This window comes from Vallitalea pronyensis (assembly GCF_018141445.1).
In the GTDB taxonomy this organism is placed as follows: Bacteria; Bacillota; Clostridia; order Lachnospirales; family Vallitaleaceae; genus Vallitalea; species Vallitalea pronyensis.
The window spans coordinates 4703371-4761041 of sequence record NZ_CP058649.1 but is presented as its reverse complement, the minus strand read 5'-3'; the positions used below and the strand labels follow the sequence as shown (position 1 = coordinate 4761041).

The following is a 57671-nucleotide window of genomic DNA, read 5'->3' as shown; positions in this document are numbered from 1 at the left end:
TAATAATAAAGGAGAAAAGTATGTTTAATTACAAAGAATATTATAAGAAAGAGAATGAACCCATTCTACACGATTACCAAAAAGCTCTTAAACAGGTAGAAACCATGGTTATGGAAACAAAAGGAAAAGAAGACTATGAGGATTATTTTAACCAATTAGGACAATTTATTCTTATGGTTACTGAGCTTGAAGAAGCTATGTGTGAACCGAATTATTACACAAAAAGATCCTTTGAAGAGTTACAAGGGATAAACAAAGCATTATATGAAGATATCCTACCAGAGCATTACGATACAAGTTATGGTAATCCTGCATTTGCAGTCGCTCAGTTTGGTAGAGATATGGGGCAAGTGTTAACAGCATTATATGGGTTTGTGAGAGACCTTATTCCTAATGCCTATGAACACAAACTATTTGCTATGGCACAAACCATTGAATTGGTTAATGCGTGTTATGAACACGTCAAGAACAGGGATACCATGGAAGTTGAAACACTCAGACAGTTAATTGCTGAGAGCAAAAAGTCCCATATTGGATTACAGGCATATGATTACTTGAATTATGTTTCTAATCCAAACATTACCTATCTTGTTGATATGATTAATAAAGACGATCTTTCTGATATGCGCTACCTTTTCAAATATGGGCGTTATATTACAGATAATGAGATTAAAATAGCTACATATGTAGATACACTACCGGAAGAAACCATAAAAATGATGGCAAACATTATGTCAGAAGGGCTCCGCAATGGCTATATAAGAGATAATAAAGATATAACCATAAAATCAACGGTTAGTTTACGCTATCAAATAGGGTTTGAACGTGTGATGAAGCATGTTATAGCCAACTTTGAAGCATTAGGTTTACGATCTATTATTAATGCCATTAAGTTATCAAACATTGAATTTAATAGTGTTTTTACAAGTATGTTCTCAACATTACCTAATCGCCAATATTATTATGACCATCGTTACGATTTTGCTATATATTATGATAAAGCTTATTCAGATATAAAGCTTCAAGCACTTCGTGATGGGGCAGAGCGTTTAGCTGACCAGCTAAAACAATATGGTGGACCTGCTTTATTACAACCATTTGGTGAAAACCCATTCTCACCACTTTCTAAAAAAGAAAACATTGAATTAGATGATGAACAGATACAACTGGACAAAAGTGTTTCCATTGAAAAAACAAAAATTATCTATACCTATGTGCCACGTGAAGAATTCAGTTTTACCATTGTATCCTATCCAATACCAGAGATTGGCGAGCAGTTTGAAGCTATTTTTGATGAAACCATTAAAGTGAATACATTGGATCAGGAGGTATATGATCGTATTCAACATCATATTATTGACGCCCTTGATAAAGGGGATTACGTCCACGTTAAGGGTAAGGGAACCAATAAAACAGATATTAAAGTCAACCTCTACCCATTAAATGCTCCAGAAAAAGAAACCAGATTCCATAACTGTCTTGCAGATGTGAACATTCCTGTAGGTGAAGTTTATACGTCCCCTGTACTTGCTGGTACCAATGGGCGGTTATTTGTGGAAGAAGTATTTTTGAATGGACTAAAATACATTAATCTTGACATGACGTTTAAAGATGGTTTTATTGAAACCTATACTTGCGACAACTTTGATGATGAAGCTGCGTGTAAAAAATATGTGCATGAAAACTTAATATTACCACATGACACACTACCCATAGGCGAGTTTGCTATAGGAACTAATACCACAGCCTATGTGATGGCACAGAAATATAATATTATACACCTACTACCTATATTAATTGTTGAGAAAATGGGACCTCATTTTGCTATTGGTGATACGTGCTTTATGTGGTCAGAAGACATTCCTGTATATAATTCCAATGGTAAAGAAGTCATTGCAAGGGATAATGAGAAATCTATTCTAAGAAAAACAAATGTAGAAGAAGCCTACACAGGACGACATACAGATATTACCCTGCCTTACAGTGGTCTTGCTTTTATTGATATTATTCAAGCAGATGGTGAGCGTATTCCACTCATCAAAGATGGTAAATTTGTCCTTAAAGGTACAGAAGAATTAAATAAAGCCTTTGACGTCAAGTAGAAATATGATATAATGGCTGATATATTTATTTATAGGAAGAAGTATGTAATAATTTAAAATAAGGCTTAAGGTGATGATTCAAAGATGCAGAAAAAAACAAATAAAGCAAAGTTTCAAGAGATGAACGGTAAAGAGAAGCGAGAATACATCTGGGAATACTATAAATTGCATATTATATTTGGTGCCATTGGTTTGTTTATCATTGGCAGTTTGATGAATACGTGGTTTATTAATCCACCTCCAAAAACAGCGGTTCATGTGGTGTTTCTGGGGTCTGGTATAAGTGCTGATGGTGCGGAAAACTTAGAGAAAGAGTTGAACCCACTGATTGTAACAGAAGAAATGGGAAATAAAAAAGTTTTTGTCAGTACGTATTATTTGTCCAGTGATGGCACCGGGGATCCACAGCTTGATATGGCAACGCAGACGAAGTTCATGGCGAATATATCAGCAAGTGAACTGGATATTCTTGTTTTAGATGAACTGGAGTTCAAGGCCCTAGCAGAAACGCAGCAAACATTCCTACCACTTGATCAGATCCTGCCAGAAGATATGCTGGCATCATTAGAGGATAAGTTCATTCGTTTAAAAGGTGAAGAAGATACTGAGGAACAGATATATGGTATCGATGTGACAGATAACACGAAAGTAAAATCCGTTGCGATAAGTGAAGGAAAACTCACCATGGGTGTCGTGGTGAACACACAAAGACGGGAAGAAACACTAAAAACATTAAAATGGTTCTTTGGTATGGACTAAAAAAAATAAGCAATTCATCATGTATCTACATTGTGAATTGCTTTTTTGTTTGGTTGAATACTTGTTGTGAAAATCCTGCAATAGGTGTTGTGATAAAAGAAACTTATCTTCATATCATTAAAGTCATATTAAAAGAGCTTTATGAAGATGAAATATTATAGTTGACTGTCAAATCCCCACCATCAAAATACACAAGATCTTCTGTATCCAGATGCCATATAGCTTTCATGGAAGATGGATATTTAATGCCGTTGACTTCTTTGTAAGTGCCTAATATTGCGGACCATTTTGCTTTGGAGATGTTACCTTGGCCATCGTTATATTCTCGATCGTGTGTGGTAAAACTTAAGATAGCACCGTTATGGTCAAAGGTAAAGATACCACTTGCTGACTGTCCATAGTAACGGATGGTAGCTTTTACATGGGTTTCATCAAGTGTTTCCCAATGCATATAATCCTGTAAAAAAAAGTTTGGCATAAGAATGCTTTCTGCTAGGCAGGTAATGAGACCAGATTGATTCATATTACCACCTTGTTCGTTGAAAAGGGTAAATGTTTTTGCAATAACACCCTTCATGGAACCTTCCCCATTCAGGTATTTATCAATTCCCTGAAAAGGAATCCCCAATATACTTGAATCAATAAAAGCAATTCTTGCTGGCGGGTCTACAGAAATATGGATGGTATAATTAATTTTCAGCTTTTTTGAAGCTTGCACAAAGTCAGCTTGATGAAAATAGGCTTTCATGTTAGACATTTTGGGGGTACCCATGTAACCACAATATTTAAAATACTTTTGTAGGGGTAATGGAAGCTCTGCGATGTCTTCTATGGTAAAAATCCCTTTTTGTAATGTCATTTGTGATAATTGGTGACGTAATAATGTTGTAAGTTCAGATTGGATAGGTGAGTAAGGGAGCTTAAACCATATGACAACACCTAACAGTAAACATACAATAATACCTAAAATCCATAGCATAATCCTTTACCTCCTATATTATTTTGTAACACCGTTAATCATTAAATCCACAAAAGCGTTCAATCGATGTTCGATCATCGTATCATCATAAAGATTACTCAATACGATGATGTTCAAGACACCAAAGATGCCAGTAATAAGTAAAAATGCTGTATCTTTCGTGTGATCAATACAAAAATCTGACGAAGCAACGCCTTTGTCCAGTATGGTAATCAGTCCATCAATGGCTTCGTTATCTATAGACTTTGTATTCGCATAGTTTACACCGCTCAAAAGTGTAGCCTTAAATTGTTCTCTATGACTGAGTATCAGCTTAGCAAGTGTAAGAAGACTGGTTTTCAAAGCGATTGGAGGCGTCATGTTCTCAAAATCCAGACCTAAAAGCTCTTTGGATATGCGCTCAAAATTATCCAGCGTTATTGCCGCAATAATGTCATCTTTATTCTTAAAATAGTTATAAATCATAGCAGGCGAATATTCAATAGCATTTGCCAGCTTTCTAATAGAAAATTTTTCGTACCCGTGCTCAATAATGAGTTGACTTGCACTGTCAAATATTTTCTTTCGTAGTTCTTTTTTTTCTCGTTCTCTTCTGTTGCTTATTCCCATAACAACACCTCATCCTTAAAAATATGAACACTGTTAATTATAATATCGCTGTTTATTTTTGTCAAGGAGCAGCATGGTGCTGACCATTCATTTTCATACTGAATATACCGCTTTGCATAACTGCTCCACGTAAGAAGGCATGATACATAAATGGAGCTTTCAGGTTTTTTACAGAGATATTCTGCCTCAATGAGCGACAGTTTTTTTCGTAATGTTGACGAGTCAATGTTCTTTCTAATGCATTAAAGGCGTTGGCAAGTTTTAAGCCACTGCGCATACCATAACTGAAACCTTCAGCGGAGCTGGGACTTATAAATCCAGCAGCTTCACCTACGAGAAAAATTTGGTCTTTCCCATAACTTAGAGCCTTGGTTTTTGTTGGTCGAATAATATAGGCACCCTCTCTTTTAATGCATGTATGTAAAGGAAAGCCTTTTTTTATGAGTTTCTGTTTAAGTTGTTGAAAGCGGTTTGTAACATCATTTCTAAACGGAATTGCTGAGCCAAGTAATAAAGCATTTTCTTTAGGGATAGTCCAAGAATAAAAATCTGTGATGTCCTTGTCAAAAATCGTTGTAAAATATGGCATCAAATCATTCACACGGTACCATTCTTGTATGGATGCATAGCGTTGTAGTTTTTGACCTTGCCCCAATTGTTTTCTAACAAGGGAAAAACCACCATCTGCACCTACTAAATAGCTTGTTTTAACGGTATGATTTTTACCATCATGGGTATACGTCACCTCTATTTGACCGTCAGCAAGTAAGCGATACTTTTTATATTGGACACCAAAATGACATGTTATATGTTCGGGTATCAAGTCCACTAGCCATTGATCAAATTTTTCACGGTCAATATTGATATAATGCCGTTGATAAAATCGTTCTATATGATTATCAAAATCCAAGGTTTTTACTGTAAATAGTTGAGGACCTACTAAAACATTTTTTGGAATACCCAGTCCCAAATGCCCCAATACTTTTTGGGCATCAGGAGCCAATAAACCTCCACAACATTTATTGATAGGGCATATGCCGTGGTCGAAGTTTCTTTTATCCAATATAAGAACGTTGAAGGTGCTATCTAACATCCTAGCAAGTGTTGCGCCTGCTGGTCCTGCACCAACAATAACAATATCATACATGAACCTGCCTCCTTATAAGACATGAAAGTCTAATACACCAATATACTTGGTTAATCCCAATTATCTCGTATTGGTTGTTAGGTGTCAATGATTATCTTATAGGTAGTTGTTTATGCATGTAGCTTAATATCCTTATTTATTTCTGTGAATATGTTAATGTACAAGCGTATGACATATTGATTGACATTTACATGCAGATACTCTAACATCAGCATATACATAATTCTAAGAAAAGGTAATCTTGGATAGATATCTATAGAGCAAGTTAAGCTAAGAGGAGGAGCAAGTATGTCAATTCGAATTAAATACTTTACACATGGAACAACAACGGATAATATATGTGGTTTAGCAACGGGGTGGAATGAAGGAGAGCTCTCTCCATTGGGAATACAACAAATTCAAGGGATTAATAAACAAGTACAAGATGAACATTTTGATGTGGTTATCTCTTCTGATTTACAGCGTGCCGTACAGACGACCAAACTGTTGTTTAATGAAGAAAACACTACAATTATATATGACCAGAGATTGCGTGAATGCAATTATGGTGTATTAAATGGTAAAGATAAGGAATTGGTAGATTACCTTGAACATATTGATGAACCCTTCATTAATGGTGAAAGTATGAGGCATGTTGAACAGAGAATAAGAGAATTGCTGCATTTTCTACAAGAAAACTATGATCATGCATATATAGCCTTTGTTGGGCATAGAGCACCTCAATTGGCTCTTGAGGTATGTGTCCATGGTAAGTCGTGGGAAGAAGCCATCCATAACGACTGGCGAACAATTGGGAAATGGCAACTAGGTTGGTTATATGAATTTGAAAAATAAATGTATATGTTCAGCATGAAATGAATAATTATAGGATGACATCCATTTACAATGTAAGAAATATCTGTCATAATTTAGTTTAAGAGTAATGAACGTAGGGAGGTCCTATGATGGGAAAGCATAACAAAAAAAATGACTACATGCTGGAACATGGAAAATTAAAAAAGCAGGGGTACGATTGGTGGTGGCATTCATTTACGGGTTATGATGTAGAGACAGGAGAAGAACAAGCCTTTTTTATTGAATACTATATCATGAATCCAGCTTTAGGTGGGGATGGCCCCATTTATGGTCAGCTAGAACAACATAAACAGCAAGGTATAAAACCTTCATATGCTTTAATTAAGGCTGGTACTTGGGGAAAAAACAAATGTCAAATTCATAATTTTTATGCGATTCACACCTTCGCGTACAAAAAGAAACCGCTTCAACTTAAGATTGGCGATAATTATCTATCAGAAACAAAACTGTCTGGTAAAGTCATGATGACTGAAATTGACAGCAAGGATCATCCAGAATACATGTCGGATGCAGGTAATATTTTATGGCAATTGAAAATAAATAAGATATTATCTTATGATGTTGGTTATGGAGCGTCTTGGCTTTTACGCAAATTGAATGCTTTTGACATGTATTGGCACGTACAGGGGATGAAGGCTACCTATGAAGGAATCGTTAAACTGAATGACCGTACTTATAACATTATTCCAGAAAAAAGTTATGGGTATCAGGACAAGAATTGGGGTTGCGACTTTACGAGTCCGTGGATATGGCTTAACTGCAACAATATAACCTATAAGGGAACGGAAGAAGTGTTAGAGAGGACCAGTTTGGACTTAGGAGGCGGTCGTCCTGTTATTTTTGGTAAGCCCATAGAGGGTAAAATACTCACCATGTTTTATCATGAAGGCAAACTTTATGAATATAACTTTTCGAAATTCTGGAAAGGTGTGGAACAGTCCTTTGAGTTTATTGAGCATGAGGATGAAGTACAGTGGCTTGTAACATCTTTCAATCGTCATTCTAAATTAGAGATTGATTTTCGATGTAAAAAAGAGGATATGTTGTTTTTTAATTATGAAAATCCCCATGGTGAAAAACGCCATAATCGATTGTTTAATGGTGGCACAGCTTATGGAACCATTAAACTATATGAGAAAAAAAGAGGTCAGTATCAATTACTTCATGAGTTCGAAGGGAAAAACGCTGGATGTGAATATGGTGAATATGATTGATTCATGTATAATCTAATGGCTCAAAGGTTCGTTGCTTTGAGCTTTTTCTATGTTTTGAAAAAGTCTCTAAAAAAGTCTTTGGAATAAAAGTATTTTCATTGACATTAAGAATACTTTCCTAACGGATAAAATTCCTTTGCTGAACGAGAGGTAGCCTCTTTTGCTCATTTAAAGGGTATAATGGTTGTAGATTGCATATGCGACATTGAACATTGGTAAGGGGTAATGTTCTGGTTTTGCTTGTGTATAACAATTTACATGCCATATTTCTCTGGAATAAGCGTTTATTTATTGTGATTTATAGGAAATTATACTTTAAAAACGAATAATAAAATAAATAAATAAAATAATGTTCGGAAAAACTATTGACTTCCTGACGTTTTATTTGTAAAATAACGTTACACCTATATGTGTATGATGCACATGGTGTATTCAGGAAACAGTTAACCATGTATCAACGAAGGAGCCGTTCCTTATGAATTGTCTTTCTAAGAAAATAGGAATTATTGGCGGAGGCCAATTAGGAAAAATGATGATACTAGATGCAAAACGATTAGGGTTTTATGTGGTCACACTAGACCCCACTGAATGTTGCCCATCACACAGTATCTCCGATGAGCATATTGTAGCAGCATATGATGATGAGGATGCATTGCGTCAACTGGCAGAAAAGGTTGATGTGATTACCTATGAGTTTGAACATATCCATGTTGGGATTTTGAAACAACTGGAACAGGAAGAGTATGTCATCTACCCAACAGTTAGCAGCTTAGCCATTATTCAAAATAAGTTTCGTCAGAAAACAACACTTCTAAAAGGGCAAATCTCTGTGCCTAGATTTCAGCAGATTAAAACACAACAAGATATTGAAGAAGCAGGAAACCGATTTGGTTATCCCATGATGCTCAAAGCATGTACAGGTGGCTATGATGGTAAGGGTAATTGGGTGGTTCAGCATAAAGACGCTATCCAAGAGGCTTATAAACAGCTTGGTAATGGACAAATCGAATTAATGATTGAAGAATTTGTGCCTTTTGTAAAGGAAATTTCGGTATTAGCATGCAGGAGTATTGACGGACATATTGCCATATATCCAGTAGGTGAGAACATTCACGAAGACAGCATACTCGATGAAACAAGAGTACCTGCAGACATAACGGAAGATTGTACAAAAAAAGCCATGGAACTGGCCTCAGAGGTTATGGAAATTTTTGCAGGAGTAGGCATGTTTTGTGTGGAGATGTTTGTGACAGAAGATGATACAATCTATATTAACGAAGTAGCACCTCGTCCCCATAATTCAGGACATTATACCATTGAAGGCTGTATGACCTCCCAATTTGAACAGCATATACGTGCCATTTCTGGATTACCTTTAGGTGATGTGGCATTACGTTGTCCAACAGTTATGCGTAATCTGTTGGGAGCGGATGGTGCATATGGTAAGACATGCGTTGATGGCTTAATAGAGGCACAGCAAGACCCTCATGTTAAGGTACATATTTATGGTAAAACAGAGGTAAGGGAGAAAAGAAAAATGGGACATCTAACGGTATGTGCAACCACTTTAGATGAAGCCATAGAGCGAGCAGATCAAGCAAAAATGTGTATACAAATTACCCATACACATAAGGAGGTTATTGGATGAAGCCAATCGTAGGCATCATAATGGGAAGTGATTCAGATTTGCCTGTTATGCAGGAAGCAGCAAAGATACTTGATGATTTTGGTATTCCTTATGAGTTAACCATTGTCTCAGCCCATCGTACACCTGAGCGACTCTTTACGTATGCAAAAACTGCCAAGGAAAAAGGTTTGAAAGTGATTATTGCTGGAGCAGGCGGCGCAGCTCACTTACCAGGGATGGTTGCTTCATTAACAGCATTACCTGTTATTGGTGTACCTGTAAAGACAAGGACACTAAGTGGTGTGGATTCACTCTATTCCATTGTTCAGATGCCGCCAGGTATTCCTGTAGCAACCGTTGCCATTAATGGAGCAAAAAATGCAGGTATCCTAGCAGGTTCCATAATTGGAAGCTTTGATGATGGGATATATCAAAAAGTAGAGACCTATAAAAAAGAACTTCAAGAAATGGTTGAAGATAAAGCAGATAGATTAGAAACAATGAAGTATGAGCATTACCTAGAATCCATGTGATGAATAGTTATGTCAACTGGTAAAAGATATGCAGAGAAAGGACGATAGAAGTGAAAAAAACCACATTATTATACGAAGGTAAAGCTAAGAAGGTTTTTAAAACGGACGATGAAGAAAAATTAATCGTTTCCTATAAGGATGATGCAACGGCATTCAACGGCGTTAAAAAAGGGTCCATTGAGGAAAAGGGAAGCGTTAACAACCGTGTGTCCAACTATTTAATGGGCTTACTTGAAAAAGAGGGCATACCCACCCATTTGATTGAAGAACTAAATGAACGGGAAACTGTTGTTCGAAAAGTTCAGATCGTACCATTAGAAGTCATCGTAAGAAACATCGCAGCAGGCAGCTTAAGTAAACGCCTTGGTCTTGAAGAAGGGACCAAAATGGCAAGCACTGTTCTAGAATATTGCTATAAAAACGATGATCTAGGTGACCCCATGATTAATGATTACCATATCTATGCCATGTCATTAGCTACGGAAGAGGAATTAAAAACCATTGCAGATATGTCTTTAAAAATTAATACAACATTAACCACATATTTTGCTTCCATTAACATCGAGTTAGTGGATTTCAAGTTGGAGTTTGGAAGAACATCAGATGGTCATATTATATTAGCTGATGAAATCTCACCGGATACATGCCGTTTTTGGGACAAAAATACCGGTGAGAAATTAGACAAAGACCGTTTTAGAAGAGACCTTGGCAAAGTGGAAGATGCTTATCAAGAAATTTTAAAAAGAACATTAGGCAAGTAACGGATACGTAGAAAGGGGTACATATCAAATGTTTGATAAGCTAAAAGAAGAGTGTGGTGTATTCGGTGTCTATGATAATAATGAGTTGGATACATCTAGGTTAACTTATTATGGGCTTTTTGCTTTACAGCATAGAGGTCAAGAAAGTGCAGGTATAGCCGTTAATAATAATGGAACCATGTTATATCGAAAAGAAATGGGCATGGTATCTGAGATATTTGATGATGTGGTGTTGAACTATTTAAAAGGACATTCTGCTATCGGACATGTACGTTATTCCACCACAGGTGAGAGTTATGCAGAAAATGCTCAACCACTTGTCATTAAATATACAAAAGGGCACATGGCCATTGCACATAATGGTAACCTTACCAATGCGGCTGCTCTGAAGCATGCATTAGAAAAACAAGGAACCATCTTCCAGACCACGTCAGATACAGAAATTATTGCGGCACTTTTGTCAAGAAGCCGTATAAAATACAATACCATTGAAGATGCTTTACAAGAAGTTATGACACAGATAAAAGGTGCTTATTCCTTACTGGTTATGACTCCCCATAAGCTTATAGCGGCAAGAGACCCATTAGGTATGCGACCATTGGTGATGGGTAAAAAAGAAGACTCCTATGTATTTTCTTCTGAGTCATGTGCTTTTGATTCTCTTGGTATTGATTTAATAAGAGATGTAGAACCAGGAGAAATTATCGTGGTGGATAGTAAGGGGATGCGATCCATACAAATAGAAACGCCAGAGAAATCTGCAACATGTATTTTTGAATACATCTATTTTGCTAGACCGGATAGTGTCATGGATGGTATTGAAGTATTTACGTCTCGGTTTGAGGCAGGTAAGGTGTTAGCAAAGGAATACCCCGTTGATGCAGATGTGGTTGTTGGTGTGCCGGATTCAGGTTTAGCAGCAGCAAAAGGTTTTTCACAGGAATCGGGTATCCAATATGTGAATGGTTTTATGAAGAATCGTTATGTTGGACGTACCTTCATTCAACCAAGTCAGGATATGCGTGAACTTGGTGTACACATGAAGCTAAATCCTATTCGTAGTCAGATTGCTGGTAAAAAAGTGGTCATGATTGATGATTCTATTGTAAGAGGTACGACTTGTAGAAAGATTGTTAATCTGCTAAAAGACGCTGGTGCTACAGAAGTACATGTACGAATTTCATCACCGCCGGTTAAGCATTCTTGCTATTTTGGTATTGATACACCAGAGAGACAGAAGTTGGTGGCAAGTACCATGAATAATGATGAAATTAGAGAGCTTATTGGAGCTGATAGTTTAGGATATATTAGTCAGGCAGGACTGTTAGGTACGTGTAGAAATGGTAAGCGGGATTATTGTATGGCCTGTTTTAATGGCAGGTACCCCATTAGTGTGGACTAGGTTGTTGTTAAAATAACGTTATTTTGGTGTATGTAAAGTGTGAGTATGAGGAGGATAAGCACATGGCAATGGATTATAAAGCTTCTGGCGTTGATGTAGAAGCAGGGTATCAGGCTGTTGAATTGATGAAGAAGCATGTAAAGACAACTTTTCGTGAAGAAGTTGTAACAGATATAGGTGGTTTTGGTGGTTTGTTTTCATTGGCAAAGCATCAGATGGAAGAACCTGTTTTGGTTTCGGGTACAGATGGTGTAGGCACTAAGTTGAAGATTGCGTTTTTACAAGATAAACATGATACAGTCGGTATTGACTGTGTCGCTATGTGTGTAAATGATATTATATGTTCAGGTGCTGAACCATTATTTTTCCTTGATTATATTGCTTGCGGCAAGAATGTACCTGAAAGAATCGAAGAGATTGTGAGTGGTATAGCAGATGGTTGCCGTCAATCAGGAGCTGCCCTTATTGGTGGTGAGACTGCTGAGATGCCTGGGTTTTATCCAGTGGATGAGTATGATATGGCTGGATTTGCTGTAGGTATAGTGGATAAGAAGAAAATGATTAATGGTCAGAACATGAAAGAGGGCGATGTACTAATTGGTATAGCATCTTCAGGCATTCATAGTAATGGCTATTCTTTGGTAAGGAAACTTTTTGAACCAACGCAAGAGAATCTTTCCGTATATATGGAGGAGCTTGGCAGCACATTAGGTGAAGCTTTAATACAACCAACAAAGATTTATGTAAAAGCTATTGGAGCCATTAAAGATAAAGTAGCTATAAAAAGCATCAGTCACATTACAGGTGGCGGCTTTATTGAGAATATTCCAAGAGCCTTAAAAGAAGGTTGTTCAGCGAGTATACAAAAAGGAGCATGGCCTATTCCAGCCATATTTAATGTAATACAGGCAAAAGGTGACATAGAGGAAAAGAGTATGTATAATACCTTTAATATGGGTATTGGTATGATGGTGATTGTGGATGAAGCAGAAGCGGATACAGCTATTGCATTATTAGAAGCAGCGGGAGAAAAAGCATATCGTATTGGAACAATAGAAGCAGGTGACCGAGAGGTTATGTTTAAAGGTTAAGAAATGGAGAGTGTAACATGCTTAGAGTTGGTGTCCTTGTTTCAGGTGGAGGGACCAATCTTCAGGCTATTATTAATGGTATTGAAGAAGGGTACATCCCTCATACGCAGATTGTTTCTGTCGTAAGTAATAAACCCAGTGCTTATGCGTTGGAACGTATAAAAAAGTATAACATTCCTGGTAAGTGTATCAGGCCAAGGGATTATGCATCTAGAGAAGCCTTTAGTCAAGCTCTAAAGGAACACTTTGAAGCATTGGAAGTGGACTTAATTTTGTTAGCTGGCTATTTGGTGGTGTTATCAGAGTCTTTTGTCAAGGCTTTTCCAAATCGTATTATGAATGTGCACCCATCGTTGATTCCTGCTTTTTGTGGTGGTGGCTTTTATGGGCTTAAGGTCCATGAATATGCTTTAGAACGAGGTGTTAAAGTGACAGGAGCAACGGTGCATTTCGTGGATGAAGGGACAGATACAGGACCGATTATTTTACAGAAGCCTGTGAAAGTAGATGAATCCGATACACCAGAAAGTCTACAACGTCGCGTAATGGAAGAAGCAGAATGGACCATTTATCCAGAAGCCGTTAAATTATACGCAGAAAATAGAATACAAGTTGAAGCTGGCCGGGTTAGAATAAAAGTGTAATCGAAATAGAAGGGACGATAAGGACAATGAACATTTTAGTTGTTGGCAGTGGTGGTAGAGAACATGCTATCGTATGGAAATTAGCCCAAAGTAGTCGTGTGGATAAGCTATATTGTGCACCAGGTAATGCTGGTATTGCGTCACTTGCAGAGTGCGTGGACATAGCGGCAACGGATATTGAGGGTTTATTAGCTTTTGTTAAGGCAAATCCTGTGGACCTTACGGTTGTGGGGATGGATGATCCATTGATGCTTGGTATTGTGGATCGCTTTGAAAGTGAAGGTTTAAGTATATTTGGACCAAGGCAGAATGCTGCTATTCTAGAGGGAAGCAAGGTTTTTTCAAAGGAATTAATGGAGAAGTATCACATTCCAACAGCAGCTTATGCAAGCTTTAGTGATCCTGTATTAGCAAAAGCATATATTCAATCAAGTGATTATCCCCTAGTCATTAAAGCGGATGGTCTCGCATTAGGTAAAGGGGTGCTTATATGTGACAGCCTTCAAGAAGCAGAAGCTGCTATCCATACCATCATGATAGAGAAAAAGTTTGGAGCAGCAGGAGATACCATTGTTGTGGAAGAATTCATAACAGGACCGGAAGTATCTGTACTTGCATTTTGTGACGGTGAGCACATTGTACCTATGGTAAGTGCCCAAGATCATAAACGTGCAATGGATGGCGATCAAGGACTTAATACAGGGGGTATGGGTACTTTTTCGCCAAGCAAATATTATACAGAAGCGATACATGACATCTGCGTGCAGCAAATTTATCAACCGTCTATTGAAGCCATGAAACAAGAAGGGAGACCTTTTACAGGGATTATGTTCTTTGGACTGATGTTAACGGATAAAGGACCAAAATTACTGGAATATAATGCTCGATTTGGTGACCCAGAAGCTCAAGTTGTCTTACCAAGGTTGCAGACAGACTTGGTAGATATTATCGAACATGCTATGGATGGTAAGTTAAATGAGATGGATATTCAGTGGGACAATCAGTCTACTGTGTGTGTAATTCTAGCATCAGGCGGTTATCCCATTCAATATGAAAAAGGGTATGCAATTAATGGGTTAGAACATTTTCAAGATCATAAAGACATCACCGTATTTCATGCTGGTACACGGTTAGATAATGGAAAGTATTTAACCAATGGAGGACGTGTGTTAGGTATCACTGCAACAGCTAATGACATGACAGCAGCAAGGGAAAAAGCTTATCAAGCGGTGGATAAAATACATTTTGAGAAGAAGCATTATCGAAAAGATATTGGACTAAAATAATAAGCGACGCATAAGGCAGCATAAAGATGATACGCAGCATTTTTTCTTTATGGTGTCTTTTTTTATCTTATAAGAAAGTCCTGAATATAGCCTCTTTGATTTAATAGTATTTGCATAAATCGTGTATCCTATAGTAATATTACTAGGTAGAAGATATTAACTATTGTTCATAACAAGTAATGATTGCGAAGGAGGATAACTATGGCAGAAAAAAGTATACACGTTCAATTTAAAGATGGATTTAAAGGTGAGCTTATAGCTCCTAACGATAAGGTGAATATTGGTGTGGAGAAAGGGACGTTGGCTCCATACGATATGCTTTTTGGTGGATTGGCTTCTTGTATGTATGCTACCTTTCTAGAGATTGCAGAGAAAAAACGCATTCATTTTGATTCAGCAGATATTGAAGTAACAGGGGAAAAACGAACAGAAATTCCTACCACATTAAAATGGGTTAATGTGAAAGTGACCATTAAGAATGCTGAGAAAGAAAAGGGATTAATCAAAGCCATGGAAATAGCAGCAAATTACTGTTCAATTTATCAGACCATATCGAAGGTGGCAGAGATGTCTTGGGATATAGAGTTTGAATAAAGAGTGTATGCATATGTGGTACCTCATTAAGGATTACTTAGTGAGGTGCTTTTTATTATGCAAAAAAAACCCTTGAATTTAGCATATGACCTAGAGGTTTTTTGATAGGTGTTAAGGATACTTTCCTAGCGGACACAAATCAGCTTTGTGGAATGATGCTAGCCTCTTTTGTTGTTCTGTTTTTTTATAATAATGATTAAGTGTATGTAAGTGTTTATGATGAATTATATCAGGGAGAGTAATAGTTCTTATATTACTATGTGTATAAGAATAATATTTGTTGAAGTTATAGGTGGTTAAATCCTTATGAAATGGGAGTTTTTTATAAGATTTAAAAATAAAAAATAAATATTACTTTGACAGAAAGAGTAATTGTTGCTATAATAACTATAACACATAGAGTAATTATTCTGTAGTAAAAAAATGAAATGGAGACGATAAAATGAGAAAATCAACAGTTATATTTTCAGGTATTGGTGCTTTTTTAACCATTAGTTTTTTAATCATCATTAATCACATCACTACTCCTGATAATCAATGGAGTATGTATCCAAGTTTCGTCATTGTTTTTTGGCCGATTATTGTTTATTATATCGCCATGAAAAAATACAAAGGCTTATCTTTAGTCAGTGCATTGATTCTTATTCTTTTCCTTGTGATTATTAATTATGAAACATCCCCTGTACACCCATGGTTTTTATACGCATCATACCCCATATTATGGTGGCCAATCCTTATGTATGCGGGCAAATGGCGTAAAAAACTAAGCTTTGCAATTGTTTCTAGTGGTAGTCTGATTGCCTATTATGTGGTGCTGAATGTTATACTAACACCAGGATACCCATGGTTTATCTATACGACTTTTACGTTTTTATGGTGGCCTATTATACATTATTTTGTATTAACAAAAAAATTAATGACTTTTTCTGTTATGAGTTCTCTATTAACATCTGTCTTTTTTATCATTGTTAATCAGGTATCAACACCCCATGTGATATGGGCCATATACCCTGTATTTGTTGTTTTATGGTGGCCCCTTGTGGTGTATTGTTTTAGTTATTTAAGACATAAAAACAACGATAAAACATATAAACAAACAAGCAGATAGAAGTATGTTAACGCCAATATCATCAATTACTTTGACAGCTTGAGTAATGGATGTTAGAATACTTATGTGAGATAGAGTAATTTTTCTTGGAGGTGTACCATGTTAAGCAGTGATACCATTAGAGGTCACTTAGATGCTATTATTTTACGATTAATTATTGAAAAAGATCGCTATGGGTATGAAATATCCAAGGAAATATTAGCAAGGACAGACAATATGTTTGAGATAAAAGAAGCAACCCTCTATGCAGTTTTTCAACGTTTAGAGAAGAAAGAACTCATTAAAAGTTATCATGGGGATGTCACCCATGGAAGAAAGAGAAAATATTATCGTATTACCACACTTGGAAGAGCGTATTATCGGGAAAAAATCATGGAGTGGGAAACAACAAAAAAAGTAATCAATATTTTTATGGAGGGTTGGGAATGAAAAAGATAGAAGCTTATGTGCATCAATTATTTAAAGAAATACCAGATAGTGATAGTAAAAGAAATATGGAAGAAGAAATTATACAAAATTTAGAAGAAAAGGTAATGGATTTAATGGCATCAGGTAAAGAAGAAGAAGATGCCATTAATAAAGCAATTGTTGATTTTGGCGATATAGAAGACATTAAGCGTGAACTTCGCCAGCATTTAACCACTAATCCCACAAAAAGTAAAATGAGACTTATCTTTTCGCTGTGGGCAACAGGCTTAATCATATCCTTAGTCTTGTTCATGAATTTCTACTATACACCAAATGTGATATGGTTTGTATATCCTGTATTTGCAATTATATGGTGGCCTTTAGTTATGTTTTATCTTTGGTATGAGCAGCGAAATCAGCAAGCCAGGTAAAGCCAGGGGCAAAAGTGCAATGGGAGGATTATGTTAATGAGCAAGAAAATAGCTGTTATGGCAGATAGTACATGTGAATTACCCAATCATATTATTGAAAAATATCATATTAAGCTAATGCCTCTTAGAGTAATCTATAAGGATAGGGAATATCGTGATGGTATTGATATTACGCCAGAACAAGTGTATGCTCATCTTCACGAAGAGATTCCTACAACGTCATTACCCATTGCAGAAGATGTCTTGTATCTATTTGACGAACTAGTGGATGATGGGTATACGGATGTTATTGTTATAACGTTAACATCCGTATTAAGTGGAACGTATCAACTTGCAACCTTATTAGGAAAAGCATATAGAGGTTTAGAAGTGGAAGTGGTTGATTCAAAAGCCTTATCCATGATTTATGGTTTTATGGTACTTGAAGGCGCTCGATATGCACATACTGGTAATAAGGCACTCATTCTTGAGAAAATCATGTATATAAGGAATTGCGTTAAGAGCTGTTATATGATTGATACGTATGCCTGTCTGAAAAAAAGTGGGCGGGTAGGTAAGTTCCAAGGAACATTGGCCGACTTGCTTAAGATCAAATTAATTGTTTCTATGGGTCGAGAAGGGAATCTTGAAACGTATACCATGGTAAGAGGAAGAGAAAGAGCCATGAGAACCATGACTCATTTGTTAAGACGGCAATTTAGTCATAAAACATATAAATTGGCTATTGTGAATGGTAATGCTGAAAAAGATGCAAAAGCCATGTATGAAGGTATAAAGGATATTGGAACAGTGAATGAGTTGTTTATGACCAAACTAAGTGCGGTTACTTGTGTGCATACAGGACCAGGTATTATTGGGTATGTGGCTTACGAGATAAAAAACAGGTTTCAGATTAACAGTTAAGATTGCTAAGACAACATATGGACAAATAGGAGGTTACATCATGAAAAAGATAGCAATTATTACAGATTCAGCTTGTGATTTACCAGATCGAGTGATCAAAAAGTATAACATCAAATTGCTTCCCCTTAGAATTATTTACAAAGATCGTGAATACCGTGATCGGTTGGAGATTCAACCCCAAGAGGTATACGATAACATTCAACAAGAAGTGCCAACCACATCTTTGCCAACGGCTGAAGACATTCTGGGTGTCTTTGACCTACTTGTAGAAGAAGGGTATACGGAAGCTATTGTGATTACCTTGTCATCTAGTTTAAGTGGTACATTTAACATGGTCAAAATGCTTGCCAATGACTACGATAAACTAAAAATTAGAGTATATGATTCCAAAACACTGGGTATGTTTCTAGGTTTTATCGTAAAAGAAGCTGCCATCTATGCAGGTAATCATAGTATGGAAGAGATTATACAACGGGCCAGAGTTATACGCAGTAAGCTAAAAGGTGGTTATGTACTTAAGACATTAACCTATTTACGTAAAGGTGGTAGAATTGGGAAGGTAGAAGGTACTGTTGGGGAATTGCTTAATCTGAAACCTATCATTGGGATCAATGATAACGGTGCTTATTATACCATAACCAAAACAAGAGGTTGGAAAAAGGCCGTTACAAAGTTAAGAAAGATGATCTCAGATGAGTTTAAGGATAAAAAGTATCATATAGCGGTTATTCATGGTGGTGCAGAAGAAGAAGCCAATGCACTCATGGACAGTATACAAAACATTGGCCAAATTGCTGAGGGCTACGTGGCACAAATCAGTCCAGCACTGGGGGTGCATACAGGGCCAGGGTTGATTGGTTATGCGGCTTACGAGATATAGATATAGCAGAAGAAAGCATGAAGTAAACATGAGCTGGCTCACAAAAGCATGAAGATGCATGGTTGAGTCAGCTCATTTTTTTGCAGTCAGTATGAACTTGTGGTAAGATGTAGGATAAACAGATGTTTATATAGAAATGCTGTAGCTTTAGGGCTACCTTACATAAGATTATGGTTTTAAAAAGGAGTTAGGTCAATGGCACAGATAATTAATAAATCCAATCATCTAAGAAAAGAATTAATGGTAGACTATATAAAATGGGCAGGTTGTTTTGTGGGGGCTGCATTTTGTGTTGTTCTAGCATTTTTTACATATGGGTTTTCCTTAATAGCAGCCTTAGTACTAGGTATTTATTGTAAAAAGATGAAAGTGAACATTGATATTGTTCGCTCTGGTTTAAAAGGGGAGAAAGAGGTTCTAAAATTATTATCGGGTTTACCAAAACGCTACAAAGTCATTTCGGATTTGCACATACAAGGCAAAAATACATCCAGCCAAATTGACTATGTGGTGGTTGGTGCGAATGGTGTTTTTGTCATAGAAGCTAAAAACGTGAAAGGCCATATTAAAGGTCGAACATCCGATAGGCAGTTAACCCAGTTAAAAGCAGGAAAAGGTGGCAGAACCTACAAAAGAGATATGTATAACCCTGTATTTCAAGTAAAGGGACATGTTATTGGTGTGTCAAAAGTGCTGAAAAAACAAAATTGGCAGCATGCCATTCAAGGCGTGGTGTACTTTTCACATGAGGAATCACAGGTGGATATGCAGTCCAGTGAAATTGCTGTTTTAGTGAAAAATAGGGATGACTTGTTGCGTTATATTAAGCAGTATAAGAAGGATGGTGTGAAGTTAGCGCCTCATGAACAAGGTAAGATTGTTGAATTGTTGAGGGAACATGTGATGTAATTTAAAAGGGGATACATATGGAAAAGAAGAAATATTTAAGATATAGTATATTAATTATTCTAATAGTACTATTAGGTATCTATGTTTATATAAGATACCCTAGAACGATAAATAAAACGTATACAGGTTTAAAATATAAATTAGGAGTAGAAAATATTAATGATTTAGAAGAAGTAACCATTAAAATAAATGGGAAAGTAACTAGCGATTTTTGGCTTAATAAGAAATTCAAAGGAAAGTTCTATATTAGTAATATAGATGAACTTATAACAAATAAAGACAATATTAGCAAGTTAAAAGATGCACCTGTGACAATCATTTATAATAGATTATGGGGATCATTATTAAGCTATCCAATATTTAATTCTGGGAAGGACTGGTCAATTGACTCAGAAATTATTGGAAATATTTATCATGACACAGATTTTAAAGAATTGACTATCCTATGTCCTCAACCAACATGGCGTATAAAAGATGGCTAATGATAACAGCACCAGCAACATTTAGATCAGATGCAATTAGAATATCAAATAGATTAATGAAAGAATATCTTGCAAAAAGTGGCAAAGATGTTATTTTAAAATAAACTCAAGTACTGATAATAAACTTCCAATATTTTATTACATGAGCAAATACCTTCATTGGAACCATCTAAAGTAGGAGATGTTAATATCCTTAGTAATAAAAAGCATTGTTAACGCATTGATTAGTACATAAAGACCTTCTACAAGGAAGGTCTTTTTAAATACTCTAAATGTAAGTTTTGTGCAACGATCAACATAATATTATGTCGAAAAAACAATAACACTTAATTGTACTATCTAAAGATGGTAATTATAAGTCTATATATTATTGGCATATAATGGTAACATTTTAAATAATTCACATACTAAGGAGGACTATAAAGATGAAAAGAAGAATACTCAGTTTGATTATAATTGTATCTTTAATGTTTGCTAATTCACCTTCCGTATTAGGTGCTGAAGGTAATTTAGGCAGTTGGGAAATTAAGGCTAGCATGCCGACGGCAAGAGGTAGTATAGGAGTAGTTGAAGTAGATGGTAAAATATATGCAATTGGTGGTATCGGTGGTGAAGGTAATAAATTAGATATTGTTGAGCAGTATGACCCACACACAAACACTTGGGTAACTAAAGCCAATATGCCGACATCTAGATATGCATTAGGGGCAGCAGTGGCAAACGGTAAAATATATGCAATTGGTGGTATGGATAGCCAAGGTAATATGTTAAATATAGTTGAGGAGTATGACCCAGTAACAGATACTTGGACAACAAAAGCTAATATGCTAACGAATAGATATACAGTGGCTGTAGTAGAAGCAAATGGAAAAATATATGCAATTGGAGGCAATAATAATGGACCTTTAAATACAGTAGAAGAGTATGACCCAATAACAGACACTTGGACAACAAAAGCTAGCATGCCAACAGCTAGAGGGAATTTAGGAGTAGGACAAATAGATGGAAAAATATATGCGATTGGAGGTCTTAATGAAGAAATACTAGATGTAGTTGAATTATACGACCCATTAACAGATATATGGACTTCTAAGACTAATCTTATAATAAATACAGCTGGATTAGGTGTAACAGTATTAGATGAAAAACTCTATGCTATTGGTGGGTCTAATGGGAGTAGCTATTTAAAAGATGTACAAGTTTATAATCAACTTACAGAAAGTTGGTCATTGGAAACAAGTATATCAATGGAAAGAGGAACACTAGGAGCAATTAGTCATAGCAGTAAGATTTATGCAATTGGAGGCACTATTGGAGGTATTGGTGGTCAACTTGATATTGTAGAAGAGTTTACACCTAGTAATGAAGTTATCGAAATTCCATTAAATTTAATTGCAACACCTAATAGTAAATCTATTGTTTTAAACTGGGATACTGTTCAAGATGCTGATAGCTATACTATATTACGATCAACTACATCTAGTGCTATCGATACAGTCATAGCAACTGATATCACTGTCACAACGTACACAGACACTAATGTAACTTCTGGTGTGACCTATTATTACGTTGTTCGAGCAGTAAAGAATGGAGTAGAAAGTGCTGATTCTAATGTCGCATCAGCAATGGTAGAAGAAAATACTAATTTTGCCAACTTGCAAATTAAATTATCTACAACTGATATTTACGAATATCGAATGACTATGAATGATGTTGATAAATTTATGAACTGGTATATTGATAGATCAAATGGTACAGGGCTACCATTCTATAGTTTTCCAGATGATACGAACATTGAACCTTATACAGATATTAATGAGTATTTAATATTTGATAAAATTATTTGGTTTAAGGTAAAAGAGTACTTAAAATAATAAAAGAGAGTATAGTTAGATGTAGAAATACTAAGGAGGAACATAAATGAAAAAATATGGAAAAATATTCAGCTTGATAATGATTGTAGCACTAATGATGATTAATTCACTTTGGGTATTAGGTGCTGAAGGGGAGAATTTAGGCAGTTGGGAAACATTAGCATCTATGACAGGTAAAAGAACACGATTTGGAATTGCAGAAGTTAATGGAAAAATATATCTTGTTGGAGGTGCTGACCCAAATTCTCCTGACCTTAATATAGTAGAAGAATATGATCCACAAACAAATATATGGACAACAAAAGCTAATATGCCAACCGGAAGAAGCGGTTTAGGTGTGGCAGTACTCAATGGTAAAATATATGCAATTGGTGGATACACTAGAAACGGTTTAGTGGCTACAGTAGAGGAGTACGATACTCAGACTAATACTTGGACCTCCAAAGCTAGTATATCCAATCCAAGACACTATTTAAATGCTGTTGCTGTGAATGATAAAATATATGTACTTGGAGGTATTGATAACACAGAAACACTAAGTACGGTAGAAGAATATAATCCAGAAACTAATACATGGGTAATCAAAGAAAGTATGCTTACTTCAAGAGCGGATATGGGCACAATTGCACTTGGTAATAAAATTTATGCTATTGGAGGTGTCAGTAATAGCCAAGGACCTCACAATCAAGTAGAAGAATATGATGTCATGGCTAATACATGGCAAAGTAAAGCAAACATCTCAATTCCAAAAAGAGGGATAGGCGTTGCAACATTAGACGGAAAAATATATGCAGTTGGTGGCAGTGGAGATTTTACATACTATAATACAGTTGAAGTTTATAATCCTGATAATAATAGTTGGAAAGCTGGTGTAAGCTTATCTACAGTAGGTCGTACTTCAATAGGGACTATTAACGTTAACGGTAAGATATATACTTTTGGAGGAAAGAACAACGACGGTGAAGCGGATAGCGTTGAAGTTTATACCCCTTCAGTAAGCATTGAAGCTCCAATTAATCTAACTGCAACAGCGTCTAATTCTGATATAACACTTTATTGGGATACTGTTAACGACGTAGATAGCTACACTATACTTAGGTCAACAACATCAGGTGTAATAGATACAGTAATAGCTAGTAATATCACTGGTACAACTTACACAGATACAAATGTAACCCCAGGAGTAACTTATTATTATGTAGTACGAACAGTGAAAAATGGAGTAGAAAGTGCAGATTCAAATATTGCATCAGCAATGGTTGAGATAAACAATAATAGAGCACTACTATTAATCAAGCTATTAGATGAAAACGACAAAGAGTATGACTTGCCAATTAGTGAAGTAGATACATTTATGACCTGGTATTTTGATAGAGGTATAGGACAAGGTCCAGCGTATTACACTTTTGCAAAAGATTATAATACAGGACCTTACATAAGCAGAAAAGATTATATTTCGTATGATAAAATAATTTGCATAGAAGTTAATGAGTATACAAAATAGTATATACAAGTGTGGGATATCGCTGGTGTTAGTATATAAGTGTGGACACGAAAAGTTTAACACGATAAAATGTTTATAAGAAAAGGAGTGTTAAACAATGTCCAAAACAGGTAACAGATATTCTGATGAATTTAAGCAACAAATTGTTGAGCTGTATAATGCCGGGAAACCCGTATCAGCGTTAAGTAGTGAGTATGGCGTAACAACTGTAACTATTTACAAATGGATTAATAATCTTTCTCCAATTAGAGTTTCAGAAGATGAAACAATGTCCGCTAAAGATTATCAATCAATGAAAAAGCGTATTGCTGAACTTGAGATGGAGAATGAAATATTAAAAAAAGCTACCGCCATATTCGCAAAAAAACACTAAATGAACTTGTCAAATTCATTACTAAATATCGTAAAAAATATACTGTAAAGCTTATATGTAAAGTGTTGAAATTTCCTAGAAGTACTTATTATAAAGCTCTACTTAGTGTACCTTCAAAAAGAAAACTTGAAAGTCAACAACTTCAAGAAGATATTTTGAAAACATATTATAAAAGCAAAAAACGCTATGGTGCACCTAAAATTCACAAAATACTTTTAAAAGATGGAAAATCTGTTAGTTTAAAAAGAGTTCAAAGATATATGAGCTCTTTAGGAATACGTTCTATTGTTGTCAAGAAGTATAAACCACTGTCTTCAAAAGCACCTGTCATGGAACGTGAAAATCTTTTGAATCAAGTATTTGATGCAGATACAATTAATCAAAAATGGTGTACTGACATCACCTATATTCATACGATTAAAGATGGTTGGACTTATTTAGCTTCAGTAATGGATCTCTATAGCAAAAAAATAATGGGCTATGCGTATGGACAAAAAATGACCAGTGATTTAGCCATAAAGGCTGTAGAAAATGCTTGTTTAAATGTTGAGGATACATCGGGTATTATCATCCAAACAGACCTTGGCACTCAATATACAAGCCATCAGTTTATGGACTATATCGCCAGAAAAAATATGCTACAATCATTTAGTCGTAAAGGCAATCCGTATGATAATGCTTGTATAGAATCATTTCATTCGGTACTTAAAAAAGAAGAAGTACACCATCACCATTATTATGATTTCAATATTGCTAGCAAAGCAATATTTGAATATATTGAATCCTGGTACAACAGAGAAAGGATTCACAGTGCAGTTAATTATATGACACCTCAATCAGCTTACGATGCTGCTTAGGGTCAATTAGAAAAGTTAAACTTTTTGTGTCTACTGTATTGACGTAAGTCCACGCTAAAGATATCCTCTTTTCTTTACAAAAAGAAACTTTTGTATAGAGAACACGTGTGATATAATGGTTATTAAAAGTAGAGATGCATAAAGGCTAAATGTCAACTTAGTATGGTTTAATCAATACTAGGACGAGTAATGTTATCAAGGATAGCATATAAAAATAGATTAGGAGTATTTTATGCAAATTATAATAGAGCAAGACAATCCTAAACAAATACATCTAGATGGGTACAAAAAATACTTTCGTAGTCATTATAAAAAGGAAATAATTATAAGTTTGTTAGTTATGATTATTTCATTATGGTGTGTTTATAATGATGCTATTATTATATTTGGTTATATAGGCGGTAGCTTTGCTATTTTTTATTTACTATTTCTTTGGTTGTTCTTTTATAAAGGGCCAATATCAGCAATAATGAAAAGGAAAAGCTCAAAAAGTATCATCATTATTAATAGTGAAGAGATATGTATAAAGGGTGAAAGTGCTGAATTTAAGTATTACTGGAAAGCCATAAAAAAGGTTTACTTGATAAGTAAATATATATTTATTATTGCTCAAGACAATCGTTTTATTATAATAGATAATAATGATCTTGAAGACAATGATATGGAAAAATTACATGACTTTTTTATAAAGAATAAGGTTAAAATTAATGATTAAGGCAAATAATTGAATGCCATTACAAAAGTATTACTTAGTAATGCCTATTAATCAAGGGGGAGTTAGAATGAACATAACAGATAAAAATAGTAATAGACTATTATTAATGGTACTAGGCTTATTTGTGACAAGTAATACCATTATTATAATATATAATTTTTGGTATTTTACTAACCTATATATAGGGGTATATAGTGTAGTTAGTAAAAGTGTACCATTGTTTTTTAGGCTATTTATTGTTTTAGGTTTATCTGTAGAGGTCTATAAAAGGAAAAATTGGGCTAGGTGGGGAGTAGTAATTTTGGCAATCTTATTAGTAGTAAGTAATATAAGTGGATTAATACTACTGCTTGTTGGTTCAATGAAGGGAGTCATATCATTAATAGCTATAGTCTTAAGTATTATTGTAGTATATATGTTGATAGCCTCTAAAAGCATTAAAGATGCTATAAACAAAAGCACTGATTAGTACATAAAAGATCTTCCAAACGGAAGGTCTTTTTATACTGAAATAAAGGGGAGGGTGGAAACATAATGGAAAACCAGTTGAATTTAATTGCAAAATCTTATGATAGAGGCATTGATTTCGGGAGGAGGGGTATTGATTTGTACGAAGATTTACCAGAGCATATTACAAATCATCCTAACTACCCTATGTTTCAAAGGCTTAAAATGGAAGGACTTTCCGATAGTGGACGTAAGGAAATCAAGGATTATCTATCACCAGATATAAATATGAAATTTATTGATCTTGGATGCTGTTTAAACCTAATGTTTAATGGATATGACAAATGGCTCTCAACATATCATGGGGTAGATATAAGCAGCAAAACTATTCAGTTGCTTAATGAGTTTGTTGCAAAGAAGAAATTGGCTATTGGGTCCTTATACTGCGGAAGTATACATGAAACGCCTTTTGAAGAAAATTATTTTGACATTGGCGCATGTGTCGGCATACTTGAGTATTTTGAAAAAGACTTTGTTGAAAAAGCAATCGTCGAAGCTCATCGAATTATAAAGCCTTATGGAAGTTTTGTTCTAGATATTCCAAACGTTAATAGTCCAGTTTTCCAAATCACCATGTTAATTGAGGAGCATTTAGGCAGACCTGATAAATTTAATATGTCATCTCAAGAATTTAATGTTATGTTGCAAGATTACTTTGAAATAGAAAAAACTGAAAAAGTAGCCGGTATGATTCAATATTTCTTGAGTTGCAAAAAGTAATGAACTGAATCGAAAATAAGAAACGTTATATTCAATGTAATATGGAAAAATTAGAGCAAAGAAATTAAAATGCAGGTGTACAGATAGTGGGAGGGTATTCATTTAAGGGGAAATGATTGGCGATTAATCATGACATGACTACTATATTGCTAACTAGGCTAAAGCACTTTTTATGCATAAGAAAAGAGCCTAACTTAGGCTCTTTAATGCATATTTAATTTTTCTCTTAATGCTTCTTGTAACAGTTGCGAAAAATTGATGTTATTAAGCTGCCCTAATACATTTAGCTCGTTAGGAATAGTTAAGGTTTTTTTTACGTAAACATCTTTAATTTGAGCTCTATGGTAAGGCATCCATACATCAATATAAGCAAGAGACTGAGAAGGTTGTAATGCCGCATTGTACTCTTTAAAAGACTTAGGGTCTGGAAGTTTTCGATCATCTTCTTGGTAATCATAAATTTCTAAAGCAAGTCTATCTTTAGCAATGCGACTAACCTCATCCATATTATCAGCTTGGGTCACACAATTCTCAAAATCAGGAAATTCAATTGCGATAGAATCGTCAACAAATGAGAATATAGCGGGGTAGATAAAATTATCTTTCATTTGCAATTCACCTCTTTATGTTGTAGTATGAAAGGGAGTTATCAGGGCTAACTGAACTTTAACCCTGATTGTTTTGCGATACTTTTAATGTTTTTGATATTGAGTGTTTTAACGGGATGGCGAACCGTCACAGTTCCCTTTTTAGTTGGATGTTTGAACTGGTAATGGTCGCCACTTGTTCGTTTTAAATCCCATCCATCTTGCTTAAGCATCTTAATGATTTCCCTAGAAGAATAACTTTTCATTAGTATCACTCCCTTACAATAATATTATACAATGCGTATTAAATACGTGTCAATATGGAAAAAGTGAGATTAGGAAGAATCGAACATGTAATGTTTCGTATACTATCTTATAATTTTATAAGATAGAGGCATACTAAGTATATGCTTATAAAAGGATAATGAAAGAAGGTATGGCGATGAAGCATATACATGATCAACAACCTAATAAGAACAGGTCAAAGGATGGGTCTTATGGTGAGCTTACATCCCGTCAGATAGGCAGTATGGCAAAAGCCGGGCAATTAGGCGGCGAAATGGTGAAACGTATGATTGCTGGTGTGGAGCAGGATATGGCTGATGGCAAGGTAAAACCTGAGGAGTTAAAGTAAGCGATAGGTTTAATAATTGTATAAGGTATGTATAGAAGGATTAAATAGGGTGCGTTAAAGATGGGTGTCGTTATTGGAATGGGACATATCTTTTATCGCACCCTTTTCAACTATTTTATTGCTATATGGCTTTTTAAGTGTATAATAAAATACATAAGCAAACGGTGTGAGTATTATGAAAGAAAAAAGAATGATGATAGAAAGAGGGACACTGGAATCAAATAATGGTGATGAGAATATGTATAGATAAAAGGGGATGATTGCATCGATATAAATGAATTAAAGCGAAAGCTAAGAAGGTTAAAAAGACAAGAGCAACATATTCGATTTCCATACAAACAGGATAACAACAGTATGTCCCTTATATGGCATCAATTTTTCTCAACGAAGGACCTAGATGACAACAGTGTTCAATTTAATCTTGATACATTAGCTAGAATGGGACATGAGGAACGAAAAGAAGTATTCAGCGCTTTTTTTTATTCAGTTTATTATCAGTATTATAAAGAGAATGGTTTATCCTATAAAAACATGTACGACCCAAGTCTATTAAAAGCTTTTGGATTACCTGCTGATGCAAATTTGGATGATATTAAGGAAAGGTTTAGAGTTTTAGCAAAAAAATATCATCCTGATAATGGAGGGGATGCTCAGGATTTTATTAAAGTGATAGAAGCCTATGAACAAATAAAGTCGCATGATTAACATGAGGTATTCCTCTAAAAATAGGAAGGAGAAATAGGATGGAACAAATGATAAGGGATTTAAGATTTGCCAATGAACAAACAGCGGCATATTATCTGAACTTGCTATCAGATATAGATAGCAATAGGGGTACAGGTTATATGGCGTTACATAACTTTTTTAGGGACTTTTATGGGACACTTTTTAAGGAACCAGAAGCATTGGGTATGGAATCATTTCCCAAAGTCAGTTTTAACTCTGGTGAGTTTCATTCAAAAAGTAAACCCTTCAAGCGTGTGAAAGATAAAGTAATAAAGCCTGTATCGGATTGTTTAGATTTAATCTATAAAGTTGCATCACAAGGGCGTTTAAAAGATGACACCATCATAGGTGATAAGGCATTTATGGATAAGTTTATGAAAACTGGCAAGCGTCAAAAGAAAAAGCTACTGGATGCTGTAGTAGAACTTGGGATAAAGATAGATGCAGATGGTGATAGTGTAAGGCTAACAACCCATAAGCAACCAGATATGATAGAAGCATTGCATCTCTTTGCCTTAAAATGTAGTCAGAATATCCATGAAGCAGGTGAATTGTGTTTTAGGATGTGTGATTTTGGAGCATTAGATACCCAATATAAACCTAGTATAGAGGAAATACTCCAGAAACTATACAAGGATAAAGCCTACAATCATATGTCCATACTTCATAAGATGTTGCAGGATAATGACTTTGATATTCGTTATGTTTATGAGCCTCATGTATTAAACTTTGAGATACGTTACACAAAAAAAGAAATAAAAACATCCCCATTAATGGCATTTGTGTTTGATTTTAAAGCTGTAAACCCTCTAAAAATAAGATTGAGATTTATTGCAACATCCCGAATAGTTCCCATCATTCAACGTCAGCCTAAAGCAGTTCAAAAAGATTTTTATGAAACAAGCGGTCAATGTAATGGATGTGGTTGGTGTAATAATCAAAAAGGGTTGTTAAAACCATCTTTATTAAGAATGGATACAAAACATAAAACCATATGCTGGTACGATGTCAATGAATATGACACCATTAATAAAGAAATCATTGACCTCATAAAGGGGTATGTAACGATGCACCTTCAGCTTGTGGGCTAATGGATGCTCTGCATTTGATTTGACTCTATTCTTAATAAGTAAGTATCTTACGCATTGACAGTCTATATACATAGTCTTATAATATAAACCACATAGTATGGACTACGTGGTTTATATTATAAGAAAGGGGCTATTGATTATAATGAAAGAAAAGTCATTTGAGAGAAAAACACAATTGCTTCAATCAGCTTTAGATGAGTTTTCATCCCATAAGTATGATGACGCTTCCTTAAATAGCATCATTAAAAATGCATCTATCAGCAAAGGAACCTTTTATTATCATTTTAAAAATAAACAAGACTTATATCTATACTTAATCGAGCATTCCTCTCATGTGAAATGGGAGTTTATACACCATCGAACACGTGATTTAAACGAAAGCTTTCAGAAAATGGATATTTTTGAGAGGTTTAAATGTCAGGCAAGAATCGGTGTAGAATTTGCTATGGAACATCCTAAGTATCATAAGTTAGCGAAGATGCTGGTCAAAGAAAAGGGAAACGAAATTTTTGATATCATCAAAGAAAGATTGGAAATAGGTACTAATAAGCTGCACGATATGATAAATGAAGGTATAGAAAAAGGTGATTTCAAGCCGAATTTTCCAAAAGATTTTATTCTCAAAACAATCAGCTTTATGTTTACTTATTTTGATGACATATTTTATGCTGATGGGGTGATGGTATTAGAAGAGACCCTTGAAAATCTAGACAATTATGTTGATTTTATGAAGCATGGGTTAGGTACATCATAAGAGAAATATAGCCTAAATATATAAAACTACCAGATTGGTAGTTTTTTTATGTATTTAAATATTTTATCATAAAGATTTGAAACTTTGTTGACAGTCAATAACAGTAATGTTATAATGTAAACCACAAGGTCTAGACCAAGTGGTTTATAAAGTTTAACCTTGTTAAAGTGTAAATAAGATGGCTAGTTATAATCTGAAAGGGTGAGTATGATGGGAAACAAAAAACGTAAAAAGTATGACTTGATTTTCGCGGTGGTTTTTGCACTGCTGACAGTGGTATTCTTAATTTTATTCGCTACAAATGATGCATTTTTTAACTGGGCGTTTGAACGTCACCACAATCAATTGAGCTGGTATATCCGACCCCTGTTTTTAATACCATTCTGCTATTTTGCTTATAAAAGAAGTTGGACGGGTATATCTGTTACTATTTTTTTACTGATGACTAGCATGTTCTGGTTCCCAGAGCCTGAATCATCAAGTGCATTAGTGGAACAATTTTTAGATATGGAAATGGAATACCTGATGGGCAGCTGGGGGATAGCTAAAATTCTCGTTACACTTATTATTCCAATATCTTTTATTGCTTTAGGTATGGCATTGTGGAAACGGAGTTTATGGATTGGTTTATCTGTTGTGGTGTTTATGACTGTAGGAAAAATGATATGGAGTGTTGTTGAAGGAGGGGAATCCGGCCAATCCATTTTTATTCCTGCAATCATAGGTTTACTCATTTGTATAGGCGTCATTTCTTTCGCATACAAAAAATTTGAAAAGAAAAAGAAGCAGTCTTGATTAGTAAGTAAGGCATTGGTACACACTAATAGAGATGGGTTTTGTCAATAAGGAGGCATGAAGAATATGGATAAAAAAATATGTTTAATTACAGGAGCAAATTCAGGTATTGGTAAAGCTGCGGCTATTCAAATGGCAGAAGCAGGCTATCATGTCATTCTGGCTTGTAGAAATGAACAAAAGGGAGAAAAGGCTTTGGAAGAAGTGAAACAATCACATGAAAACAATTCAGCTGAATTAATGCTTGTTGACATGTCTTTGCAATCTTCCATTAGGAAGATGGTCACTGGGTTCCTAGCAAAGTACGATACATTAGACGTACTTATCAGTAATGCAGCACTATTTGATATTACGCAAAAAAAGGCAGTGATGACCAAAGAAGGCATAGAAAAAATATGGGCGACCAATCATCTTGGGGCTGTATTATTAACTGAACTTCTATTGGAATCCATAAAAAGAAGTAACCAAGGTCGAATTATTACAATTGCTTCAAAGGGTTTAATTGTTCATCCCTCCATAAGCGTTGATTTTAAAGACCCAGAATTTCAGAGCCGGAAGTTCAATGTGTCAAAAGCATATTATCAATCTAAAATAGCTCAGGTGATGTACACCTATTGGCTTGCTGATAAATTAAAAGATACAAAGGTTACAGTTAACTGTATACGGGTAACAAATGTGAAAGTGGACATCAGTCGCTATCCTCATCTTTCTAAACTTGCAAAATTTGCATATGCTCTAAAAAGTAAAAAAGCCATTACCCCTGAGGAAATGGCAAGAACATACACCTATTTAGCTACCTCAGATGACGTGAGTGATGTGTCTGGTAAATATTTTGATGAGCATAATAAAATCGTCAATTCTTCAGCATACAGTACTAACGCTGATAATGTGCAAAAAGTGATGGATTTTACAATGAAGTATTTGGATATGTAAGTCCACTTGACAAATCCACCATAATGGTATACATTATGTATGAAAATAAAATATGTGCTAGGGGAGCCTTGGGCTGAGAAAGTAAAGTACTGACCCTTATAACCTGATTCGGATAATGCCGACGAAGGGAAGCGTTAAGTAATACATACAGTATGCTTTCAAACTCCATGATCCCTCCTAGATTTTAAGGAGGATTTTTTCATGTTAAAACAATTTCAAGACGCTATTGCAAGTGGCGATATCCAAGGTATCATTACATCTACACTAGGTCAGATTATTTTAGTTGCAATTGCCCTTATTCTTTTAATAGCTGTTGTGGCTTTAGGTAGTCGTTCTCGATCCATGAAAACAAAAGAGTTAGTGTATTCTGCAATTGCCATCGCAATAGCTGTAGCGTTGTCCTATGTGAAACTTGTAACCTTACCTCAGGGTGGTTCCATTACACTGTTTAGCATGCTTTTTATAGCTGTTATCGGTTATTGGTTTGGAACGGTACAAGGTATAATTTGCGGTATGACATATGGATTGCTACAACTTGCCCTTGGCGGCTGGGTCATGCATCCCATACAATTATTGCTGGATTATCCATTAGCTTTTGGTATGCTTGGATTTGCTGGACTTATGCGTAACACGCCAAATGGGTTAATGAAAGGTCTTATTCTTGGAGCATTTGGTCGATTTTTATGTCATTTTATTGCAGGGGTTGTTTTCTTTCAAAGTTATGCCATTGATTTAGGATTTGACCCGGTACCTTATTCAATCGGTTATAATCTTGCCTATATTGCTGGAGAAATATTCTTAACCCTTATTATCCTGATGGTGCCACAGGTTACGGACGTCTTTAAGCAGTTGAAAAAAATGGCATTGTCATAAGGTCAAGTCAAAGGTAATGTTGGAGACTAAAGTCTATTCCACTTATCGTATAATAGAATATGAGAACAAGGGTATAATAAGTAGAGATAGGTATAATCTCTACTTATTTTATATTAGCATGTGGAATAGAAGGCTTCATTTTGTCCATGATAAGAGGATTTTCATGCATGCAATAAGATAAGAAAAGATACCCTATAGGAATTGACAACATGGAAAGGATATGAAACGATGAAAGACATAAAAAGTTATCCGGCATCCAATAGCACAGACCCAAGGATAAGTGAAAATATTGAAAGCACAAATTTTAATGATCAAGATGGTGTGCCAGAAGGTATTATTGAAAAGCAACCAGAGCATCAACATGTAAGTCATGGGCATCCCTACATGGGTGATCTTACATCCCATGAAATTGGTATGATGGCCAAAACAGGTTCACTTAATGGTGAAATGTTCAAACGTATGGTATCCAATATAAGACAAGATTCAGAAGATGGACCAATCGAACCATAAGTATAAAGGGGCTGATATCATGGAAAGATGAAGCAGCCCTTTATCTTATCTACGGAATATTTTCGGGGTGAATAAAAAGGGGTGGATTTATTTATTTAAATATTGTAATATAGTAATATAAATGGTAACTTTTTCTATTCATCATACGATGATATGAATTTTAGAGAAAGTTTTTTTACATAATGTAGGAGGTTCGTATATGATTGGTCAGGAGTTAACCTATTGGATGGCGTTTATCAACGGTTTGGCATCTTTTTTTACACCTTGTGTGTTGCCGCTACTACCTTTATATTTTAGTTATTTAGCAGGAACGACCATACAAGATATAGCATTTCAAAAAGACGCTAGGCGGAATATGATCATCAACTCATTTGCCTTTGTTATTGGGCTATCTATCCTAAACATTATGTTGGGGTTTGGAGCAAAAGCCATTAACACCACGTTGGTTCAATATGAAGAGGTGATTCGCAAAGTGGGTGGTGTGTTGATTATGATTCTCGGCTTATATTTTATTGGGCTCTTTAAGGTACCATTTTTGGACCGAGAGCGTAAGTATCACTATAAAAAATTTCGACCCAATGTCTTGTCATCCCTTATTCTTGGCATTACATTTAGTGTAGGTTGGACGCCATGTAATGGACCCATTGTCGGTACCATCCTTTTTCTTGCAAGCTTTGAAAAGGACTACTTGCAAGCTGGAGGCTTGATGTCCATTTATTCATTAGGCTTTGCCATCCCTTTTTTACTATCTGCCCTATTATTTGGGAAGTTTATTCATCATTATAAGAAAGTGTTTACGCATTTTAATAAAATAAAGTGGGTAGCTGGTATTTTAATGATTATAATGGGGATTATGTTATATACCAATTCATTGAGTTTGTTGGTTATTGGAGGCGCAAAATAACAGTTGATTGAGGTGATAAAATGAAAGGAAAGAAGATTATAGGGTTCATGGTGTCATTGTTACTTGTCGTTATGATGGCAGGTTGTGGAGAAGCTAAGGACGATGCTAAGAAGGAAAACATGGATACTCAGCAAAGTGACCATGATGTAACGGATACAGAAATCATAGACCATGTGGATTCAGCAGGAGAAGGTACAGCGACAGATATAGAGTCCAAAGAAGACGATTCAGTTGATAAAGACCAGGGTGATAAAGATGAAGCAGACAAAGATGAAGAAGACAAAGATAAGGAAGACCGTACATTAGCTCCTAATTTTACCCTTGATGATGGTAAAGGGAATGAATATTCCATATCTGATTATAAGAATAAATTGTTATTGGTTAACTTCTTTACAACCTGGTGCACATACTGTGTAGCAGAAATGCCGGATTTTCAGAAAATCTACGATAAGTATCGTTTAGATGATGTGGCTATTCTAGGCGTTAATGTACAAAAAGACCCCAAGGAAATGCCAAAAGAAGACGTGTTAAATTGGATTGCAGATAAAAAAATAACGTTCCCTATCGTATTTGATGATGAAGGAGAAGCCATTAAACATTATTATATAAACGGTTATCCAACAACTTATGTCATTGATAAAGAAGGTTACATTGTTGGGTATGTGAATGCTCTTGATGAAAAAATGCTTGAAAAAATAATTGAAATGTACCGCTGACCCAAAGAGACTACAGCCCTGTATGATATTGATGAATGGCGTATTATGATCTTAACATAAATGAATAATAAAGCCCGTACTTTCTTGTCTTTTAAAAGGAATATGATATAATAATGGTATATTTTTTCTGGTAAAAATTAGCCACCAAGATAAGAAATGACAATAGCAAACCATTTGAAATCCTTTTCCAAAGAGGAATGAAAGAATGAAAAAGGGCATACTATTAATAAGATGTTAGGGGGCATGATTATGTTATGTGAACGTTGTCAACAAGAACCTGCAACCGTATTCCTAAATCAAACAATTGATGGAAAAAAGAAGGAAATTCATCTATGTAATAAATGTGCTATGGAAGTGAAAGATTTGTATCAAGAAAAAGATATCTCCATAGAGAATTTTTTAAGCAGTCTCTTAGATATGAATCACAAAAAGGTAGCACCTCACATGGAACAGCAAAAAAAGAGTCATGTCTTACAATGTAAACAGTGTGGTATGACATACAATGAATTTCGACAAAAAGGAAAGTTTGGCTGCCATAGGTGCTATTCCACCTTTGGGAATCTCCTAAGTCCTGTTATAAAAAGGGTTCATGGCAGCAATCTGCATACAGGAAAAATACCTAATCGAACAGGTGAGAAACTTTTAACCCAAAAACAGATTAGGGATTTAGAGAGCAAATTAAAGCAAGCAGTAAAAAAAGAAGAGTATGAAGCAGCAGCTGGGTACCGTGATGCTATCCGAGCCTTGAAAAAGGAGGGTGGCTTATGCTAAAATGGTATGAAAAAAATGCCAATAATAATGATGTGGTTATTTCCAGTCGGGTGCGATTAGCGAGAAACCTGGAAACCTATCATTTCCCAAGCAAGTTAACCAAGGAAATAGCTAGTAGGATTGTTCATGAAGTAGAAGATATTGTACTAAAAGCAAGCAGCAGCCACTATTTTGAACGGATGGATATGGAAGCCTTATCACCACTTGATAAAGTAGCTATGGTAGAACGTCATGTGGTAAGCCCTAATTTTGTGCAGTCATCCATACCGACTGGTCTTATTCTATCGGAAGATGAGAGCCTGAGTATCATGATTAATGAAGAAGACCATCTGCGTATACAATCCATTAGCAATGGGTTTAATTTAGAGGAAGCCCTTCAAAATGCTAACCATATTGATGACTTATTAGAAGAGAAGATAACCTATGCCTATGACGAAAGAATGGGCTATCTCACAGCTTGTCCAACCAATGTGGGTACAGGCCTTCGAGCGTCCTATATGATTCACGTTCCAGCACTGGAGACCACAGGTAAATTACAGTTTATACTAGAGGCTATTGGTAAATTTGGTTTAACTGTACGGGGCATCTATGGTGAAGGCTCCCAAGGCCGAGGGAGTGTTTTTCAGATTTCTAATCAAGTCACTCTTGGTCATTCAGAGGAAGAAATCATTGAAAACTTAACCAGTGTTACGAATCAGATTGTGGAACAGGAACGGTCACTCCGTAAGAAATTACTCAGTGAAAAGCGTATGCAATTTGAAGATGCCGTTTACAGGTCTTATGGTGCATTAACCTATGCGCGCATTTTATCATCCAATGAAGCCATGACCTTATTATCGGATATGAAGTTAGGTTATGAATTAGGTATTTTGAACTTTGAACATACAGAACCCATTAATATCTATGGACTAATGACTTGTATACAGCCAGCAAACTTACAAAAAGAGATGAAACGTGAACTAAAAATTGAAGAGCGGGATATGGCACGAGCAACGTTTATTCGCCAAAACTTGCCTAAAATTAAAACTTAGTTTATCAATGTGCTAGATAGATATAAAAAAGAGAGGATTTGATTAAGATGATGGGTAGATTTACAGGACGAGCCCAAGAAGCAATTAATCTGTCACAACAAGTGGCAAAAGAATTGGGTCATGGCTATGTGGGTACAGAACATATCTTACTGGGTCTTATAAAAGAAGGTCAAGGTGTGGCCAGTAAAATACTTGTGAGCCAAGGCGTCACAGAAGACGTGATTATAGAAAAAATACGTAAAATAGGATTGGCAGGTAACGTGCAACTAGAGGATGTGGAAGATTTCACACCCCGAGCTAAGCGGGTACTTGAGTCCAGTTTACGTGAAGCCATTAACATGAAAACCAATAGAATCGGTACAGAGCATATTTTACTAGCCCTTTTAAAAGAAACTGATTGTATTGCTGTGAAGCTGATTAGCAGTTCAGGTGTCACGGTACAGAAATTATATCAGTTAATTCTAAAAAATTTAGGACAATCTCCTACGCAAAAAGATGGCGAGAAAGCAGAATCCAAGAGTTCCAATACCCCTACATTGGATCAGTTCAGCCGTGACTTGACTCAAATGTCAAGAAATGGGAAGTTTGACCCTATTATTGGGCGGGATAAAGAAATCGAAAGGGTCATACAGATTCTTAGTCGACGTACGAAAAATAATCCTTGCTTAATCGGTGAACCGGGTGTAGGTAAAACAGCCATTGCGGAAGGATTAGCTCAGCGTATAGCGGATGCCAATATTCCCGAAACACTAAAGGATAAACGTGTGGTAGCACTTGACTTATCTTCTATGGTAGCAGGTTCAAAATATCGGGGCGAATTTGAAGAACGTATTAAGAAAGCCTTACAAGAAATAAAAGAAGCCGGTAATGTGCTTCTGTTTATTGATGAAATGCATACCATCGTTGGCGCAGGAGCAGCAGAAGGAGCTATCGATGCCTCCAATATCCTTAAGCCATCTCTTGCAAGAGGTGAGATTCAGCTTATTGGCGCCACAACATTGGATGAGTATCGTAAATATATTGAGAAAGATGCTGCCCTAGAGCGAAGATTTCAACCTGTTAAGGTTGAAGAACCCATTGAGGAAGAAGCTATTGATATCCTAAGAGGTTTAAAAGACATGTACGAAGCCCATCATAAAGTGCATATCAAGGACGAAGCGGTCATTGCTGCTGTTAAGTTATCCAATCGTTATATCACGGATCGGTTTTTACCAGACAAAGCCATTGATCTTATTGATGAAGCGGCATCAAAAGTCAGATTAAGCACCTATACCGCACCACCGGATATCAAGGATATGGAGTTAAAGCTTGAAGAGCTGGAAAAAGATAAAGAAATAGCCATTAAAACAGAGGAATACGAAAAAGCAGGGGAGATCAAGAAACAGCAAGAGATTATCCGAGAGAAACTGGATGATTCCAAATTAGCATGGGAGCAAAAAAATACCATGTCGGATCAGGTTGTTGACGAAGAGGAGATAGCCGATATCGTATCCAGTTGGACGGGTATACCGGTTAAGAAGTTAACAGAAGAAGAAGGGGTAAGACTTAAAAATCTTGAATCCCATCTTCATGAAAGGGTTGTAGGTCAAGTAGAGGCTGTTGAAGCAGTATCTAAAGCAATAAGGCGTGGTCGTGTAGGTTTAAAAGACCCTCGTCGTCCCATTGGTTCATTTCTATTCTTAGGACCTACAGGTGTGGGTAAAACAGAGCTGACAAAAGCTTTAGCAGAGGTATTATTTGGCGATGAAAGCGCTCTTATCCGTGTGGATATGTCTGAATATATGGAAAAACACAGTGTGTCCAAATTAATTGGTTCACCTCCAGGTTATGTAGGTTATGACGAAGGCGGACAAATCAGTGAGAAAATCAGAAGAAAACCTTATTCTGTTATCTTATTTGATGAGGTTGAAAAAGCCCATCCAGATGTGTTTAATATCTTATTACAAGTGTTAGATGATGGACATATTACAGATGCACAAGGCAGAAGAATTGACTTTAAAAACACGGTGATCATCATGACCTCTAATATAGGCGCAAGAAACATCATTTCACCTAAAAAGCTAGGGTTTGTTTCTCAAGTGGATGAACAGCGTAGTTATGAAGATATGCGTAAAAATGTAATGGATGAAGTGAAGCGTTTATTTAGACCTGAATTTTTAAATCGTTTGGATGAACTCATTGTATTCCATTCATTAACAAAAGAGAATATAAGAGAAATTGTAGGGATCATGATAAAACAAGTGGCAAAACGCTTGCATAAGAACATTGGTATTGAACTGGAAGTGACAGAAGCGGCTAAGGATTATCTTGCCAACGAAGGATTTGACGAAGCCTATGGTGCAAGACCCCTTAGAAGAGCCATTCAGTCAAAAGTTGAAGATAAGCTCGCTGAAGAGCTATTAGACAACAAAATTAAGTACGGGGACCATGTTGTCGTAGAGGTGACAGAGGAAACATTAACATTTACTGTAAAATAAAAAATTACCTCTAGTCATAACTGTTAAAATAATATATAATGTATGTATTCAACTTTTTACGACAAAAATAGGAGGGTTTTAAAGATGGCTGGTATTGAAGAGCTAATCAGGGTCGAAGATGATCAAACATTAAGTTTTGGAAATCACTTAATGGACGAAAAGAAAAAAATATTAGATTTCGAAGTCGATGGACATATATATAAAGTTAAGACATATGACGAAATAACGAAACTAGAGAAAAATGGGCGACTATTATTTGAATCAGTTCCGGGGACTACTGTTCACCATTTTTCATTAAATGATAAAGCAGTTGAGTTTAAAGTTGAAGGGCATGAAGATGCACAGATTACAATGGAATTGGAAGCCGGACAAGAGTATAAAATCTATATTGATCAAGTTCAAGTAGGTAAAATGAAATCAAACTTAGCTGGTAAAGTAAGTTTTAGTGTAGATTTTACGAACGGTACACAAGGTGTAAGAATTAAAAAAGCATAAGAAAAAAGATAAGGGGATAGCGTAGCTATCCTCTTTTATATGGTATAGACAACCCTAAGCAGCATATTCCATCATGTATTCTTGTAAAAGCATACACAATATGCTATGATTTGGTTAGACAAATGAGGAGGATCCATATGAATTACTTAATCGCATTTTTGATTGCTTTTAGCATCGTGTATATACTCATTCCACAGTTAAAGAAATTCGCCCTAAAAATTGATTTTGTTGATAAACCCACATCCAGGAAGCTGCACAAAGAACCTGTTCCCCATCTAGCAGGGATAGGTATTTTTCTGGGGTTTATGGTGACTTACTTGGTATTCTTTGGGGGCATAAATAATAAATCCATTGCTTTACTTGTCGGTTCCCTAATGATTTTATCCATAGGTATTATCGATGATTGGTTTAAAACTAAGAAAAAAGAATTTCCAGCACTGCCTAAATTGATTGTTCAAGTAGGAGCAGCCATAGTAGCCTACCAATCTGGTGTTATTTTTTATGGATTTACGAATCCCATTACCCATGAATATGTTCTGCTTCCAGCTATATTACAGTTTCTATTATCTGTGACTTGGATTTTTGGTGTAACCACTGTTATTAATTTTATTGACGGATTAGATGGTTTAGCTGGTGGTATCTCCGCTATATCTGCTGTCACCTTATTTATTGTGGCATTAGCTAAGGGGCAGTTAAATTCAGCCATGATGGCCATTATATTAACAGGTGTGCTGATAGGTTATCTACGATACAACAAGCAGCCTGCACAGATTTATATGGGAGATGCAGGAGCCACTTTTATTGGCTATATTTTAGGAGTTATTGCGTTAGATGGGGCTTTTAAGCAAGCAACGGTATTGTCGTTACTTATTCCCATTCTTGCTCTAGGTGTACCCATATTGGATAATCTCTTTGTGGTCATAAAACGATTTTTAGAAGGAAAATCCGTCTTTCAAGCCGATAGAAGTCAAGTACATTATCGACTTTTATCCGCAGGGTTAAATCAAAGACAAGTCGTCACATTCCTATGCCTTGTTAATTTTTGTATGGGTTTGATTTCCATTATTATTTTATTACTAAAGGTATAATGATGCATGGCTTAATAATGGAACCTAATTACCAACCGATATCTATTTAATCGTAATAACATTTGATTATTAGATTTATCCTAAACATTTTTACTATCTTATTGACATAAACAAAATGAAGATGGTATAATATGAATGAATTAAAAAATATTCATTCATATTGAAACAAATAAGTGAAGTTGAAGAGAGGGTCTAGAAATGATTGATAAGCGTTTAGAAATTTTAAAAAGTGGAAAAGAATTGTTTGAGAAGAAAGGCTTTAAAAAAACCAATGTGGCTGGAATCACTCAATTAGCAGGTATGGCTACAGGGACTTTTTACAATTATTTTACTTCAAAAAATGACTTATTTATGGAATTATTTATTGAAGAAAATCGGTTATTGAAAAAAAACATCATGAATCAGGTTGATCTAGAAGGCCATCCATTAGAAGTCATACGTCAGCTGATGTACTTGAATATGAAAGGGATGAAAGACAATCCCATTCTTAAAGAATGGTATAATCGAGACGTATTCAACAAGATTGAACAGATTTATAGAGAAGAAAACGGTAAGGAACATACAGATTTTGTATATGATGCGTTTATTGATGTGATATTAAAGTGGCAAAAGGATGAAAAACTCAGAAGTGATATCCATGCAGAGATGATTATGGCTATTTTTACAGCGTTAATCAGTGTGGATACCCATAAAGACGAAATTGGTCTTGAGCATTTTCCTGAAATCATGAATCATCTTGTTAGATTTACCATGGAAGGTTTGATGCAAGTATAGCGTGTTAGGAGTAAGTAACTATTAATAAAGATTTGACAGGAGGTAGATCATGAAAACAGCAGTTATATCTTATTCTCTTACAGAAAATAATGATCGATTAGCCAAGTTCATAGCTGAAATGTTTAAACTGGATCATATTAGAATAACGGAAGAGAAGAAAAGAAGCAATGCCATAATAGCTTTAGATATGCTATTAGGTCGTACACCAAAAACAAAGCCAAGTTTACAAGTAATGGATCAGTATGACAAATTTATTTTTCTGGCACCTATTTGGATGGGTAAAGTTGCATCGCCTTTAAGAGCCTACTTAAAGCATTTGAAGAGCCTAAGAAAAAGCTACTCGTTTTATTCCATTAGCGGAGGTGCTTTAGGACCTAACCCGAAAGTCGGTAAAGATTTACAAAAGCTGACAGGAAAAAAAATGAGTAACATGCAGGTATTTTTAATTGTCGACTTAATAGGTGGGAGTCGAAAACCCACAAGTGAGGAAACGTCAAATTATAGGTTATCTGATCAGGACATCCATCAGTTATCGATGATGATAAAACAAGCGTTGGAGAAGGCCTAATCATGTCACATTATTTTTATAGTAAAATGAATGAATGAAAATACATTCATTCATGAAAGGGAGTGAAACTTATCGTATGAAAAAGAACAGAAAGGTTTATCTGAGGATTATAGGCGTTATTATGTTAGTCTTGATGATATTACTTATGTTTGGCTGGTCAATGATTAAAAAAGAACATAATCACATGCATAGTTTGGAAATCGAATCCATTGATTTTAAAAGACTAAATGATGGTGAGTATTATGGTTATTATGAGGGAGGGGTATATGGCTGGAGAGAGAATACAGTGATGGTAGATATAGACTCAGGTAAACTGGTGGGAATTAAAGTAGTCGATGCATCAGAGAAATACGCCAAAGATTTGCTGATGAATCTTTTTGGGCGTATTATAGATACCCAATCATTGGATGTAGATACCGTTAGTGGTGCAACTTTAACATCCAAGGGTTTGTTAAAAAGCATACAACATGCATTAAAAGAAGCCATGGAATAATCATTTAACAATGGACTGTTCGTATAATATAGCAGAATTGTATTGATGGGAAAGAAACATATGTTCTCTTAATAGAAATTGTGGTATAATGTGCTTGTTATCTAATGGGAACTGTATGATGTATGCTAGCAGGTAATGTTAAGATATTAAGTATAGATGATAGATGTTAAGGGAGGCAGTTATGGCTAAACAGAGAAATGTATTTATATGTCAGGAATGTGGTAACGAATCGGCTAAATGGATGGGCCAGTGTCCAGCATGCCGAGCATGGAATTCGTTCGTTGAAGAAGTGAAGGTTAAAGCAAAACCAAGTGTACATAATAGCCAGCCCATAGAAGTGGATAATAAGCCGAAGAAGTTAGCGGCCATAGAAATGAATGAAGAAAAACGTATATCCACCAAAATAGGTGAACTGGATCGTGTGCTTGGTGGCGGTATCGTTAACGGTTCATTAACCTTGGTTGGTGGTGACCCCGGGATAGGTAAATCCACGTTGTTACTGCAAATGTGTCAATCCCTATGTGAACAGGACATACATGTGCTCTATATATCTGGGGAGGAGTCGTTACAACAGATTAAAATGCGTGCTGATCGTTTAGGTGTAAATGGAGAACGACTTACCCTGTATACAGAAACGAACCTGACACACTGTGTGAAAGCCATCAAAGATTTACAGCCTCGTGCGGTTATCGTGGATTCCATACAAACCATCTATTCAGACGATATAACCTCAGCAGCAGGCAGTGTCAGCCAAGTGCGTCAAGTAACGTCATCCCTTATGCGCGTAGCAAAAGGATTAGGTGTATCGGTATTTATTGTTGGGCATGTGACCAAAGAAGGTTCTATTGCCGGGCCAAGAGTCCTTGAACATATGGTGGATACAGTACTCTATTTTGAAGGATTAAGAAGTGCATCTTATCGGGCTCTAAGAGCGGTGAAGAACCGTTTTGGTTCAACCAATGAGGTGGGTGTTTTTGAAATGCGGGATAAAGGATTGAAGGAAGTGCCTAATCCTTCTGAATACATGTTAACAGGGCGTCCTATTGATAGTGCAGGTTCCATTGTCACCTGTTGCATGGAGGGGACAAGACCCATGTTGGTAGAAGTACAGGCACTGATGAGTCAGACCAATTTCGGTATGCCTAGACGAACGGCCACGGGAACAGATTATAATAGAGTGGTATTATTGATGGCCGTTCTTGAGAAGAAGATTGGTATGCAGCTGGCCAGTTATGATAGCTATGTGAATATTGCCGGTGGTATGAAGGTGACAGAACCGGCCCTTGATTTAGGTATCGTCTGTGCCATTGCATCCAGTTTTAAGAATATCCCAATTGATGCCAAGACGGTCATTATAGGCGAAGTGGGACTAACCGGTGAAGTGAGAGGTATTACCATGGCCGAACAACGTGTCATGGAATCCAAAAAGTTAGGTTTTACAAAATGCATTATCTCCAAGGCCAATTGTAAAGGACTTGACGTGAAAGGTATAACATTAATTGGTGTTGATAATGTGGCAGAAGCTTTACAAGCTGTCTTTTAAACCATATTAGCCCATAAAAAAAGTTGAGCTTCGACTTATACAATTTAACTGTTTTGCTCCTTGTGCTGCATAAAGCAAAACATAAAGATTGTATAAGAAGTTCAACTGTTTTTTATACCTTTCTTTAGATCGGATTTATTCGATATGAAATTTGCCTAATAGATGGATGATATCCATTTCTTTTAGGAGTACATCATCAAGATTTAAATCAAATGAGTTGCTGATACATGCTAGATAATAGAGGCAACTTCCCATATCCTTTTCGATACGATCTCGACATGCATCGCACAGTTCTCCAGAAATGTGGTGGGGATCAAGTAACTTTATCATATCTAAATTGATGTCATCATGATAGGAATATAGCTTATTGTTTGCATTAATCTCGATGCAGCCACAATAGGTACAAGCTCGAATGATGCTTTTATTCACTTTGGCGGCGGCTTCTTGTAATTTAGCTAATTGTTCAAGTATGTTTTTGTTAAAACAATCATTTTCTTTTACTGTGCATTGAAATTCGTCTGTTATAGTATGACTTGGATCAGACACGTCATCACCCCTTCTTACATTATATTACTATATTACCATATTTTTACAAATTATGAAAGAGGTATTACAAAAAAATATAGTGAAGATAATATGGCCCAAGTTGGCATATTATATAGTTTATGGAAAAATAAATAGAAATTTATTGTAATTATTTTACGAAAAAGTATTGACAAATCTAAAAAAATAAGTAATATTATTTATATAGTGCAAACGGTTGCTCTCTAAAAATGATTAGGTGGCAGCTGTTACTTTATTTGTTTTAACTTAAACGATTAAGTAACCATTTAATATGGCATTTGGGTACTTAAAGGTTATGCCTTCATCATGTACATACTTTATGAGCAAAGAAAGTTAAGTATCAAATGTTAGTAAACAAGAAAATTACAATCAAGGAGGAAGAAAATGAAAAAAATTTTATCTTTACTGTTAACATTCATGGTGGTTGTAGGTTTATTTGTTGGATGTGGGGAGAAGCAGGATAAAGAAGCATCGGGAAGTGTGTCTGAGGGGCAAGTTTCAGATTCAGAGGATAATCATGATGAGAACAATGAAGAGAAGCCATCAGGTATCAAAGCTTCTATTAGCGTACAAGTAGAAAAGAAATGGCAGTTATATTATCAGGATGCAGCACAAAGAGTATTAGCAGATAATCCAGACGCAACCATTGATTTTATTGTTACAGGTTGTTTTGATCACTTAGATGTCCTTGACTCGACAGATGTTACAAATGAAGATATAGCAGATGTATTTGCCATTCCTGCAGACAGAATTTATGGTTTGACACAAAATGAAGCATTAGCTGAAATAAATGCCAAAGAGATGGCAGGCCATGTAGGTGGTTTTGATGATTATGACGAAGGACTTGGCGGCAATTTTAAGATAGATGGACGTTATTTAGCATTTCCAATGAACATAGAGACACTTATTAATTTTGCTAATAAAGCCAATGCAGAAGCAAGTGGCATTGACTTAGCAAATACCATTGAGTTTACAGAGCTTAACTATCAAGATATGTTGGTTCCAGTGTTTAATGCATGGTTTGGTGTTGCCATAACAAATGCAGCTGACATTGAGCTTCTTGGTATGGATGAATCCGGTGGTTTATTTACAGATATGACAAAAGATTTTTCTGAATTGACACAAAAGCAGCAAGATGCATTTAGAGCCCTCTTTAATTACTGGAAAGCACATGATGAAGCGGGAACCGATTTATGGGATAATGATGCAACTTGGGGCTATATGGATGCAGAGTTTACAACGGGTGGTAAGAATGCTATTCGTTTAGAAGGTCCATGGTCAGCCAATGGCTTATCAGAAAAAGCAAGCAAAGGTGAAGAACTTGAAATCTTCCCCATTAACCAAGTTACCGTTAACGGCAACCCATTAGCCCATTGGAAAGGTGGATGGGGACTAGGTGTTAATGCGCGTATTGAGGAAGATCAAGACAAGATGCTCCTTGCACAAGCCATGATTGAGGAAATTGTTAATACGGAATATGCCGTTGATTTATTTAAAGCCACAGGTAAGATTTTAGAAAATGTTGATCCAGCTGTTTATGAAACATCAGACTTATCCGATATGGATAAGAAAATAGTAGCGGCTGTTATGGCATCTTATGAAAATGCACCAGCCAGACCTTTATTCACAGAATGGGGTTCTGTATGGGAGACTTGGGAAAATGGATTATTGTCATGGGCAGCTGTTAAACCAGCTACCGTAGAAGATGCTTATGCAGAAGTAAAAGCATCATTTGAAGCCATGATGGCAAATTATTAATAACAATTAATTACGACTAGTCATACATAATTGAAGAGAGGTTAGTCATTAGCCTCTCTTTTTGTTCTTATAGGAAAGTCCTCTGAATTTAGCATATGAAATAGAAGCATTTTTATATGCATCAAGGAAACTTTCCTAACACAACAACTTGCTTCGCAAGACGCGACATAGTCCCTTTGTTTAAACGATTTTATGGTGTGGTTTATTGATCACACATAAGAGGTGGTGATGTGTTGAAAGGGTATACCCGATTACCTAAGAAACAGCTCTATGTCATACTTGGCATAGCAGGTATGTTAATTTTTTTACTATCACTGGATGTGATGATGAAAGTTAAAGACGCTAGTCTCTATAGAAACTGGTTACAAGATCTTGGAGAGCAGAATAGGATAAAAAACGTGACAGAGAAAGCATATTTAGATGCTTATGTAACCACCCATCTATCCCTTTACTTTCAGAAGATTATCATACCTATAGGTTTAAGTATACATACTTATTTTTCTTATATGAAGTTAAGACTCAATAAATTATTTGTGTTTATTTGGGTGGTTTTGCTCTTGGGGTCAGCAGCATATACCTTGGTCGGATTCAATGCTCAATCCATATTGGCATATGGTTATATCCTGTTGTACATCATTATGATAATAACAGTGCTGTCCCTGCTAACAGTTATCGATAATAGCGAAAATTACTGAAAGGCGGTATCAACTTGAAAAGAGTTAACAAGTTCTTATATGATGACATTGGCAATGCCCATGAAAGAAAAAATGAATACCTAAAAGAACTTGCCACATTATATACCCAGTATGAAGAAACAAAAGATAGAGATATATTACATCAGATCAAGACATTAAAACAAAAGAAAAGGCAGCATCCTTATAACATAGCCCTAGAGGCATTTATAAAGAAAGAAAAAATGTTTCTCCATCAAATAAAAAGCAAGAAAAAAGATTTTTTAAGGCAATTGCCACCACATCTTTCTAAAAAAATGCGGCAATTAAAACTGCAATTATGGATTGCTCAAGAAAAAAAATCATTTTATAAGGCTTATAAGCACATGAGCTATGAAGCTGTCTATGCCTACGAAAAATCCATGATTGAATTGCATCAACTCCCTTTTATTATGGAGCATCTTGAAGAGAATGAGCAGGAGTTAAAAGAGGCTTTGGAAAAGAAGAAGCATATTGACCCTGTCCATGAAACAAAAGCAAGAGGGGCACTTAAAAAGCTAAAACATGAACAAAAAAATAAGTTAGAAGATAATATAAGACGATTAAAAGACAAACGGAAAGATAGGCATATATCAAAAAAAGCACTACATGACGGTATAAGAGAACTAAAAATACAGTGCAAAGAAGCCATTCATGTAGGGTCTTATGAGCTGCCCCATAAAAGTAATAAAGAGTGCATTAAAAATAGAAAATATGAGATCAAACACCACACAAAAAGGAAAATCAATGTACTGCAATCCAACATTGCTGATTTAAGACGAAAAACACCCACAGAGATTGAACGCACAATACCCCTGAATGGTCCATTGACATTTTTATTACCTGGTGTAGGACAATTGCTTAATCGACAATACATAAAAGCCATGCTATTCTTCCTGATCAGCTTTTTTATTTATGCCATTGCCATTCCATATGCATTAGGTTTTGGGAATTATCAAGGTGAAGGTATAGCAGGACTTGTTTCCTTGGCTGAGGGTGGTAGAAAAATAGATAAATCCCTGATTTTTATGATTGAGGGTATTATTGCACTGCTATTATCCATGCTTGCTATCCTTTTTATGTATCTGTCATTTTTGGACGCCTATCGGGTAGAAAGGGATAAGATTAAAGGAATTCGTCCAAAAAATTGGTTTGAGACCAAAACAAGTGTTTTAGAAGATGGATTCCCTTATATGGTTTCCTTACCGGCTCTTATTACAACCATTTTTATTGTTTTAGTACCCATTACCACAGCCGTACTCATTTCATTTACCAATATGGACCCCAAACACCAATCGAAATTTGCATGGATTGGTTTGAAAAATTACAGGTTAATTGCCTTAGGAGAAGGTATAGCAGGAAAGGCATTTTGGTTGATTTTAGGGTGGACCATTGTTTGGACCCTTGTAGCAACCACCTTAGCCATCGTTATAGGCTTTTTCTTAGCCATTCTTGTGAATAATGAACGGATCAAAGGAAAGGTTATCTTTCGATCGGTTTATCTATTGCCTTGGGCAGTACCATCCTTTATTACAGTCATGTTTTTTAGCATTATGTTTTCACCAAATGGTGCATTAACAGAAATTATATCATCTCTTTTCGGACAGCAAATCGTGGTGAAAAATGATCCCAATTTGTCACGATTAACATTGATACTTATACAAAGTTGGCTGGGTAGTTCCTATGTCTTTCTCTTATCCACAGGTGTACTACAATCCATACCAGGGGATTTATACGAAGCGGCTCAAATTGACGGGGCAACAGCTTGGCAAAAGCTAAAGCGCATCACCTTGCCTATTGTGCTATTCCAAACGGCACCATTACTGGTGGGTCAATATACCTTTAATTTTAATAATTTTTCAACGGTTTATTTGTTTAATACAGGTGGTCCTTTTAATCCAACCAAGTATGGTAATCTGGCTGGAACCACGGACTTACTCATATCGTACATATTCAAATTAACCACAGAAAAACAATATCAGGCCATTGGGGCAGCTATCACCGTTGTCATATCATTAGGACTGATGTTATTCGCATTTATTGGTTTTAAAAACTCTAAAGCATTTAGAGAGGAGAAATTATGATGGGCATGTTTAAGAAAAAAAATGACCTGTATCTTTCAGATAAACAACCCCTAACGGTTACGGGTAAAATTGGAATAGGGCTGTCCTATCTCGCGCTGCTCCTTTGGGCAGTTGCTATCTTATGGCCCTTGTTTCAGATGGTTGTTTCCGCATTTAATGGTTTTCAAGTTCAATACCTTATTTTGAATCGGGATTTTGAATTTTCTTTGAAACATTTTAAATATTTATTTGAAGAAACTTTATATTTAAAGTGGGTATCCAACACCATTTTTATTGCCATCTCTACGGCAGTTTTATCTTTAGCCATGGTTTCCTTTACAGGGTTTGCCTATTCACGATACCGCTTTAAAGGTCGAAAAGCTTCGTTGATGGCCATTATGCTCATACAGACCATACCTACATTTGCAGGGATTACAGCCTACTTTACCATGCATTCCATTATATCATCTGTTATACCGGCTTTTTCTAGGCAAATGATGTTAATCCTTATCTATTCTGCTGGTGGTATTGCAGGTAATACGTTTATTTTAAAAGGTTATCTAGACTCTATATCCACGGAGTTAGATGATGCAGCTAAGATTGACGGGTGTTCAAGTATGAAGGTTTATCGCCTCATTATCATGCCCGTTGCAAGACCCATGTTAGCCATTATTGCCTTGTGGTCATTTATTGGCCCATTTATGGATTATTTGCTGCCAAGAGTACTATTGACAAAACCTGAATCCTATACCCTTGCAGCAGGTTTATTTACACTGATTAATGATTTTAGAACGTTGAATCAACCGGCTTTTGCGGCAGGAGGTTTATTAACAGCCATACCCATTGTCTTGATGTTTATACTGTTACAAAAACAATTGGTATCCGGTTTATCAAAAGGGTCGGTTAAAGGTTAATGATATTTACCAATAAATAGTTCAATATGTTTAGCGCTGAAAGAATAGGACAGGAGGCATTATGAAAGTTAAATTCAAGAAAATTGGTAAAAAGTATGAAGGTCGTGAAGCATTTACATTAAGAAACATTAATTTGGAGATTGAAGACAAAGATTTTTGTGTTATTTTGGGACCATCCGGATGTGGTAAAACCACTTTGTTAAGAATGATAGCAGGTCTTAATTCTATCACAGAAGGTGATCTTCTATTTGATGATATGCGTGTGAACAAAGTTGCTTCTAAAGATAGGGATATAGCCATGGTCTTTCAATCCTATGCATTGTACCCCCACATGACCGTTTATGAAAACATGGCATTTTCATTGTCCATGAGAAAAGAAAGAAAGAAAATCATACATGACCGTGTGATGGAAGCAGCTGAAGTACTGCAAATAAAAGATTACCTATATTCCAAACCATCGGATATTTCAGGTGGTCAACGACAACGTGTTGCATTAGGTCGTGCCATGGTTAGAAAACCAAAAGTATTCTTAATGGATGAACCCTTATCCAATCTGGATGCAAAACTGCGCGAACATATGCGGGTTGAGCTGGTACGGTTACATAAATCATTAGAGACAACCACCATCTATGTGACACATGACCAAACAGAAGCCATGACAATGGCAACCAAGATTGTACTGATGAATGATGGTAAAATACAGCAAGCAGGTAAACCAGAGGAATTTTATAATCGGCCTCATAATATATTTGTAGCCAAATTTATTGGTTCACCGACCATGAATCTTATTCAAGGCAAGATGCTTCAAGGCAGGTTTGTATCCGATGATGGAACCATTCAACTGACACCAAAAGAAGAAGATTTAGCCTATCTTAAGCCTTTTGACCAAAAATCCGTCACCATGGGTGTTCGACCAGAACGGTTTATAAGTTGTGATAAGATATCCGATAGATTTGAATGTGTGATTGATGTGGTTGAGATGTTGGGTAAAGAAAAGATTCTATATGCTAAAACGAAAAGCAACCAAGATATCATCATTTCAACACCAGGACATTATGTATATGGAGAAGGTGAAGCCCATACTTTTGGTTTTGACCTGGATGCCATACATTTTTTTGATACAGGGACAGAAGAGAGAATAAATTAAGTGTTGACCATTAACAGGAGGTAAAACAGAGTGAATCTAGCAGCAATCTACCATGAAGCGAAAAGTAAATATGCCTATGCATATGATAGAGAAACAGTCCACGTAAGGATACGTACAGGCAGAGGTGAAGTGGATGATATAAAATTAATCTATGGTGACCCCTTTCATTTTGCACCAAAAGAGGAGCAAGAAAGTGATTATGAATGGCAAGCAGAAGAAGCACAGGGTATCTCCATGATAAAAGAGTATGCAACAGGTATACATGACTACTGGTTTTGTGAAATCAAACCCAAATGGAAGCGGGCAAAATATGCTTTTTTAATCAAGAATCAGTATACACAAGTAATCTTTGGCAGCAGAGAAATTATTGATGTGGATAAGGATAGTGATAACACATATGAGTTATCTAACTTTTTTAACTTTCCTTATGTCAACCATGAAGACATTTATGAAGCACCTGAGTGGGTTGCTGATACCATCTGGTACCAGATCTTTCCTGAACGATTTGCCAATGGTGATAGGTCCTTGAATCATGAACATGTTTTAGAATGGGGAAGCAGAGACGATGTGACCAATGATATGTTTTTTGGAGGTGATCTACAAGGTGTCATTAACAAGTTGGATTATATCAAAGATTTAGGGTTTACCGGTATTTACTTTACCCCTATTTTTCAATCCCCATCCAGTCACAAATACGATATTGAGGATTATTATGCCATTGATTCTCATTTTGGCACCAATGATATGTTCAAAGAGCTGGTACAGGAAGCCCATAAACGGGGTATACGTATCATGCTGGATGCTGTTTTTAATCACTGTGGATGGCAGCATCCTTATTGGCAGGATGTGATTAAGCATGGGAGAGCATCCAAGTACTATGACTGCTTTTTTATCGAAGGGGATGGGGTTGTTAATTTTCCATTGAACGATAACAACGCCCCAGATTTAACCAACATGACTTATGACGATATGATTAACTTGAAATATGCTACCTTTGCTTTTACACCTCTTATGCCAAAATGGAACACAGATAATGAACAGGTAAAAGCCTACTTAATCGGAGCTGCCAAGTATTGGATAGAAGAATACGACATCGATGGATGGCGTTTAGATGTATCCAATGAAGTGTCTCATGAATTTTGGAGAGCTTTTAGAAAAGAAGTAAAAAGTGTTAAAAAAGACATTGTTATTATTGGTGAAAATTGGGATGAGGCATTCCCGTGGCTTCATTCGGGACAATTTGATTCAACCATGAATTATGACTTACTGATGCCCATTTGGTCTTTCTTTAAGGAAAACACATCAGATGATACGCATACCACTCCATCCATTTTTATAGAAGGCGTTAACAGGGTATTGACCACTTATCCTAAGAATATTCTAAGAAACATGTTTAATTTAGTGGATTGTCATGATACAAAGCGTATAATGACCGTGTGTGGTGGCAATGAGAAGCGAGCCATGTTAGCCTTTTTATTCCAGTTTACGTTTCCTGGAACACCCAGCATCTATTATGGCAGTGAAATTGGTCTAGATGGTGAAAACGATCCCCTTAATCGAAAATGCATGATCTGGGATAAGAATCAACACAATATGAGGCTTTCAAATCATATCAAAACCTTAATTAAACTAAGAAAAACTTACGAAGCTTTTATGAGTGCAGAGTTGAGATGGGTGGATTATAACGATGAACATGAATATCTTATGTATAAAAAAGTAACGACAGGTCAGGATATCTATATTATCATGAACAATAGTAACACGAAGCAATGGGTGCCACTTCCAAAAGAACTCATCAATAGAAACGTAAGGGATATCTATCATGAAAGGGAGATGAACTTATCCCATGATGTTTTATTGGAAGGGAATGGTTTTCTTATTCTCTGTGCATCATAGTTCATAGTTGTATAGCCATGAGGAAATAGTATATAATAAAAGAAAAGCAAATCGGGGGACCCATGAAAAAAATAACTTTAAAGGATATCGCAAAGGAAGCAGGTGTTTCAGTGGCAACTGTTTCCTACGTGCTGAACAATAAAACCAATCAGAAGATTAACATTAAAACCAGGGAAAGGATTTTGGAGGTAGCATATGAACTTAATTACGTACCCAATATAGCTGCCCGAACCCTTGTTAGTAATAAGTCGTCATTAGTTGGTATTATTATTGTAACAAGCCATCAGGAAAAACCTTGGCAAAAATTTTTATACACGGATTTCATTCATGCTTTACAAAAGATTTTGATTAAGCATAACTATGATCTTGTGTTAAGTACCACCAGTGTGTTAAAACCACAAATAGACATGATATCCAAAAGAGAATTAGAAGGTGTCTTGTTACTGGATGTGAGGGGCGATATGTTTTATAAATTATCCACAAAGATATCAGCACCATTGATTGTAATCGATAGCCTCATTGATGACGACTACTTTTATAAAGTGACATGGCATTTTACAAAAGCCATTCACCGGATAAAAAAGGTCTGGAAAGAAGATTTGTTCTTGGTAACCCATAAATTTAACAATGACAAACTCATGGATGCCATTAAAAGCGGGTTTGACAAAGCATCTATTTATGAGATGGAATCTGTGGAAGGTTTACAAGCATTCTTGCAAAAAAACAGCCATAGAAAAGGTGTCATTATTAACGAATACATTGGAGCCATTGCATCACGATACATGGATAGTCATCAGTTCTATGTGATAGCCATATGTGGAAGTGAATATCTACTAGAGGACCATGAAAAAACAGTGGTATTTAGTAATCAAAAGAAAGCGAAAGCAGTGGCCAATGAATTATTCAAATTAATAGGTGAGCAATATGATCCTAAGAAATATATTTATGTTAACCCGAATAAAACATAAGTAAAAGGGTGTGGCAACAAGCAATAAACTTGTAGCCACACCCTTTGATGGTTAAAGTGCTAAAAACTTGTCAATGTCCTTTTTAATCATTTCCAGTGAACTTCTCCAGAAATCAGGATTATGAGCATCAATGTCCATAATTGCAAGAACATCTACAACATTATGCTTACCTGTTGCTGTAAGAAGTGCATCATACTTGGGTATAAACGCATCGCCTATTTCTAAGTATTTTGCATAGAGACCTTTTGCAAAAAGCAGACCGAAGGCATATGGGAAATTATAGAAATTAGCATCAGAAAAATAATAATGAGGTTTACACGCCCACATATAAGGATGAAGATAGTCAGGATCAAGACCTTCTCCATAAGCTTCTTTTTGGGCATTTTCCATAATTTCCTTTAACTCATCTACGGAAAGAGACGCATTTTTTCTTCGGTTGAATAATTCTGTTTCAAATAAGTAACGACTATAGATATCAACAATGGTTTGGCTAGAACCCATAATGTCTGCTTCTAAAATAACAAGGGCTTCATCATCTGAGGCTTCTTTTATAGCTGCATTGGCTACAATTGTTTCACAGAAGATAGAAGCTGTTTCGGCTATAGGCATGGGATAATCACTATTTAAGTCTGACTCATCGTTTAAACAAGCACCATGATAGCCATGACCAAGTTCATGAGCTAAAGTTGTTATATCACTAAGACTGCCAGAGAAGTTAGTCATGATTCGACTTTCCTTTATCATATGAAGGTAATCGCAAAAAGCGCCACCTACTTTTCCTGGACGAGGTTCGGCATCAATCCATTGGTTGTCAAAGGCATGATTCGCATAATCCCCTAATTTCTTACTAAACGTATAAAAATTATCAACGACAAAGACTTTCGCTTCTTCAAAGCTGTAACGTAAGTCTACATTGCCAATAGGTGCACATAAGTCGTAGAATGGCAGACCTTTTTTATAACCTAATAGTTGAGCCTTCTTCTTCATGTATTGGTGAAAATAAGGTAAATACTCTTTGATGGCTGTCATCATAGCATCAAGCGTTTCTTGATCCATGCGAGAATTAATCAGGGTCATCTCAAGTGGTGATGCATAACCTCGTTTCTTAGCAAGGGTAATGACCTCGCCTTTGATACTGTTTAAGCAGGCCGATGATGATTGTTCTATTTTTTGGTAAGCTTTTAATTCCGCTTCATAAGCTGTTTTTCTTTTCTCAGCAGATGCGTCATAGGCATAATTACGAATAACAGATAATGGTAATTGTTCATCCTCATAATCCACCAGAAGTGAAGAAGTTACCGTATCTTGTAGTTTTGACCAAGCATTAGAACCAGTGTTTTGCATTTCAGCAATTAGGGCTTCTTCTTCATCACTAAGCAGATACTTGGCTAGATTTTTTTCATGATTTAGAATAAATTCATATTCGTTTAAAAGGTCCGAGGATGCAATGATGTAATCTAAATCATCCACACTATTTAACCATTTCTTGAATTTTGATTCAATGATGGTTAACTGTGGTATATAATTTTCGACTTTTTCAATTTGCTTTAGAGCTGCCATATTCGTCGTATCAACACTGTAAATGAGCTCACCATAGCTGTATAATTTTTCTGTTAGTGCTTTGATTTGTGTATACATCTGAAGATACTTTTCCAATTTCTCTTTTGCATCGTCTGTTGATGTAAAGGCTGATTCTATAAAATTGTTCATACCTTGGATAAGTTTTGGTAATAATTCAAAATCAGATTGTAGAGCTTCAGAATCAAATGATGTGTAGAGTTTATCTAGATTCCATCTCATGTTCATGATATAACCTCCTATTATGTATTTCATTAACATTAGTATGGCATAACCAAATATAAGGAGTCCATATTATCATAATTGTGACAATTGTTATTTTATGATAGGTTATCATTGCAGTAAGTGGCACTCTTTAGTATAATGATTATGTTATTAACTTATGCATTTATTGGTAATTCATTCTTAATTATAATATCTAACTTTATACATTGCAATATAAGATTAGGCTAGAATAATAAAAATAAGGCGAAAAGGATTTTTTGCCATATAAAACAAAGGAGGAACGTATTATGCCATGGTGTCCAAAGTGCAGTTGTGAGTATGAAGATGGGGTTCTACGCTGTGCAGATTGTGACGTGGACCTTGTGTCACGTGAAGAAGATATTGTCGATTGGCAATTGTTAGTGAAAGCTAAGCGACAAGAAGATGCAGATGAGGTAATGGATTACCTTAAGTATTCGGGTATGGAGAAAGTAAACCATGAGGTCGTCGAAGATGAAGAGATGGAAGAATCCATGATTGCTATCTATGTATCGGCTAAAGATATGGAGAAAGCTAGGAAATGCCTTAAAGGTTATATGATGAGTAAGGCAGTAGAAAAGCAGGAAGCTGAAGCAGAGCAAGAAGATGATGAAGAAGAGATTGTAAACGCATATGAAACAGAAAATTTTCAAGATGATACACTTGTAAAAGATTTAAAGTCCAGTACCTATACATTTGGTATTGTAGGGGTAGCACTTTTAATCGCCAGTGTGTTAACCTTCACCGAGGTAATCACCATCAGCTTTAGTGATCGGTATTTATTTTCAGGACT

At 35.8% G+C, this 57671-nt stretch carries 59 protein-coding genes and 1 riboswitch (1 of these 60 running past the window's edge); of the genes, 52 read left to right on the top strand and 7 right to left on the bottom strand.

Annotation, left to right across the window (positions count from 1 at the left end; translation table 11 throughout):
* The first annotated feature begins 20 nt into the window (after positions 1–20).
* Together HZI73_RS19815 and HZI73_RS19810 are read left to right on the top strand one after the other, a co-directional pair.
* Entirely contained in the window at positions 21–2102 is a 2082-nt protein-coding gene (locus HZI73_RS19815) for an aminopeptidase (protein ID WP_212695096.1), read from the top strand.
* A gap of 84 nt (positions 2103–2186) precedes the next feature.
* Positions 2187–2861, top strand: coding sequence for a hypothetical protein (locus HZI73_RS19810; protein ID WP_212695095.1), 675 nt, complete (start codon positions 2187–2189; stop codon positions 2859–2861).
* Positions 2862–3000: 139 nt separating this feature from the next.
* Here the strand turns inward: HZI73_RS19810 and HZI73_RS19805 are convergent, their stop codons facing one another.
* The 3 genes from HZI73_RS19805 to HZI73_RS19795 form a co-directional block, all read right to left on the bottom strand.
* Positions 3001–3840 carry a DUF6544 family protein gene (locus HZI73_RS19805; RefSeq protein WP_212695094.1) on the bottom strand — a complete coding sequence of 280 codons (840 nt, stop codon included), beginning with the start codon at positions 3838–3840 and terminating at the stop codon, positions 3001–3003.
* A gap of 18 nt (positions 3841–3858) precedes the next feature.
* Positions 3859–4449, bottom strand: a complete 591-nt coding sequence (locus HZI73_RS19800) for a TetR/AcrR family transcriptional regulator (protein WP_212695093.1) — start codon at positions 4447–4449, stop codon at positions 3859–3861.
* 61 nt (positions 4450–4510) lie between these two features.
* Positions 4511–5596 carry an FAD-binding protein gene (locus HZI73_RS19795; RefSeq protein ID WP_212695092.1) on the bottom strand — a complete coding sequence of 362 codons (1086 nt, stop codon included), beginning with the start codon at positions 5594–5596 and terminating at the stop codon, positions 4511–4513.
* A gap of 288 nt (positions 5597–5884) precedes the next feature.
* Between HZI73_RS19795 and HZI73_RS19790 the strand changes: the two genes are divergently transcribed.
* From HZI73_RS19790 to HZI73_RS19680, 23 genes are all read left to right on the top strand, one after another.
* Positions 5885–6430: a histidine phosphatase family protein gene (locus HZI73_RS19790; protein ID WP_212695091.1), complete on the top strand. Its 546-nt coding sequence runs from the start codon at positions 5885–5887 to the stop codon at positions 6428–6430.
* A 107-nt stretch (positions 6431–6537) separates the two neighbouring features.
* Complete coding sequence (locus tag HZI73_RS19785; RefSeq protein WP_246552225.1) at positions 6538–7665, top strand: tocopherol cyclase family protein; 1128 nt, start codon at positions 6538–6540, stop codon at positions 7663–7665.
* A gap of 475 nt (positions 7666–8140) precedes the next feature.
* Positions 8141–9313, top strand: a complete 1173-nt coding sequence (locus tag HZI73_RS19780; protein WP_212695090.1) for a 5-(carboxyamino)imidazole ribonucleotide synthase — start codon at positions 8141–8143, stop codon at positions 9311–9313.
* Entirely contained in the window at positions 9310–9825 is a 516-nt protein-coding gene (purE, locus tag HZI73_RS19775; protein ID WP_212695089.1) for a 5-(carboxyamino)imidazole ribonucleotide mutase, read from the top strand. Before HZI73_RS19780 ends, purE begins: the two co-directional genes overlap by 4 nt.
* 50 nt (positions 9826–9875) lie before the next feature.
* Complete coding sequence (gene purC, locus HZI73_RS19770) at positions 9876–10586, top strand: phosphoribosylaminoimidazolesuccinocarboxamide synthase (protein WP_212695088.1); 711 nt, start codon at positions 9876–9878, stop codon at positions 10584–10586.
* A 28-nt stretch (positions 10587–10614) separates the two neighbouring features.
* Positions 10615–11988: an amidophosphoribosyltransferase gene (gene purF, locus HZI73_RS19765; RefSeq protein ID WP_212695087.1), complete on the top strand. Its 1374-nt coding sequence runs from the start codon at positions 10615–10617 to the stop codon at positions 11986–11988.
* A 68-nt stretch (positions 11989–12056) separates the two neighbouring features.
* The gene (gene purM, locus HZI73_RS19760; RefSeq protein WP_281418895.1) at positions 12057–13079 is read left to right on the top strand and encodes a phosphoribosylformylglycinamidine cyclo-ligase; all 1023 of its coding nucleotides are present in this window, start codon (positions 12057–12059) and stop codon (positions 13077–13079) included.
* A gap of 17 nt (positions 13080–13096) precedes the next feature.
* Entirely contained in the window at positions 13097–13723 is a 627-nt protein-coding gene (gene purN, locus HZI73_RS19755; RefSeq protein WP_212695085.1) for a phosphoribosylglycinamide formyltransferase, read from the top strand.
* A 26-nt stretch (positions 13724–13749) separates the two neighbouring features.
* Entirely contained in the window at positions 13750–15009 is a 1260-nt protein-coding gene (purD, locus tag HZI73_RS19750) for a phosphoribosylamine--glycine ligase (RefSeq protein ID WP_212695084.1), read from the top strand.
* Between the two features lie 201 nt (positions 15010–15210).
* The gene (locus HZI73_RS19745; protein ID WP_212695083.1) at positions 15211–15603 is read left to right on the top strand and encodes an OsmC family protein; all 393 of its coding nucleotides are present in this window, start codon (positions 15211–15213) and stop codon (positions 15601–15603) included.
* A 442-nt stretch (positions 15604–16045) separates the two neighbouring features.
* The gene (locus HZI73_RS19740) at positions 16046–16711 is read left to right on the top strand and encodes a hypothetical protein (RefSeq protein ID WP_212695082.1); all 666 of its coding nucleotides are present in this window, start codon (positions 16046–16048) and stop codon (positions 16709–16711) included.
* Between the two features lie 99 nt (positions 16712–16810).
* Entirely contained in the window at positions 16811–17140 is a 330-nt protein-coding gene (locus HZI73_RS19735) for a PadR family transcriptional regulator (RefSeq protein WP_212695081.1), read from the top strand.
* Positions 17137–17550 carry a permease prefix domain 1-containing protein gene (locus HZI73_RS19730; protein WP_212695080.1) on the top strand — a complete coding sequence of 138 codons (414 nt, stop codon included), beginning with the start codon at positions 17137–17139 and terminating at the stop codon, positions 17548–17550. Before HZI73_RS19735 ends, HZI73_RS19730 begins: the two co-directional genes overlap by 4 nt.
* Before the next feature lie 36 nt (positions 17551–17586).
* A complete protein-coding gene (locus tag HZI73_RS19725; RefSeq protein WP_212695079.1) occupies positions 17587–18453 on the top strand; it encodes a DegV family protein in 867 nt (288 codons plus the stop codon).
* A 40-nt stretch (positions 18454–18493) separates the two neighbouring features.
* On the top strand, positions 18494–19333 hold the full coding sequence (locus tag HZI73_RS19720) for a DegV family protein (RefSeq protein WP_212695078.1): 840 nt from the start codon (positions 18494–18496) through the stop codon (positions 19331–19333).
* A 195-nt stretch (positions 19334–19528) separates the two neighbouring features.
* On the top strand, positions 19529–20242 hold the full coding sequence (locus tag HZI73_RS19715) for a nuclease-related domain-containing protein (RefSeq protein WP_212695077.1): 714 nt from the start codon (positions 19529–19531) through the stop codon (positions 20240–20242).
* A gap of 17 nt (positions 20243–20259) precedes the next feature.
* Positions 20260–20724 (top strand): hypothetical protein, encoded by a 465-nt coding sequence (locus HZI73_RS19710; RefSeq protein WP_212695076.1) that lies wholly within the window; start codon positions 20260–20262, stop codon positions 20722–20724.
* Positions 20725–21149: 425 nt separating this feature from the next.
* Positions 21150–22598, top strand: coding sequence for a Kelch repeat-containing protein (locus HZI73_RS19705; RefSeq protein WP_212695075.1), 1449 nt, complete (start codon positions 21150–21152; stop codon positions 22596–22598).
* A gap of 46 nt (positions 22599–22644) precedes the next feature.
* Positions 22645–24102: a Kelch repeat-containing protein gene (locus tag HZI73_RS19700; protein WP_212695074.1), complete on the top strand. Its 1458-nt coding sequence runs from the start codon at positions 22645–22647 to the stop codon at positions 24100–24102.
* Between the two features lie 97 nt (positions 24103–24199).
* Positions 24200–25332, top strand: a protein-coding gene (locus HZI73_RS19695; protein ID WP_246552224.1) for an IS3 family transposase whose coding sequence is annotated in 2 segments (ribosomal slippage) — positions 24200–24446 and positions 24446–25332 — 1134 coding nt in all. Because the reading frame shifts where the segments join, the coding sequence is not laid out codon by codon here.
* A 232-nt stretch (positions 25333–25564) separates the two neighbouring features.
* Entirely contained in the window at positions 25565–26047 is a 483-nt protein-coding gene (locus tag HZI73_RS19690; protein WP_212695073.1) for a YcxB family protein, read from the top strand.
* A 67-nt stretch (positions 26048–26114) separates the two neighbouring features.
* Positions 26115–26516, top strand: a complete 402-nt coding sequence (locus HZI73_RS19685; protein WP_212695072.1) for a hypothetical protein — start codon at positions 26115–26117, stop codon at positions 26514–26516.
* A 65-nt stretch (positions 26517–26581) separates the two neighbouring features.
* Positions 26582–27274 carry a class I SAM-dependent methyltransferase gene (locus HZI73_RS19680; RefSeq protein WP_212695071.1) on the top strand — a complete coding sequence of 231 codons (693 nt, stop codon included), beginning with the start codon at positions 26582–26584 and terminating at the stop codon, positions 27272–27274.
* A gap of 203 nt (positions 27275–27477) precedes the next feature.
* On the opposite strand, the gene HZI73_RS19675 is transcribed toward HZI73_RS19680, so the two are convergent.
* Both HZI73_RS19675 and HZI73_RS19670 read right to left on the bottom strand, forming a co-directional pair.
* Positions 27478–27882 (bottom strand): type II toxin-antitoxin system HicB family antitoxin, encoded by a 405-nt coding sequence (locus HZI73_RS19675; RefSeq protein WP_212695070.1) that lies wholly within the window; start codon positions 27880–27882, stop codon positions 27478–27480.
* Positions 27883–27929: 47 nt separating this feature from the next.
* The gene (locus tag HZI73_RS19670; protein WP_212695069.1) at positions 27930–28127 is read right to left on the bottom strand and encodes a type II toxin-antitoxin system HicA family toxin; all 198 of its coding nucleotides are present in this window, start codon (positions 28125–28127) and stop codon (positions 27930–27932) included.
* A gap of 176 nt (positions 28128–28303) precedes the next feature.
* Here HZI73_RS19670 and HZI73_RS19665 point away from each other — a divergent pair, with 176 nt between their 5' ends.
* From HZI73_RS19665 to radA, 19 genes are all read left to right on the top strand, one after another.
* Positions 28304–28495 carry a small, acid-soluble spore protein, alpha/beta type gene (locus HZI73_RS19665; RefSeq protein WP_246552223.1) on the top strand — a complete coding sequence of 64 codons (192 nt, stop codon included), beginning with the start codon at positions 28304–28306 and terminating at the stop codon, positions 28493–28495.
* Between the two features lie 354 nt (positions 28496–28849).
* Complete coding sequence (locus HZI73_RS19660) at positions 28850–29200, top strand: J domain-containing protein (protein ID WP_212695067.1); 351 nt, start codon at positions 28850–28852, stop codon at positions 29198–29200.
* 38 nt (positions 29201–29238) lie between these two features.
* Positions 29239–30312, top strand: a complete 1074-nt coding sequence (locus tag HZI73_RS19655; protein WP_212695066.1) for a hypothetical protein — start codon at positions 29239–29241, stop codon at positions 30310–30312.
* Positions 30313–30454: 142 nt separating this feature from the next.
* Positions 30455–31066 carry a TetR/AcrR family transcriptional regulator gene (locus HZI73_RS19650; protein ID WP_212695065.1) on the top strand — a complete coding sequence of 204 codons (612 nt, stop codon included), beginning with the start codon at positions 30455–30457 and terminating at the stop codon, positions 31064–31066.
* 207 nt (positions 31067–31273) lie between these two features.
* Positions 31274–31861 (top strand): hypothetical protein, encoded by a 588-nt coding sequence (locus tag HZI73_RS19645; protein ID WP_246552222.1) that lies wholly within the window; start codon positions 31274–31276, stop codon positions 31859–31861.
* A gap of 66 nt (positions 31862–31927) precedes the next feature.
* Entirely contained in the window at positions 31928–32794 is an 867-nt protein-coding gene (locus HZI73_RS19640; RefSeq protein ID WP_212695064.1) for an SDR family NAD(P)-dependent oxidoreductase, read from the top strand.
* A gap of 49 nt (positions 32795–32843) precedes the next feature.
* A riboswitch (TPP riboswitch) is annotated at positions 32844–32941 on the top strand.
* Positions 32942–32995: 54 nt separating this feature from the next.
* Positions 32996–33667, top strand: a complete 672-nt coding sequence (locus HZI73_RS19635; RefSeq protein WP_212695063.1) for an energy-coupled thiamine transporter ThiT — start codon at positions 32996–32998, stop codon at positions 33665–33667.
* A 228-nt stretch (positions 33668–33895) separates the two neighbouring features.
* Complete coding sequence (locus tag HZI73_RS19630) at positions 33896–34177, top strand: hypothetical protein (RefSeq protein WP_212695062.1); 282 nt, start codon at positions 33896–33898, stop codon at positions 34175–34177.
* 199 nt (positions 34178–34376) lie between these two features.
* A complete protein-coding gene (locus tag HZI73_RS19625; protein WP_212695061.1) occupies positions 34377–35081 on the top strand; it encodes a cytochrome c biogenesis CcdA family protein in 705 nt (234 codons plus the stop codon).
* 20 nt (positions 35082–35101) lie between these two features.
* On the top strand, positions 35102–35797 hold the full coding sequence (locus tag HZI73_RS19620) for a TlpA family protein disulfide reductase (RefSeq protein WP_212695060.1): 696 nt from the start codon (positions 35102–35104) through the stop codon (positions 35795–35797).
* A gap of 249 nt (positions 35798–36046) precedes the next feature.
* Positions 36047–36568 (top strand): UvrB/UvrC motif-containing protein, encoded by a 522-nt coding sequence (locus HZI73_RS19615; RefSeq protein ID WP_212695059.1) that lies wholly within the window; start codon positions 36047–36049, stop codon positions 36566–36568.
* The gene (locus tag HZI73_RS19610) at positions 36562–37599 is read left to right on the top strand and encodes a protein arginine kinase (protein ID WP_212695058.1); all 1038 of its coding nucleotides are present in this window, start codon (positions 36562–36564) and stop codon (positions 37597–37599) included. The genes HZI73_RS19615 and HZI73_RS19610 overlap by 7 nt, the downstream gene beginning before the upstream one ends.
* Before the next feature lie 47 nt (positions 37600–37646).
* Positions 37647–40076: an ATP-dependent Clp protease ATP-binding subunit gene (locus HZI73_RS19605; RefSeq protein WP_212695057.1), complete on the top strand. Its 2430-nt coding sequence runs from the start codon at positions 37647–37649 to the stop codon at positions 40074–40076.
* A gap of 84 nt (positions 40077–40160) precedes the next feature.
* A complete protein-coding gene (locus HZI73_RS19600; protein WP_212695056.1) occupies positions 40161–40571 on the top strand; it encodes an endosialidase in 411 nt (136 codons plus the stop codon).
* Between the two features lie 137 nt (positions 40572–40708).
* On the top strand, positions 40709–41659 hold the full coding sequence (locus HZI73_RS19595; protein ID WP_212695055.1) for an MraY family glycosyltransferase: 951 nt from the start codon (positions 40709–40711) through the stop codon (positions 41657–41659).
* Between the two features lie 198 nt (positions 41660–41857).
* Positions 41858–42433 (top strand): TetR/AcrR family transcriptional regulator, encoded by a 576-nt coding sequence (locus HZI73_RS19590; protein ID WP_212695054.1) that lies wholly within the window; start codon positions 41858–41860, stop codon positions 42431–42433.
* Between the two features lie 49 nt (positions 42434–42482).
* Positions 42483–43001 carry a hypothetical protein gene (locus HZI73_RS19585; protein WP_212695053.1) on the top strand — a complete coding sequence of 173 codons (519 nt, stop codon included), beginning with the start codon at positions 42483–42485 and terminating at the stop codon, positions 42999–43001.
* A 76-nt stretch (positions 43002–43077) separates the two neighbouring features.
* Positions 43078–43494 carry an FMN-binding protein gene (locus HZI73_RS19580; RefSeq protein WP_212695052.1) on the top strand — a complete coding sequence of 139 codons (417 nt, stop codon included), beginning with the start codon at positions 43078–43080 and terminating at the stop codon, positions 43492–43494.
* A 181-nt stretch (positions 43495–43675) separates the two neighbouring features.
* Entirely contained in the window at positions 43676–45037 is a 1362-nt protein-coding gene (gene radA / locus HZI73_RS19575) for a DNA repair protein RadA (RefSeq protein ID WP_212695051.1), read from the top strand.
* Between the two features lie 135 nt (positions 45038–45172).
* Here the strand turns inward: radA and HZI73_RS19570 are convergent, their stop codons facing one another.
* Positions 45173–45583: a nucleoside triphosphate pyrophosphohydrolase family protein gene (locus tag HZI73_RS19570; RefSeq protein WP_212695050.1), complete on the bottom strand. Its 411-nt coding sequence runs from the start codon at positions 45581–45583 to the stop codon at positions 45173–45175.
* A 402-nt stretch (positions 45584–45985) separates the two neighbouring features.
* Here HZI73_RS19570 and HZI73_RS19565 point away from each other — a divergent pair, with 402 nt between their 5' ends.
* The 7 genes from HZI73_RS19565 to HZI73_RS19535 all read left to right on the top strand — a co-directional run bounded on the left by HZI73_RS19565 (position 45986) and on the right by HZI73_RS19535 (position 55057).
* Positions 45986–47359 carry a sugar ABC transporter substrate-binding protein gene (locus HZI73_RS19565; protein WP_212695049.1) on the top strand — a complete coding sequence of 458 codons (1374 nt, stop codon included), beginning with the start codon at positions 45986–45988 and terminating at the stop codon, positions 47357–47359.
* A gap of 233 nt (positions 47360–47592) precedes the next feature.
* Entirely contained in the window at positions 47593–48054 is a 462-nt protein-coding gene (locus HZI73_RS19560) for a hypothetical protein (protein ID WP_212695048.1), read from the top strand.
* 14 nt (positions 48055–48068) lie between these two features.
* Entirely contained in the window at positions 48069–50153 is a 2085-nt protein-coding gene (locus HZI73_RS19555; protein ID WP_212695047.1) for an ABC transporter permease subunit, read from the top strand.
* Entirely contained in the window at positions 50150–51046 is an 897-nt protein-coding gene (locus HZI73_RS19550; RefSeq protein WP_246552220.1) for a sugar ABC transporter permease, read from the top strand. The genes HZI73_RS19555 and HZI73_RS19550 overlap by 4 nt, the downstream gene beginning before the upstream one ends.
* A gap of 58 nt (positions 51047–51104) precedes the next feature.
* Positions 51105–52193, top strand: a complete 1089-nt coding sequence (locus HZI73_RS19545) for an ABC transporter ATP-binding protein (RefSeq protein ID WP_212698873.1) — start codon at positions 51105–51107, stop codon at positions 52191–52193.
* 30 nt (positions 52194–52223) lie between these two features.
* On the top strand, positions 52224–54089 hold the full coding sequence (locus HZI73_RS19540; RefSeq protein ID WP_212695046.1) for a glycoside hydrolase family 13 protein: 1866 nt from the start codon (positions 52224–52226) through the stop codon (positions 54087–54089).
* Between the two features lie 62 nt (positions 54090–54151).
* Entirely contained in the window at positions 54152–55057 is a 906-nt protein-coding gene (locus HZI73_RS19535) for a LacI family DNA-binding transcriptional regulator (RefSeq protein WP_212695045.1), read from the top strand.
* 51 nt (positions 55058–55108) lie between these two features.
* Here the strand turns inward: HZI73_RS19535 and HZI73_RS19530 are convergent, their stop codons facing one another.
* Entirely contained in the window at positions 55109–56863 is a 1755-nt protein-coding gene (locus HZI73_RS19530) for a M3 family oligoendopeptidase (RefSeq protein ID WP_212695044.1), read from the bottom strand.
* A 284-nt stretch (positions 56864–57147) separates the two neighbouring features.
* Between HZI73_RS19530 and HZI73_RS19525 the strand changes: the two genes are divergently transcribed.
* On the top strand, positions 57148–57671 hold the 5' portion of the coding sequence (locus HZI73_RS19525; protein ID WP_212695043.1) for a B-box zinc finger protein. Its footprint extends 316 nt past the window's final position; the window shows 524 of its 840 coding nt (coding positions 1–524); it begins with the start codon at positions 57148–57150; the stop codon falls past the right edge of the window.

Bases quoted from the DNA above. Each gene is read 5' to 3' on its own strand.
- HZI73_RS19530 (WP_212695044.1), bottom strand. From the start codon at position 56,863: ATGAACATGAGATGGAATCTAGATAAACTCTACACATCATTTGATTCT.
- HZI73_RS19670 (WP_212695069.1), bottom strand. From the start codon at position 28,127: ATGAAAAGTTATTCTTCTAGGGAAATCATTAAGATGCTTAAGCAAGAT.
- HZI73_RS19585 (WP_212695053.1), top strand. From the start codon at position 42,483: ATGAAAACAGCAGTTATATCTTATTCTCTTACAGAAAATAATGATCGA.
- HZI73_RS19735 (WP_212695081.1), top strand. From the start codon at position 16,811: ATGTTAAGCAGTGATACCATTAGAGGTCACTTAGATGCTATTATTTTA.
- HZI73_RS19665 (WP_246552223.1), top strand. From the start codon at position 28,304: ATGAAGCATATACATGATCAACAACCTAATAAGAACAGGTCAAAGGAT.
- HZI73_RS19650 (WP_212695065.1), top strand. From the start codon at position 30,455: ATGAAAGAAAAGTCATTTGAGAGAAAAACACAATTGCTTCAATCAGCT.
- HZI73_RS19590 (WP_212695054.1), top strand. From the start codon at position 41,858: ATGATTGATAAGCGTTTAGAAATTTTAAAAAGTGGAAAAGAATTGTTT.
- HZI73_RS19640 (WP_212695064.1), top strand. From the start codon at position 31,928: ATGGATAAAAAAATATGTTTAATTACAGGAGCAAATTCAGGTATTGGT.
- HZI73_RS19605 (WP_212695057.1), top strand. From the start codon at position 37,647: ATGATGGGTAGATTTACAGGACGAGCCCAAGAAGCAATTAATCTGTCA.
- purE (WP_212695089.1), top strand. From the start codon at position 9,310: ATGAAGCCAATCGTAGGCATCATAATGGGAAGTGATTCAGATTTGCCT.
- purM (WP_281418895.1), top strand. From the start codon at position 12,057: ATGGATTATAAAGCTTCTGGCGTTGATGTAGAAGCAGGGTATCAGGCT.
- HZI73_RS19550 (WP_246552220.1), top strand. From the start codon at position 50,150: ATGATGGGCATGTTTAAGAAAAAAAATGACCTGTATCTTTCAGATAAA.
- radA (WP_212695051.1), top strand. From the start codon at position 43,676: ATGGCTAAACAGAGAAATGTATTTATATGTCAGGAATGTGGTAACGAA.
- HZI73_RS19685 (WP_212695072.1), top strand. From the start codon at position 26,115: ATGAACATAACAGATAAAAATAGTAATAGACTATTATTAATGGTACTA.
- HZI73_RS19625 (WP_212695061.1), top strand. From the start codon at position 34,377: ATGATTGGTCAGGAGTTAACCTATTGGATGGCGTTTATCAACGGTTTG.
- HZI73_RS19660 (WP_212695067.1), top strand. From the start codon at position 28,850: ATGTCCCTTATATGGCATCAATTTTTCTCAACGAAGGACCTAGATGAC.
- HZI73_RS19615 (WP_212695059.1), top strand. From the start codon at position 36,047: ATGTTATGTGAACGTTGTCAACAAGAACCTGCAACCGTATTCCTAAAT.
- HZI73_RS19620 (WP_212695060.1), top strand. From the start codon at position 35,102: ATGAAAGGAAAGAAGATTATAGGGTTCATGGTGTCATTGTTACTTGTC.
- HZI73_RS19595 (WP_212695055.1), top strand. From the start codon at position 40,709: ATGAATTACTTAATCGCATTTTTGATTGCTTTTAGCATCGTGTATATA.
- HZI73_RS19730 (WP_212695080.1), top strand. From the start codon at position 17,137: ATGAAAAAGATAGAAGCTTATGTGCATCAATTATTTAAAGAAATACCA.
- HZI73_RS19710 (WP_212695076.1), top strand. From the start codon at position 20,260: ATGGAAAAGAAGAAATATTTAAGATATAGTATATTAATTATTCTAATA.
- HZI73_RS19715 (WP_212695077.1), top strand. From the start codon at position 19,529: ATGGCACAGATAATTAATAAATCCAATCATCTAAGAAAAGAATTAATG.
- HZI73_RS19790 (WP_212695091.1), top strand. From the start codon at position 5,885: ATGTCAATTCGAATTAAATACTTTACACATGGAACAACAACGGATAAT.
- HZI73_RS19535 (WP_212695045.1), top strand. From the start codon at position 54,152: ATGAAAAAAATAACTTTAAAGGATATCGCAAAGGAAGCAGGTGTTTCA.
- HZI73_RS19700 (WP_212695074.1), top strand. From the start codon at position 22,645: ATGAAAAAATATGGAAAAATATTCAGCTTGATAATGATTGTAGCACTA.
- purF (WP_212695087.1), top strand. From the start codon at position 10,615: ATGTTTGATAAGCTAAAAGAAGAGTGTGGTGTATTCGGTGTCTATGAT.
- HZI73_RS19565 (WP_212695049.1), top strand. From the start codon at position 45,986: ATGAAAAAAATTTTATCTTTACTGTTAACATTCATGGTGGTTGTAGGT.
- HZI73_RS19600 (WP_212695056.1), top strand. From the start codon at position 40,161: ATGGCTGGTATTGAAGAGCTAATCAGGGTCGAAGATGATCAAACATTA.
- HZI73_RS19630 (WP_212695062.1), top strand. From the start codon at position 33,896: ATGAAAGACATAAAAAGTTATCCGGCATCCAATAGCACAGACCCAAGG.
- HZI73_RS19635 (WP_212695063.1), top strand. From the start codon at position 32,996: ATGTTAAAACAATTTCAAGACGCTATTGCAAGTGGCGATATCCAAGGT.
- HZI73_RS19690 (WP_212695073.1), top strand. From the start codon at position 25,565: ATGCAAATTATAATAGAGCAAGACAATCCTAAACAAATACATCTAGAT.
- HZI73_RS19815 (WP_212695096.1), top strand. From the start codon at position 21: ATGTTTAATTACAAAGAATATTATAAGAAAGAGAATGAACCCATTCTA.
- HZI73_RS19805 (WP_212695094.1), bottom strand. From the start codon at position 3,840: ATGCTATGGATTTTAGGTATTATTGTATGTTTACTGTTAGGTGTTGTC.
- HZI73_RS19745 (WP_212695083.1), top strand. From the start codon at position 15,211: ATGGCAGAAAAAAGTATACACGTTCAATTTAAAGATGGATTTAAAGGT.
- purD (WP_212695084.1), top strand. From the start codon at position 13,750: ATGAACATTTTAGTTGTTGGCAGTGGTGGTAGAGAACATGCTATCGTA.
- purN (WP_212695085.1), top strand. From the start codon at position 13,097: ATGCTTAGAGTTGGTGTCCTTGTTTCAGGTGGAGGGACCAATCTTCAG.
- HZI73_RS19655 (WP_212695066.1), top strand. From the start codon at position 29,239: ATGGAACAAATGATAAGGGATTTAAGATTTGCCAATGAACAAACAGCG.
- HZI73_RS19680 (WP_212695071.1), top strand. From the start codon at position 26,582: ATGGAAAACCAGTTGAATTTAATTGCAAAATCTTATGATAGAGGCATT.
- HZI73_RS19645 (WP_246552222.1), top strand. From the start codon at position 31,274: ATGATGGGAAACAAAAAACGTAAAAAGTATGACTTGATTTTCGCGGTG.
- HZI73_RS19720 (WP_212695078.1), top strand. From the start codon at position 18,494: ATGAAAAAGATAGCAATTATTACAGATTCAGCTTGTGATTTACCAGAT.
- HZI73_RS19740 (WP_212695082.1), top strand. From the start codon at position 16,046: ATGAGAAAATCAACAGTTATATTTTCAGGTATTGGTGCTTTTTTAACC.
- HZI73_RS19800 (WP_212695093.1), bottom strand. From the start codon at position 4,449: ATGGGAATAAGCAACAGAAGAGAACGAGAAAAAAAAGAACTACGAAAG.
- HZI73_RS19780 (WP_212695090.1), top strand. From the start codon at position 8,141: ATGAATTGTCTTTCTAAGAAAATAGGAATTATTGGCGGAGGCCAATTA.
- HZI73_RS19580 (WP_212695052.1), top strand. From the start codon at position 43,078: ATGAAAAAGAACAGAAAGGTTTATCTGAGGATTATAGGCGTTATTATG.
- HZI73_RS19705 (WP_212695075.1), top strand. From the start codon at position 21,150: ATGAAAAGAAGAATACTCAGTTTGATTATAATTGTATCTTTAATGTTT.
- HZI73_RS19795 (WP_212695092.1), bottom strand. From the start codon at position 5,596: ATGTATGATATTGTTATTGTTGGTGCAGGACCAGCAGGCGCAACACTT.
- HZI73_RS19810 (WP_212695095.1), top strand. From the start codon at position 2,187: ATGCAGAAAAAAACAAATAAAGCAAAGTTTCAAGAGATGAACGGTAAA.
- HZI73_RS19610 (WP_212695058.1), top strand. From the start codon at position 36,562: ATGCTAAAATGGTATGAAAAAAATGCCAATAATAATGATGTGGTTATT.
- HZI73_RS19675 (WP_212695070.1), bottom strand. From the start codon at position 27,882: ATGAAAGATAATTTTATCTACCCCGCTATATTCTCATTTGTTGACGAT.
- HZI73_RS19725 (WP_212695079.1), top strand. From the start codon at position 17,587: ATGAGCAAGAAAATAGCTGTTATGGCAGATAGTACATGTGAATTACCC.
- HZI73_RS19785 (WP_246552225.1), top strand. From the start codon at position 6,538: ATGATGGGAAAGCATAACAAAAAAAATGACTACATGCTGGAACATGGA.